Genomic DNA, 57,671 nt, shown 5'->3' with positions numbered 1-57,671 from the left:
CCGGAAACGGTGTCCCCCTCTTCATGAGCCCACGCGCCCATGAGCCCCAGGGGGGCTCTACCCAGGCCTTACGAGGACACATGTACAAGATCTTCTTCAAGCTCGTCTTCTCCCGCATGGACCCGGAGCAGGCCCACCACCTGGCCTTCCGCTGGATCCGTGGCGCCGCCCGCGTCCCCGTGCTGCGCACCTTCGTCGCCGCCGCGCTCGCGCCGCGCCACAAGGAGCTGCGCACCGAGGCCCTCGGCCTGCGCATGCACGGGCCCTTCGGGCTCGCCGCGGGCTTCGACAAGAACGCCGTCGCCATCGACGGCATGGCGATGCTCGGCTTCGACCACGTCGAGATCGGCACCGTGACGGGGGAGCCGCAGCCCGGCAACCCCAAGAAGCGGCTGTTCCGGCTGGTGAGCGACCGCGCGCTGATCAACCGCATGGGCTTCAACAACGACGGCTCCCTGGCCGTCGCCGCCCGTCTGGCCTCCCGTACGCCGGTGTTCAAGACGGTCGTCGGCGTCAACATCGGAAAGACGAAGGTCGTCCCGGAGGAAGAGGCCGTCGGTGACTACGTGAAGTCCGCCGAACGCCTCGCCCCGCACGCCGACTACCTCGTCGTCAACGTCTCCTCCCCGAACACGCCCGGGCTGCGTAACCTCCAGGCCACCGAGGCACTGCGTCCGCTCCTGAGCGCCGTCCGTGAGGCCGCCGACCGCGCGGTCACCGCGCGGCGCGTCCCCCTCCTCGTCAAGATCGCGCCGGACCTCGCCGACGAGGACGTCGACGCGGTCGCCGACCTGGCCGTCGAGCTGGGCCTGGACGGCATCATCGCCACCAACACCACCATCGCGCGCGAGGGCCTCGGCCTGACGTCCTCGCCCGCCCTCGTGCAGGAGACCGGCGGTCTGTCCGGCGCGCCCCTCAAGGCGCGCTCCCTGGAGGTGCTGCGCCGCCTCTACGCGCGCGTGGGCGACCGGGTCACCCTGGTGGGCGTCGGCGGCGTCGAGACCGCCGAGGACGCCTGGCAGCGCATTCTGGCCGGGGCCACGCTGGTCCAGGGCTACAGCGCGTTCATCTACGAAGGCCCGTTCTACGCTCGCGCTCTCCACAAGGGGCTCGCCGCACGCCTGCGGCAGAGCCCGTACGCTACCCTCGCCGACGCCGTCGGCGCCGACGTGAGGAAGCCCCGATGAGCGGCATGACGGTACTCGAGCCCTTCGGCGCCCGGCTGCGCCGCGCGATGGACGAGCGCGGCCCGCTGTGCGTCGGCATCGACCCGCACGCCTCCCTGCTCGCCGAGTGGGGCCTGAACGACGACGTGGCCGGTCTGGAGCGTTTCAGCCGCACCGTCGTGGAGGCGGTGGCCGGCCGGGTGGCCGTGCTCAAGCCGCAGAGCGCCTTCTTCGAGCGCTTCGGGTCGCGCGGCGTCGCCGTCCTGGAGAAGTCGGTCGAACAGGCGCGGGCGGCCGGCGCCCTGGTCGTCATGGACGCCAAGCGCGGCGACATCGGCTCGACCATGGCCGCGTACGCCGAGTCGTTCCTGCACCGGGACTCCCCGCTGTTCTCGGACGCGCTGACCGTCTCGCCCTACCTCGGCTACGGGTCCCTCGGACCGGCCGTCGACATGGCGCGCGAGAACGGCGCGGGCCTGTTCGTGCTGGCGCTGACCTCCAACCCGGAGGGCGGCGAGGTCCAGCACGCGGTCCGGGCCGACGGGCGCAGCGTCGGCGCGACGATGCTGGCGCACCTGGCCGCCGAGAACGCGGGGGAGGCGCCCCTCGGCTCCTTCGGCGCGGTCGTCGGCGCCACCCTCGGCGACCTGTCGTCGTACGACCTGGGCATCAACGGCCCGCTCCTGGCGCCGGGCATCGGCGCGCAGGGTGCCACCCCCGCGGATCTGCCGCGGGTCTTCGGCGACGCGGTGCGCAACGTCGTTCCCAACGTCAGCCGGGGTGTTCTGCGTCACGGTCCCGACCCGGTCGCGTTGCGGACGGCCGCGGACCGCTTCGCGGAGGAGATCAGGACCGCGGTCGCGGCGACCTGACTCCGTACACACCCTCAAATCCGAGGCAGTATGTCCTAAATGCCCGACCTGGCAAAGGCTGACCAGGACTTTTCCGCTGTTCTCGCTGACTCTGGCGGACTTGACCGCTAGTCTCCGACAGGAGTCAACGGGCGAGCGTGTTGCTCGTGGCTCCCCAGGTGTGGGGCGACTAGGTTCCTCACCGGTCCGTATCCGACAGTTCGACATCCGAGGTGACGTAGGCGTGGCTCTTCCGCCCCTTACCCCTGAACAGCGCGCAGCCGCGCTCGAAAAGGCCGCCGCGGCTCGCCGGGAGCGGGCCGAGGTCAAGAATCGACTCAAGCACTCCGGCGCCTCCCTCCACGAGGTCATCAAGCAGGGCCAGGAGAACGACGTCATCGGCAAGATGAAGGTCTCAGCCCTCCTCGAGTCCCTGCCGGGCGTGGGCAAGGTCCGCGCCAAGCAGATCATGGAGCGACTGGGCATCTCCGAGAGCCGCCGCGTGCGTGGGCTCGGTTCCAACCAGATCGCCTCCCTGGAGCGCGAGTTCGGCAGCACCGGCAGCTGAGTCCGGAGCACTCCGGGTTTGCTGGAATAATCGCAGCATGGCTGCAACACCCCGGGGGACGTCCCCCGTACCCCCGGACGCACGTCCGCGGCTGACCGTGCTCTCCGGCCCCTCGGGGGTCGGCAAGAGCACGGTCGTCGCCCATATGCGCAAGGAACACCCCGAGGTATGGCTGTCGGTCTCGGCGACGACCCGCAGGCCCCGCCCCGGCGAGCAGCACGGTGTCCACTACTTCTTCGTCACCGACGAGGAGATGGACAAGCTGATCGCCAACGGCGAGCTGCTGGAGTGGGCCGAGTTCGCCGGCAACCGCTACGGCACGCCGCGTGCGGCCGTACTGGAGCGCCTGGAGGCCGGTGAGCCGGTGCTCCTGGAGATCGACCTCCAGGGCGCGCGGCAGGTCCGCGAGTCCATGCCCGAGGCCCGGCTGGTGTTCCTGGCTCCGCCCTCCTGGGAGGAGCTGGTGCGCAGGCTCACCGGCCGGGGCACCGAACCGCCGGAGGTGATCGAGCGCCGCCTCGCCGCGGCCAAGGTCGAACTGGCGGCCGAGCCGGAGTTCGACCAGACCCTGGTCAACACCTCCGTCGAGGACGTGGCGCGCGAGCTGCTAGCCTTGACGAACGTCGTGTGATCGTCACTGGTCCGCTGATCCCGACCGATCGGCCGACCGGTCACCCGACTGAATCTTTCCCATCCATCGGAAGGTAGAGCGTGTCCTCTTCCATCTCCGCGCCCGAGGGCATCATCAACCCGCCGATCGACGAGCTCCTCGAGGCCACGGACTCGAAGTACAGCCTCGTGATCTACGCGGCCAAGCGGGCCCGCCAGATCAACGCGTACTACTCGCAGCTCGGCGAGGGCCTCCTCGAGTACGTCGGTCCGCTCGTCGACACCCACGTCCACGAGAAGCCGCTCTCGATCGCCCTCCGCGAGATCAACGCGGGACTGCTGACCTCCGAGGCCATCGAAGGTCCGGCGCAGTAGTAGCGGTAGTACCGACCGCATCGGCGGTATTATTTTCAGCCTGAAGCTGACTTATCCACAGGCCCGGCAGTCCGACTGCCGGGCCTGTGGTGTGTGATGGGTCGTACGCGATATCCGAGTCGGGGAGAGACGGTGGACAAGCCCAAGGTCGTTCTGGGGGTCAGCGGCGGCATCGCCGCCTACAAGGCATGTGAGCTGCTTCGCAGGTTCACGGAGTCGGGGCACGAGGTCCGGGTCGTCCCCACCGCCTCCGCGCTGCACTTCGTCGGGGCCGCCACCTGGTCCGCCCTGTCCGGCAACCCCGTGTCGACCGAGGTGTGGGACGACGTCCACCAGGTCCCGCACGTGCGCATCGGCCAGCACGCCGACCTGGTCGTCGTCGCCCCGGCCACGGCCGACATGCTCGCCAAGGCGGCCCACGGCCTCGCCGACGACCTCCTCACCAACACGCTGCTCACGGCCCGCTGCCCGGTCGTCTTCGCTCCCGCCATGCACACCGAGATGTGGGAGCACCCGGCCACCCAGGAGAACGTGGCGACGCTGCGCCGCCGCGGCGCGGTCGTCATCGAGCCGGCCGTCGGCCGCCTCACCGGAGTCGACACCGGCAAGGGCCGACTGCCCGATCCGGGTGAGATCTTCGAGGTCTGCCGCCGGGTGCTCGCCCGCGGCGCGAGCGAGCCGGACCTCGCCGGACGGCACGTCGTCGTCAGCGCCGGCGGCACCCGGGAGCCCCTGGACCCGGTCCGCTTCCTCGGCAACCGCTCCTCGGGCAAGCAGGGCTACGCCCTCGCCCGCACCGCCGCCGCGCGGGGCGCCCGCGTCACGCTGGTCGCGGCGAACACGTCGCTGCCTGACCCGGCCGGCGTGGACGTGGTCCCGGTGGGCACGGCCGTGGAACTGCGCGAGGTGGTGCTGCGCGCCGCGGCGGACGCCGACGCCGTCGTCATGGCCGCGGCGGTCGCGGACTTCCGCCCGGCGACGTACGCCGCGGGGAAGATCAAGAAGAAGGACGACCAGGAGCCCGCGCCGATCGCCCTGGTGCGCAACCCGGACATCCTCGCGGAGGTCTCCACCGGGCGGACCCGCTCGGGTCAGGTCGTCGTCGGCTTCGCCGCGGAGACCGACGACGTCCTCGCCAACGGCCGGGCCAAGCTGAAGCGCAAGGGCTGCGACCTCCTCGTGGTGAACGAGGTGGGGGAGCGCAAGACCTTCGGCTCCGAGGAGAACGAGGCCGTGATCCTCGGCGCCGACGGCAGCGAGACCCCGGTGGCGCACGGCCCGAAGGAAGCGCTGGCCGAGGCCGTGTGGGACCTCGTGGCGGAACGGCTCGGCTGAACGACCCACCCGCTCCGCCCGCCTCGTGAACCCCGCGCATTCGAGCGTGGCGGCCCTGGCCAAGGGCGCTTCGTTCCGGGCAGAATGCCCGTGCCGCAGGTCACAGCCCTTCCGAGAGGCGAGACGGGTGGGCCCGTGGCGGAGCGCGACCGATAAACTGTTCTCGGACGTCGCCGGGTGCAGCTCCCCGTGCCGTCCACCAATGATCAGCCAGCAGCCGCTGCAACCCCAGGGAGCGTTGTGTCCCGTCGCCTGTTCACCTCGGAGTCTGTGACCGAGGGCCACCCCGACAAGATCGCTGACCAGATCAGCGACACCATTCTCGACGCGCTTCTGCGTGAGGACCCGACTTCCCGGGTCGCCGTCGAAACCCTCATCACCACCGGCCTGGTGCACGTGGCCGGCGAGGTCACGACCAAGGCCTACGCGGACATCGCCACGCTGGTCCGCGGCAAGATCCTGGAGATCGGCTACGACTCCTCGAAGAAGGGCTTCGACGGCGCCTCCTGCGGTGTCTCGGTCTCGATCGGCGCGCAGTCCCCGGACATCGCGCAGGGCGTCGACACGGCCTACGAGAACCGGGTCGAGGGCGATGAGGACGAGCTGGACCGGCAGGGCGCCGGTGACCAGGGCCTGATGTTCGGCTACGCGTCCGACGAGACGCCGACCCTGATGCCGCTGCCGGTCTTCCTGGCGCACCGCCTGTCCAAGCGCCTGTCCGAGGTCCGCAAGAACGGCACGATCCCCTACCTGCGCCCGGACGGCAAGACGCAGGTCACCATCGAGTACGACGGCGACAAGGCCGTCCGTCTCGACACGGTCGTGGTCTCCTCCCAGCACGCGAGCGACATCGACCTCGAGTCCCTGCTGGCGCCCGACATCAAGGAATTCGTCGTCGAGCCGGAGCTGAAGGCCCTGCTCGAGGACGGCATCAAGATCGACACGGAGAACTACCGCCTCCTGGTCAACCCGACCGGCCGCTTCGAGATCGGCGGTCCGATGGGCGACGCCGGCCTGACCGGCCGCAAGATCATCATCGACACCTACGGCGGCATGGCCCGCCACGGCGGCGGCGCCTTCTCCGGCAAGGACCCGTCCAAGGTCGACCGCTCCGCCGCGTACGCGATGCGCTGGGTCGCCAAGAACGTCGTCGCCGCGGGCCTCGCCGCCCGCTGCGAGGTCCAGGTCGCCTACGCCATCGGCAAGGCCGAGCCGGTCGGTCTCTTCGTGGAGACCTTCGGCACCGCCAAGATCGACGCCGAGAAGATCGAGAAGGCGATCGACGAGGTCTTCGACCTCCGCCCGGCCGCCATCATCCGCGACCTCGACCTGCTCCGCCCGATCTACGCCCAGACCGCGGCGTACGGCCACTTCGGCCGTGAGCTTCCCGACTTCACCTGGGAGCGCACGGACCGCGTGGACGCGCTGCGGCAGGCGGCGGGGCTGTAAGGCACCCGGCCCGACGGCACGTGCGCGGCCCGGCGTCCCCACTGGGGGCGCCGGGCCGCGACGTGTCCGCGGGCGGGCAGGGCCGGTGCCGGGCGCAGCGGTCCGCACCCGGGCTCCGTCGGCCGATCGGGTCCCGGTGGCCGGACAGGACAACCGGAAGAGACGCCGGCGGCACGTCGGCCGGTGATGGAGTCGCGATCACAGGGACCTGCGCACCACTGTGATTGTCAGTGGTCTTTGGTAGGAATGCAGGCGTGAGCAGCGAGAACGAACCGGCGGGCGGTGGCGCGAAGGACGCGCCGCCCGAGCAGCTCGCGCTCATCCGGGAGAGCGTGCGCAGGGCGAAGGCACCGCGGGCCAAGCCGCGGACCTGGCGCGGAGCCGCGCTCGCCAGGGAGCTGCCCGTCGCCCGGGTGCTCGTCGACAAGGGTGTGCTCCATCTCGACCGGTACTTCGACTACGCCGTGCCCGAGGAGCTCGACGCCGACGCCCAGCCCGGCGTGCGGGTGCGGGTCCGGTTCGGGGCCGGGCGGCACCGGGTGCGGGACGGGCGGCGCGAGGGCGGGGGGCTCATCGACGGGTTCCTCGTCGAGCGGCTCGCCGAGTCCGACTACGCGGGTCCCCTGGCCGCGCTGGCCCAGGTCGTCTCGCCGGAACGGGTGCTGGACGAGGAGTTGCTGGGGCTCGTGCGGGCGGTCGCCGACCGGTACGCGGGCAGCCTGGCCGACGTGCTGCAGCTCGCCGTGCCGCCGCGCAACGCGCGCGCCGAGAAGCGGGCGTCACCGGAGCCGCTGCCGCCGCCGCCCGTGCCAGGGCCGGGATCCTGGACCCGGTACGAGCAGGGGGCCGCGTTCGTGGCGGCTCTTGCCTCGGGGGGAGCGCCGCGCGCGGTGTGGAACGCGTTGCCCGGCCCGCGGTGGAGCGAGGAACTGGCGCGGGCCGTGGCGGCGACGCTGGCCTCCGGCCGGGGCGCGCTCGTCGTCCTGCCGGACGGGCGGGCCGTCGCCCGTGCCGACGCCGCGCTGACCGCCCTGCTGGGCGAGGGACGGCACGCGGTGCTCACCGCCGACGCCGGGCCCGAGAAGCGGTACGCGCAGTGGCTCGCGGTGCGCCGAGGGGCCGTACGGGCCGTCGTCGGGACCCGCGCCGCCATGTTCGCGCCGGTGCGGGACCTCGGGCTGGTCGCCCTCTGGGACGACGGGGACGACAGCCACAGCGAGCCGCACGCCCCGCAGCCGCACGCGCGCGAGGTGCTGCTGCTGCGTGCCGCCCAGGACAGGTGCGCCTTCCTGCTGGGCGGCTGGAACTGCACGGTGGAGGCCGCCCAGCTCGTGGAGACCGGCTGGGCCCGGCCGCTGGTCGCCCCGCGGGAGCAGGTCCGGGCCGCCGCCCCGCTGGTACGGACCGTGGGGGACCAGGACCTGGCCCGGGACGAGGCCGCCCGGGCCGCCCGGCTGCCGACCCTCGCCTGGCAGGCCGTCAGGGAGGGGCTGCGGCAGGGACCGGTGCTCGTCCAGGTGCCCCGGCGGGGTTACGTACCGCGGATGGCGTGCGCCGCGTGCCGGACGCCGGCGCGGTGCCGGCACTGCTCCGGACCACTGGAGGGCCAGGAGTCCGGGTCCGCGCTGCGGTGCGGATGGTGCGGGCGGGAGGAGAGCGGCTGGCACTGCCCGGAGTGCGGGGCCTTCCGGCTGCGCGCTCAGGTCGTGGGGGCGCGGCGCACCGCCGAGGAACTGGGGCGCGCCTTCCCTGCGGTCCCGGTGCGCACTTCCGGGCGTGAGCATGTCCTGGACACCGTGTCCGAGGCTCCCGCGCTGGTGGTGAGCACCCCGGGTGCCGAACCCGTCGCCGAGGGCGGCTACGCGGCTGCCCTGCTGCTGGACGGCTGGGCGATGCTCGGCCGCCCCGACCTGCGCGCCGGCGAGGACGCGCTCCGGCGCTGGCTGGCCGCCGCCGCCCTGGTGCGCCCGCAGAGTGCCGGCGGCACCGTCGTCGCGGTCGCCGAACCGACGCTGCGGCCGGTGCAGGCGCTGGTGCGCTGGGACCCCGTCGGCCACGCGGTGCGGGAGCTGGCCGAGCGGGCCGAGCTGGGCTTCCCGCCGGTGTCGCGGATGGCGGCCGTGGCGGGGCCGGCGGAGGCCGTGGCCGGGTTCCTCCGCGCCGTCGAGCTGCCGCGGGAGGCCGAGGTACTGGGTCCCGTGCCGCTTCCGGTCACGACCGCGGGGCGGCCTCGGCGGGTGGGCGCGCCGCCGCCCGGGGAGCACTGGGAGCGGGCGCTGGTCCGGGTGCCGCCGGGGCGCGGGGCCGCACTGGCCGGTGCGTTGAAGGCCGCTCAGGCGGCCCGGACGGCGCGGGGGAGTGACGCCGCGGTGTGGGTGCGGATCGATCCGCCCGACATCGGGTGAGGGGGGTACGGCACGGAGGCTCGCTGTCCCTCCCGGTCCGCCCGGGAGGGACAGCGAGCCTCCGCGCCGTCGCGGTTCAGCCGTTGCGCGGGCCGGGGAAGGCCGTCGGCCGGACGTCGTCGCGCAGGGCCGGACTGCCCGCCGTCGGCTGGGTCGGCATGGCACGGGCCGCCGGGACCGTGGGCACGGTGGGCAGGGCGGAGCCCACGTTGACCGCGCGCGGGCCCGTCGGCTCCGGAGCGTGCTCGGGGGACTCGGCGGCGGGCGCGACCTGGGCAGTGGCGCGGCGCGAGCCGTAGCGGCGGTGCACCGCCTGCTTGGTGACGCCGAGCGCGGAGCCCACCGCGTCCCACGAGAAGCCGAGCGAACGGTCGAAGTCCACGGCGGCCGTGACCAGGGTCTCGACACTGTCCCGCAGTTCCTGGGCGAGACGGACCGTCGGGGCGGGGGCGCGTCCGTAGACGACGAAGCCCGTGGAGGGGCCGGAGCGGCGCGGGCGGTAGACGTTGCCCAGCTGGGCGGTGAGGGTGCGCAGTGCGTCCACCTGCCGGCGGACCCGCTCGATGTCCCGCACCAGCAAGTGCAGGCTGGCCCGAGCCTGGGCGTCGTGGGTTGCGTGGTCGGCCATGAACAAGCCTCTCGAACCGGCGTTGAAAGGAATCGGGCCGCGCGGGCGGCCCGGTGGTCAACTCTTCCTTGACCAACGCGTGGGCGCTCCGCTGGTCACGGGGTGGGGGCGTGGCGGCATATGCGTGCGCCCCTTTGGTTTGCGTCCTCGTGGGCTGCGTCCTAGGGGCTGCGTGCTACTGGACTGCGGCCTTTGGGGCTGTGGCCCTCGGCCTGTAGCGCCTCGGCCTGTAGCGCCTCAGGCTATGTCCCCCTCGATCTGTGGCCCCTCGGCCTGTGGCCCCTCCGCCTGTGGCCCCTCGGCGGTCTCCCGCCCGCGTTGGGCTCTGCTGCGGGGGTGCCGCGCCGGCGGCGGCTTTCCGGCGCGTGCGGGCTCGTAGACTGGTGCGTCGCCCGCATCCGCCCCCGCCCGAGAGGCCCGTCCCACCCATGAAGCTCGTCTTCGCCGGTACCCCCGAGGTCGCCGTTCCCGCCCTGGACGCCCTGATCGCCTCCGGGCGCCACGAGGTGGCCGCCGTCGTCACGCGGCCCGACGCTCCGGCCGGGCGCGGGCGCCGGCTGGTCGCCTCTCCCGTGGCCGAGCGCGCACAGGAGGCCGGGATCGAGGTGCTCAGGCCCGCGAAGCCGCGTGACCCCGAGTTCCTGGAGCGGCTGCGCCAGATCGCACCCGACTGCTGTCCCGTCGTCGCCTACGGGGCCCTGCTGCCCCGCGTCGCCCTGGACGTCCCCGCCCACGGCTGGGTCAACCTGCACTTCTCGCTGCTGCCCGCCTGGCGCGGGGCCGCTCCCGTGCAGCACGCGCTCATGGCGGGGGACGAGATGACCGGCGCATCCACCTTCCTCATCGAGGAGGGCCTGGACTCCGGCCCCGTCTACGGGACGGTCACCGAGACCGTCCGGCCCACCGACACCAGCGGTGACCTGCTGACCCGGCTCGCCCTCGCCGGCGCCGGGCTGCTCGTCGCCACCATGGACGGCATCGAGGACGGCAGCCTCAAGGCCGTACCGCAGCCGGCCGACGGAGTCACCCTCGCCCCGAAGATCACCGTCGAGGACGCCCGGGTCGACTGGGCCGCCCCGGCGCTGCGCGTCGACCGGGTGGTGCGCGGCTGCACCCCGGCCCCGGGCGCCTGGACCACCTTCCGGGGCGAGCGGCTCAAGCTCGTGCAGGCCCGCCCCGTGCCCGACCGGACGGATCTCGCCCCGGGGCAGCTCGCCGCCGGCAAGAACAACGTGTACGTCGGCACCGGCTCGTACGCCGTCGAGCTGCTGTGGGTACAGGCCCAGGGCAAGAAGCCGATGCGGGCCGCGGACTGGGCGCGCGGCGTGCGGATCACCGAGGGTGAGCTGCTCGGCGGCTGACCTGCGCCTCCGTATCACCGCTCACCGGTTCGGCGTACGCTGGTGAGCGCACTTCACCCCACATCCGGAGCACCTTTTTCGTGAGCGATCAGCCTCGTCGTCCCCGCAAACCCGGCAAGCCCTACCGCAGGCCCCAGAAGGACCCCGTCCGCTTCCTCGCCTTCGAGGCGCTCAGGGCCGTGGACGAGCGGGACGCGTACGCCAACCTCGTCCTGCCGCCGCTGCTGCGCAAGGCCCGGGAGAAGGAGGGTCCCGAGAAGTTCGACGCCCGGGACGCGGCCCTCGCGACCGAGCTGGTGTACGGGACGCTGCGCCGCCAGGGGACGTACGACGCGATCATCGCCGACTGCGTCGACCGGCCGCTGCGGGAGGTCGACCCGCCGGTGCTGGACGTGCTCAGCCTCGGCGTCCACCAGCTGCTCGGGACCCGGATCCCCACCCATGCCGCCGTGTCCGCCTCCGTGGAGCTGGCGCGGGTCGTGCTCGGCGACGGGCGGGCCAAGTTCGTCAACGCCGTGCTGCGCAAGGTCGCGCGGGACGATCTCGACGGGTGGCTGGAGCGGGTCGCCCCGCCCTACGACGAGGACCCCGAGGACCACCTCGCCGTCGTCCACTCGCACCCCCGCTGGGTCGTCTCCGCGCTGTGGGACTCGCTCGGCGGCGGCCGGGCCGGCATCGAGGAACTGCTGGCCGCCGACAACGAGCGGCCCGAGGTCACCCTGGTCGCCCGCCCCGGGCGGGCCACGGCCGGCGAACTGCTGGACGAGGAGGCCGCCGTACCGGGGCGCTGGTCGCCGTACGCCGTGCGCCTGAGCGAGGGCGGCGAGCCCGGCGCCGTCGAGGCCGTACGGGAGAACCGGGCCGGCGTGCAGGACGAGGGCAGCCAGCTCGTCGCCCTCGCCCTCGCCAACGCGCCCCTGGAGGGGCCGGACCGGCGCTGGCTGGACGGGTGCGCCGGGCCGGGCGGCAAGGCCGCGCTCCTCGGCGCGCTGGCCGCCGAGCGGGGCGCCTTCCTGCTCGCCTCCGAGAAGCAGCCGCACCGGGCCGGCCTGGTGGCCAGGGCACTGGACGGGAATCCGGGGCCCTACCAGGTGATCGCGGCCGACGGGACCCGCCCGGCGTGGCGGCCCGGCAGCTTCGACCGTGTCCTGGTCGACGTGCCGTGCACCGGGCTCGGCGCGCTGCGCCGCCGCCCCGAGGCACGCTGGCGGCGCCGCCCGGAGGACCTCGACGGATTCGCCCCGCTCCAGCGCGGGCTGCTGCGCGGAGCCCTGGAGGCCGTACGGATCGGCGGCGTCGTCGGCTACGCGACCTGCTCGCCGCACCTCGCCGAGACCCGGGCCGTCGTCGCCGACGTGCTCAAGCAGTTCCCCGGTGCCGAACTGCTCGATGCCCGGCCGCTGCTGCCCGGCGTACCGGACCTGGGCGAGGGCCCCGACGTACAGCTGTGGCCGCACCTGCACGGGACCGACGCCATGTATCTGGCACTCGTCCGCCGGACCGCGTGACGGGCGCCCGTTCCGGCAGACCCGCCAGAACTAGCCCCGGTTCACCCGCACGCGTTCCCCGCCGGCCAGCTCCGGCGTGAGGTCGACCTGGACCTGATGGGTGGTCTGGTGGTCGACGCTGCCGCCCAGTTCGGCCGTCACCACGCCGATCCGGACGCCGCCGCGGCCGCTGCCGGCGCGGTGGACCTGCACCGTGAAGGTCAGGCTCACGTTCTCCACGGTGAAACCGAGGGCCCGGCCCGCCGCCTCGGCGCGGGCCTCCTCGAGTTCGCCCCGGATCTGACGGACCACCTCGGCCAGCCCCACGAAGTCCGGCTCGTTCGTCAAGTCTCCTCCGCACAAGGCTCGTTCGTCTCTTGCCGCATCAGTATGCGGCAGGAGCACACGTCCGTATAGTTTCGTCCATGGCTGCTGGCGGGGGAGTCCTGGCCGCCTCGCTGACGCGCACGCCGAGCTGGGCGGTGCGCATCCGGGGAGCGGATGGTGAGATCGCGGGGGCCGGCATTCTGCTGAGCCCCGATCAGGTGCTCACCTGCGCGCACGTGGTGGACCGTGCGGCCGCCCGGATCACCGCGGAGTTCGTCGGCGCGCCCGGCCACGGCGTGCCCGCGGTCCCCGCCCGGGTGGACGGTGACGCCTACGTGCCGGAGACGCGGGACGCCGACGGCGACCCCAGCGGGGACGTGGCGCTGCTGCGGCTGGAGCGTCCCCGGCCCGTGGAGGAAACGGTACGGCTGCACCGGCTGTCCGCACCCAACCGCGAGGTGCGGATGTACGGCTTCCCGTACGACCACAACGGCGGCATCTGGTTCCGCGCCGACGTCGTCGGCGGCTGCGGACGCGACGGACAACTGCAGCTCAGCCCGGCCGGCCCCGGTGAACTGGCCACCCCCGGATGCAGTGGCGCGGGCGTCGCCGACAGCCTGACCGGCGAGGTCATCGGCATGGTGCTCAGCGGTCAGCGGGACCAGCACGGCAACCGGTTCTCCTTCATCAGCCCCGCCGAGACCATCGCCCGCCATCTGCCCCGGCTCAAGCCGTACATCGTGGGGCCCACCGCCGTCGACGAGAGGCTGCTCCCCTCCGGCGACGCCGCCTCGGAGGCCCTGCTCGACGAGCCGTTCGCCCAGCGCCTCGCCGCCTGGCTGCGCGACGACGGCAGCCAGGTGAAGATCAGCGTCGTCCGGCACGACGACGCCGCGCGCGACGCCACGCTGCTTCGCGCCATCACCCTCGCCGACCGGGAGTTACGCACTCCGGTCTCCGTCGACCGCGCCTCCCTCGATCCGCCCGGCACCGTCCCGTCGGCCGGCGGTCACGACCTCGCCGTGCACACGGGCGGACTGACCGCCGCGGAGATCGCCGAGCGGATCGCCGAACGCATGGGGCTGTGGCAGCACCCGGAGGACCCCCCGCTCGACCGCATCCGCGCCGCGAAGGTCACCCTCAACCTGGTCGTCGTCGGTGTCGACGAGGCGGCCGACCCGCCGGCGCTGCTGGACCTGCTGGACATGCTGCGCGCCGGCGGCAGCCGCCTGCTGCTGGTCTTCCGCGCGGCCGACGACTGCTACCGCCGCGCCCGCGACCGGCTGCTCGTCCGGCCCGCGCGGGAGCGCCGCGCCCGGCTCGTCGAGCGGCTGAGAGAGATCACCGGGCCACTCGCCAGGACGCTGTACGAACGCCGCGCGGCCGTGGTGCAGGAGGGCGCGAGAACCCTCGACTCGGACATGGTGGCCGCACACGCCGCACTGGCCGACCTGCTGCGCGCGCAGGACCGAGACCCCGGTCACGGCCCGGACCCGGCCCGGTACGAGCGGCTGGCCGACCGGGTCGCCGGCCGGCTGGCGGCGGATGTCGGCCGGCTCGACCGGCTCCGCGACCGGCGCGACGAACTCACCGGCCGCCTGCGCAGCTACCGCGTCCTGCACCAGCGCGCCACGCAGGGCGAGGAGGACCCGGCGGTGGACGCCCTCTACGTCCGGGCCCACGGCCTGCTCCGGGCGAGGCCGTGCGACGTGCGCGCGGCGGAAGCGGCGGTGGACGCCTACATCCGCCGCGTCGACGGCCAGGGCGGAGGAGACGCGCGATGACGCCGAGAACGCCTGGACGGTCTCGCGGCCCCGACGGGGAGCGTTCGACGGTCTTGTGGCCTGACGGGGAACTGCGGACGGTCTCGTGGCCTGACGGGGAACTCTGGATGGTCTCGTGGCCTGCCGGGGAGCTCCGGGCGGTCTCGTGGCCGGACGGACACCCCCGGCCGAGCCCACGGCCGGACGGGCAGTCCCCGGCGACCCATCGGCCCGACCCCGAGAGGGAGCCCCCGGCATGAGTGAGACGGCCTGCGTCAGACCCGGCTGCCAGGGCGGCCGCATCATGGTCACCGGCTTCTGCGACACCTGCTCGCGCCGCCCCCTCGCCCCCGAGCCCTCCCCCTCCTCGCCCTCCCCCTCCTCGCCCGGCCCTTCCTCGCCCGGCCCCGCCGCCGACCCGGGCACCTCCGGCGTACCGGCGCCGCCTTCGCAGCGGCCCGTCGCCCAGCCCGTCGGCGAACTGGACCGCGACGGGCTGCTGGTGCTGCCCCATCTGCCCTCCCCGGACCCCTCCGAGACCGCCGCCACCACCGCCCGTCCCCCCACCGGCGGCCGGCGCTGCGGCGTCAGGAACTGCACCGGGACCATCGGTGTCTCGTACGACGGCGGCCCCGCGCCCGACCACGGGTTCTGCCCGCTGTGCGGCGCGGAGTACTCCTTCCGGCCGAAACTGCGTCCCGGTGACCGGGTCGGCGACCACTACGAGGTGCTCGGCTACCTCGCGGTCGGCGGCCACGGCTGGGTCTACCTGGCCGAGGACACCCGGGTGCCCGGTCTGCGCGTCGCCCTCAAGGGGCTGATCAACACAGGGGACGCCATGGCCCGGCGGGCGGCCGTCGAGGAGCGGCGCTCGCTCACCACGCTCCACCACCGGGACATCGTCCGCATCGTCACCCACGTCCAGCACCAAGCGCCCGGCGACGCCGAACCGACCGGGTACATCGTGATGGAGTACGTCGGCGGCCGCTCCCTCGCCTGGATCCGGTTCGCCCCCGAAGAGGAGCTGGCGCGGCTGTTCGGCGACGGCGGCTTCGAGTTCGGCCACGTCATCACGTACGGCTGCAAGATCCTCGGCGCCCTGGAGTACCTGCACGACCAGGGCCTGCTCTACTGCGACATGAAACCCGAGAACGTCATCCACTACGGCCGCGAGATCAAGGTCATCGACCTGGGCGCCATCCGCCGGATCGACGACCGTTCCTCCGGGCTCGTCCACACCCACGGTTACTCGCCGCCGAAGAAGGAGCGCGACGAACGCGGGCTCGACGTCGACAGCGACCTCTACACCGTCGGCCGGACCCTGAAGGTGCTCGCCGAGCGGGCCGCCCCGCCCGCCGGGCTGGCCGCCCGCTCCTTCGAGGCGCTGATCCGCCGCGCCACCCACGCGGAGCCCGCCGCCCGGTTCCGCTCCGCGGCCGAGATGTCACGTCAGCTGTGGGAGGTGCTGCGCGAGCACCAGGCGCTCGGCGGGCACGAGCCGTACCCGGAGCGCTCGACCCGGTTCGAGCCGACCGCGGCGGTCTTCGGCGCCGCCCTCGGCACGGTCCCCACGCTGGACAGGTGGACGCACCGCTTCGGCACCGCGGCACCGGGGTTGCCGGCCGGGGCCCCGGACCCCCGGGCGGCGGCCCGCGCGCTGCCGGTTCCCCTGCCCGAAGCCTCCGACGAGGCGGCCGTACTGCTCGGCGGACTCGCCGCCGACACCCCCGACCGCATCGCGGACCGGGCGGAGGGCGACCCGGCGCTGCGCACCGTGGAGACCGCGCTGTGGTTGTGCCGCGCCTACCTGGACGCCGGGGACGCCGCGCGGGCCGAGGCGTGGGTGGCCCGGGCCAAGGGGTGGAGCGGCGACTACGACTGGCGGATCTTCTGGCACCAGGGCCTGGTCCGTCTCGTGCGCGGTGCGGTGGACGAGGCGGAGGACGAGTTCGCCGCCACCTACGCCGCGCTGCCCGGCGAGGCGGCACCGAAGCTGGCACTCGGATACTGCGCCGAGTACTTGGCCGAGCGACTGCGCGAGACCGGCGTACGCGAGACCGGCGTACGCGAGACCGAGGTACGCGAGTCCGAGATACAGGGGACCGAGGCGCATGAGCCCGCCGCCGTGCGGCGGACCGGCCTGCGCGAGGCCGGTCCGGTGCCGGGGCGGATCCGGCGCGCCGGACAGCAGCAGGCGGAGCGGGCGCAGGCGCGCGAGCTGCAGGCCGAGGAGTACTACGAGGCCGTACGGCGGCGCGACCCCACGCAGGGCAGCGCCGCCTTCGGGCTGGCCCGCATCCGGCTGCGCCGCGGCGGTCGCCGCGAGGCCGTCGCCGTACTGGACGAGGTGCCGACCACCTCCCGGCACTACGACGCCGCGCGCGTCGCCGCGGTGCGGGTGCTGGCCGGCCGGTCGCCCGGCGGGCCCGCGCCGCTCGCCGCCGACCTGCGCGAGGCCGCCGAACGGCTGGCCGGGCTGCACCTGGACGGCAGCGGGGCCTGGGACCGGCTGGTGACCGAACTGCGGGAGCAGGCGCTCGCCTGCCGCCCGCCCGGCGGCTGGGGGAGCGGCTTCCCCGCCGGTGAGCTGTTCGGCCGGCAGGACACCGAGGAGGCACTGCGCAGGCTGCTGTCCCGGTCACTGAAGCGGCTCGCCGACCAGGCGGGCAGCCCCGGCGAGCGCGGCGACCTGCTGGACCGGGCGTACGCGGTGCTTCCGGAACCGGCAGGTCTGGGGGAGTTGCTGCGGGGGTGGCGGCGTACGGGGTGAGCACGCGGCGGTGCGGGGAATCGACGACGAGGCCGAGGGGGCACGGACAGCGTGGAGACAGGAACGCCCCGGACGGGCGAGGCGGCCGGGCGGGTCACCGTCGGGCTGGAGATCAGCCAGGAGAAGTACCTGTCCAGCGAGGCGGGCGACCCGCAGATGCACGCCATCCTCAGCGTGCGGGTGGACGGCACCGGGCGCGGCGGCGGCCCGCGCGGCCCGGTCCTGGCGCAGGTCCTCGCCGTGGACTGCTCCAGCTCGATGACCTGGCCGGTGGAGAAGCTGCACGCCGCCCAGCAGGCAGCGGTCGCGGCGATCCGCAAACTGCCGGACGGCACACCGTTCGCGGTGGTCCGGGGCAGCGAGCGGGCGGCCATGGCGTACCCGGACACCCCGCGCATGGCCCGGGCCTCGGCCCGCACCCGGGCGCGCGCCGAGCGGGCCGTGCACGGGCTGGTCGCGGGCGGCGGCACCTGCATCGGCGCCTGGCTGGACCTGAGCCGCCGGCTGCTGACCGAACAGGACGCGCCCATCGGGCACGTCCTGCTGCTCACCGACGGCAAGAACCAGCACGACGAGGAGATGCCGCTCGCCCAGGTGCTGGAGCAGTGCGCGGGCCGGTTCGTCTGCGACGCCTGGGGCATCGGTGACGGCTGGGACGGCCGGGAACTGCTGCGCATCACCCGCCGCCTGCACGGCAGCGCCTCCTCGGTGCGTGAGGAGGCGGCCCTGCCCGCGGAGTACGAGCAGCTGATGAGCCGGCTCCTCACCAAGACCGTTCCCGAACTGGCGATCTCGGTGACCGCGATGCCCGGGGGCGCGGTGCGCTATCTCAAGCAGGTCTTCCCCACCGAGGCGGAATTGACCGCGCAGGAGGGCACCGGCCGCTTCGTCACCCGGGCCTGGGGCGACGAGACCCGCCGCTACCAGCTGTGCCTGTCCGCCGACCCGTCCGGCCGCCCGCACCGTGAGGACCTCCAGCTCGCCGTGGTCGCCGTCGACGTACCGGGCGGCGAGGTGCGGCTGCCGCCGCCACAGCCCTGCCTGGTGCACTGGACCGACAACCCGGCCCTGTCCCGGCACACCGACGCCCAGGTCGACCACTTCGAGCGGCATCAGCGGCTCGGCGAGGCCGTCGCCGCCGCCACCGACGCCCACCGGCGCGGACAGCGCGACCTGGCCGAGCAGCAGCTCGGCCGGGCCGCGCGACTCGCCCACGAGATGGGCGCCGACGAGCAGCTCGCCCGACTGGCCCGGCTGGTGAACATCGACGACGCGCAGGCGGGCCGGGTCACCCTGCGCCCCGACGTGGCGGCCGTCGACTTCGAGCATCTGATCACCGCGAGCAGCCACAGCACCTACGGCCCCGCGTCAGGCCCCGCGTCCGGCAGCGCGGCGGGCGCCGCACCGGGCGGCGGGGCCACCGTGTCCTGCCCGGCCTGCTCGGGCAAGGCGCCGGCGGCCGCCCGGTTCTGCCCCAGCTGCCGCCACCGCTTCGAGGAGCGGCGGTGAGCACCACCGGCCGGGACCTGACCCGAAGACTCAGGCTGCTGCTGGTCGTCCAGGCCGCCACCACCCTCGTGCTGTTCTTCGCCTACCGGGGCGTGCACGACGACACCGTGCCGCTGTCCACCGCGAGCACGCCCGGCATCCTCGCCGTGGACACCGCGCGGAGCGCGATGCGCGAGGCCAACGAGGTGGTCCGTGACAGCGGCCCCGAGGGAGACATCAGCGGCGAGTTCCACACCCAGATCTCGGTCGCCCAGCAGAGCCTCGCCCTGGCCGCGTCCGAGGACGTCACCGGCCTGGCGGGGCGGCACGACCTGCAGACCGTCACCGGGCTGATAGCCGTCTACTCGGCCTGGGTGGAGCGCCGGGGCCGCGAACAGGACGACTCACCGCTGCACACCGCCTACCTCCACTACGCCGAGAAGGTCCTCGGCCTCCCGGAAGAACCCGGAACCGACGGCGACATCATGAGCCGCCTCGACGCCCTGCGCGCCGAACAGCTGGAGGAAGCCGGGCGGCAGGCCGCCTTCCCCTGGCAGCTGTGGCTGGGCTGGGGCACGGTCGCGGTGCTGTACGCGGTGCTGGGCGGTGCGCTGCTGGAGACCCAGCGGTTCGTACGGCGCCGCTTCCGGCGGCCCGTGCAGCTGCGGCTGCTGGCCGCCACCGCGGTGGGCGCGCTCGGCGTGCCGGTGCTGGCCTGGCACACGGTTTCGGCGCACCGCGCGATGACCGGCTCCCTCGCCGAGGTACGGGTGCCGCGCGACGACCCGGACACCATCCCCGACGTGGCCGACGAGGTGCAGCGCGCGCTCGCGGACGCCGGGTTCTGGGCCTCGTTGTCCGACTGGATACTGCTGGGAGGAGCCGTGGTGGTGGCGCTGACGGCGTGGGGACTGTGGCCGCGTATCGCCGAGTACCGGTTCCGGGGACAGCGATGACCCGCCCCGGGGCCCGGACGCTCGGCATCCTCTGCGCCTGTCTGGTCCTGCTCGGAGCCGGTGTGTTCGCCGGGGTGCGCTGGGCGCGCGACTGGCAGGGCTCCGTCACCCTGCTCGCCAACTGGAGCGGCGACGAGCGCGAGCAGTTCGAGGAGCGGGTCATCGAGCCGTTCGAGGAGGAGTACCGGATCGACGTCGTCTACCAGGGCAGCTCCGCGCTCAGCCAGGTGCTGGCCGCCGACATAGCGGCCGGCAACCCGCCCGACGTGGCGGTGCTGCCCGGGCCCGGCGAACTGCTCGCCTACGCCGTCGACGACCGGCTCCACCCGCTGGACGGGCTGTTCGACCCCGGACACTACGACCGGTTCTGGGCCCCCGAGGTCACCGTGCCGGGGGAGGCCCCCCACACGTACTGGCTGCCCGTGAAGACCGGCCTGAAGAGCATGGTGTGGTACACGGGACAACGGCCCACCGTGCAGTCGGCGGCGTCTCCCAACCGCTGGTGCCTCGGCATGGAGTCCGGCGCGACCTCCGGCTGGCCCGGTACCGACTGGGTGGAGGACATCCTGCTCCAGCAGGCCGGACCACGGGTGTACGAGGAGTGGGCCAACGGCAGGCTGCCGTGGACCGACGACGCCGTACGCAAGGCCTGGACGACCTGGGCCGACATGGTGGGCGCGGGCGCCGGTGAGCGTGTCGAGCAGGCGCTGACCACCGGGTTCGGCGCCGACTGCGCGCCGGGCCGCCTGGAGCACCAGGGGTCCTTCCGCGCCGGGCACTGGCGGCAGGCGGGCGGCGACCACGTCCACTTCTCCGAGGTCGTGCCCGGGGCCGGGCCGGACGCCGGTGCATGGGAGGTCTCCGGTGACCTCGCGGCTGTCCTGAACCCCACCCCGGAGGCCGAGCGGCTGATCCGTTATCTGGCCGACCCCGGCACCGCTCTGCCGGAGTACACGGCGAACAGGGCCGCGAAGGCGGACGGTGAGCAGGACCCGACCGAGCGTGAGATCGGGGCCGTCCTGCGTGAGCCCGGCCGGGCCCGCTGCTGGGACGCCTCCGACGCGATGCCGCGTACCACCCGGGACGCCTTCCACCAGGCGGTGCTGCGCCACTTCGCGGCTCCGGAGGAACTCGACGAGCGGCTGGCGGAACTGGAACGCCTCCGCGAGGAACAGGACCTGCCGGTGTGCGGTACCGACTGAACCGGCTGGGGGGTACCCGCTGCCCACGTCCGCCGGACGCGCCCCGGAGGGGCGTGGGCGGCGCTGGCGGCGCGGGGCGGTGACATACCGCGGGGCAGTGACCTACGCGGCTCCGCCGGGCCGCGGGCGCCCCACGACCGGCCCGCGGGCGACGAACAACCCCGGCCACCCGGGACCCCTGCCGCCCCGCCCCGCGGGGCATGGCAGTCTTGGGGCATGGCCGCGCAGATCAACCCCAGCATCCTGTCCGCCGACTTCGCCCGCCTCGCGGACGAGGCCAAGGCGGTCGAGGGAGCCGACTGGCTCCACGTCGACGTCATGGACAACCACTTCGTCCCGAACCTCACGCTCGGCGTGCCGGTCGTGGAGTCCCTGGCCCGGGCGACGGACACCCCGCTGGACTGCCACCTGATGATCGAGGCCCCCGACCGCTGGGCGCCCCAGTACGTGGAGGCGGGCGCCGGTTCCGTCACCTTCCACGTCGAGGCGGCCGCCGCGCCGGTGCGGCTCGCACGGGAGATCCGGGCCAAGGGGGCCCGCGCGTCCATGGCGCTGCGGCCCGCGACGCCCATCGAGCCGTACGAGGATCTCCTCCCCGAACTCGACATGCTGCTGATCATGACGGTTGAACCGGGCTTCGGCGGGCAGGCGTTCCTCGACATCATGCTGCCGAAGATCCGGCGTACCCGAGAGCTGATCAAGAAGCACGGTCTGGAGCTGTGGCTCCAGGTCGACGGCGGGGTGTCGGCATCGACGATCGAGCAGTGCGCCGACGCCGGCGCGGACGTCTTCGTCGCGGGTTCCGCCGTGTACGGGGCATCCGACCCGGCCGAGGCGGTACGTGCACTGCGCACGCAGGCCGAGGCGGCGACCGCCAAGGCGTCCTGGGCGTGTGCCCACTGAGGAACAGAACATGAACGGCTCCCATCAGGGCTGATCAAGTGCGCCGAATCTGCAAGGATGAACGGCGAATCCAGAGTGTGAACAGCAGTGAGGAGATCGCCGTGTCGGGTATGTCGGCGGGCCGCTCAGCCATGCGGATGGGACCCGCTGAGCTGGTCCAGGCGGCGGCCATGGCCCGCCGCTTCTACCTCGAGGGCAAGTCCAAGATCCAGATCGCCGAGGAGTTCGGCGTCAGCCGCTTCAAGGTGGCCCGGGTCCTTGAGACAGCCCTCGAGCGAGACCTTGTACGAATCGAGATCCGGGTGCCGGCCGAGCTGGACGCCGAGCGTTCGGACGCCCTGCGGGCCCGCTACGGCCTCCGGCACGCCGTCGTGGTGGAGTCCCCGGCCGACGCCGAGGAGACACCCGACCCGGAGAACCTGGGAGAGGTGGCCGCAGACCTGCTCGGCGAGCTGGTCAACGAGGGTGACGTGCTGGGGCTGGCCTGGGGCCGGTCCACCATCCACATGGCGGCGGCGCTCGACCGGCTGCCGCCGTGCACGGTGGTGCAGCTGACGGGCGTGTACGACGCCGGGACCGCCGAGCGCGGCTCGGTGGAGGCCGTGCGCCGCGCCGCCCAGGTGTCGGGCGGCGACGCCCACCCCATCTACGCGCCGATGCTGCTGCCGGACGCGGCCACCGCGCAGGCGCTGCGTCACCAGACCGGGATCGCCCGGGCCTTCGAGTACTTCGACAAGGTCACGGTCGCCTGCGTCTCCATCGGCTCCTGGGAGCCGGGCATCTCGACGGTGCACGACATGCTCAGCGACGAGGAACGCGCGCACTACGCCTCGCTCGGCGTCGCCGCCGAGATGTCCGCGCACCTCTTCGACGCCGAGGGGCGCCGGGTCGGGCGGGATCTGGGGGAGCGGTGCATCACGGTCAAGGCCGACCAGCTCCGCCGTATCCCCGAGGTCGTGGCGATCGCGGGCGGGCAGCGCAAGGCGGCGGCCATCGACGCGGTGCTGCGCTCCGGGCTGGTCACCAGCCTGGTGACGGACACGTCGGCCGCGGACTACCTGATGACGGTGGGCTCGGCACCGAAGTCGACGCTCAACCGGACCGACCCGGACGGCATCTGACGGCCGGTCAGGCGATCGGATCAGGCAATCTGATCAGGCGATCGGGGGCGTGATCGGGGGAACCGTCAGGGGGAACCGCCGGGGGCACCGTCGGGGGCAGGAGAGGAAGAGAAGAGGGCGACATGACCGAGGACCCCGCAGGGCGGCTCGTGATCACGCTGGACCTCGACGGGGTCACGGACAAGGCGGGCCTGATGGACCGCTGCGCCCGTGACCTGGCGCTGCCCGACTGGTTCGGCCGCAACTGGGACGCGCTCGCCGACTCCCTCGCCGACCCCTCCGTCTGGCCCGAGGGCGCGGCGGACCAGGGGCTGCTGCTCGTCGTGCGGGGGTGGGGCGCGTACGCGCGGGAGCGGCCGGAGGAGTGGGCCGTCGCCGAGGAGGTCTTCGCCGAGGCGACGGACCGCGGCCCGGGGCTCTTCGTGACCCTCGGCCCTGGAGGATCCTCCAAGCAGGCCGCCGACCAGCCTGGATGATCTGCCCGGGGCTTACCGGCCGGCGGCCATGGGAGAATGAAGTACGTGCTCTTTCCCCCTGGCTGACCTGTCCGGGGGCCACCTCTGATCGACTGGGATGTGCAGCACGTGCGTTTCCTGAATGACATCCAGCCCTCGTACGACCTGACGTACGACGACGTGTTCATGGTGCCGAGCCGCTCCGCCGTGGGCTCCCGGCAGGGCGTGGACCTCGGCTCCCCGGACGGCACGGGCACCACCATCCCGCTCGTCGTCGCCAACATGACCGCCATCGCGGGCCGCCGCATGGCCGAGACGGTGGCCCGCCGCGGCGGCCTCGTGGTCATCCCGCAGGACATCCCGATCGAGGTCGTCACCGACGTCGTCTCCTGGGTGAAGAGCCGCCACCACGTCCTCGACACCCCGATCGTGCTCGCCCCCCACCAGACCGTCGCCGACGCGCTGTCCCTGCTGCCCAAGCGCGCGCACAACGCCGGTGTCGTCGTCGACGGGGACCACAAGCCGGTCGGCGTGGTCACCGACGCCGACCTGAGCGGCGTGGACCGCTTCACCCAGCTCGAAGAGGTCATGTCCAAGGACCTCATCCTCATCGACGCGGACATGGACCCGCGCGAGGCCTTCAACACCCTCGACGGCGCCAACCGCCGCTACGCGCCCGCCGTGGACAAGGACGGCCGCCTGGCCGGCATCCTCACCCGCAAGGGCGCCCTGCGTGCCACGCTGTACACGCCGGCCGTCGACGCGCGGGGCCGGCTCCGCATCGCCGCCGCCGTCGGTATCAACGGCGACGTGGCCGGCAAGGCCGAGCAGCTGCTGGCCGCGGGCGTGGACACCCTCGTCATCGACACCGCGCACGGCCACCAGGAGTCGATGATCAGCGCCGTCAAGCTGGTGCGCGACCTCGACCCGCAGGTCCCGATCGTCGCGGGCAACATCGTCTCCGCCGAGGGCGTGCGCGACCTGATCGAGGCGGGCGCCGACATCATCAAGGTCGGTGTCGGCCCCGGCGCGATGTGCACCACCCGCATGATGACCGGCGTCGGCCGGCCGCAGTTCTCCGCGGTCCTGGAGTGTGCCGCCGAGGCGAAGAAGTACGGCAAGCACGTGTGGGCCGACGGCGGCATCCGGCACCCGCGCGACGTGGCGATGGCCCTCGCGGCCGGCGCGTCCAACGTGATGGTCGGCTCCTGGTTCGCCGGGACCTACGAGTCCCCGGGCGACCTCCAGCACGACGCCGAGGGGCGCCCCTACAAGGAGTCGTTCGGCATGGCCTCCGCCCGTGCGGTGCGCAACCGCACCTCCGAGGAGTCGGCCTACGACCGGGCCCGCAAGGGGCTCTTCGAGGAGGGCATCTCCACCTCCCGGATGTTCCTCGACCCGACCCGCCCCGGCGTCGAGGACCTGATCGACTCAATCATCGCCGGTGTCCGCTCCTCCTGCACCTACGCCGGTGCCGCCTCCCTGGAGGAGTTCGCCGAGAAGGCCGTCGTCGGCATCCAGAGCGCCGCCGGCTACGCCGAGGGCAAGCCGCTGCACGCCAGCTGGAGCTGAGCCCGCACCCCTTCCGCACGGCCCCTGATCGTCCCGTCCCCCGGGAGGACCAGGGGCCGTGCGCCGTTCCCGGCGGCGGACCCCTGCCGGGACCCCTGCCGGGACCCCTGCCGGGACCCCTGCCGGGACCACCGTCGCGGCGACCGTCGCCCCTCCGTCGGGTGGCCCGCGAGGCCGGTGCGCCCTGGTCGCGGACCGGCCTCGCGCCGGGCACCGGCAGGCAGGCGGCCCGGGATGCGCACCCACGCTGGATCGAGCCGCTGTCGAGGCCCGGAAATGCCGCCCGGGGCCGGCCCGGAAAGACCGGGTGCGCCCCGGTGGGAGGCCGCCGGGACGCGAGCCGTCGCGGGCGGGCCGGGCAACCGCTGACCAGGGCGAACCACCGCTCGCCGACCCCGTGCGCAACGCTGCGCAGCCTCCGCGCAACGAATACGCGCCCGGCCCCGGTCAACGCAACGATTGTGCGGACACGCGCAAGGTTGCTGCATTACCGGGGCACCGCCCCGCTCGTAGTGTTCTGCGCTGTACGTGGCGTGGCGGGGACCCCGCTCGGTGGGTTCCCGCTTCCGCGAGGAACGCCGCCGGTCCCCGCCGCTCCAGAAGCCCGCCGGGAGCCCGTCCGCTCACCCCGACCGGCGGCGACCGGCAGCGACGAAGGAGTCAACGCGTGCTCGACCCAGGCGCACCCTCGCACCACGACACATCGGCCACCCCGACGTCCCCGGGCCTGGCCGCGCGCCTCATGCGCCGCAAGCCCGTCGAACGCCTGGTGGCGGAGGGCGGCCAGGGCGAGGGCGGCACCCTCCGTCGCTCCCTCGGCCTGTGGCAGCTGACGATGATCAGCATCGGTGCCACGCTCGGCACCGGCATCTTCGTCGTCCTCGGCGAAGCCGTCCCCAAGGCCGGCCCGGCCGTCACGCTCTCCTTCGTCATCGCCGGCCTCACCGCGCTCTTCTCGGCCCTGTCCTACGCCGAGCTCGCGGGCACCATCCCGGTCGCCGGGTCCTCCTACTCGTACGCCTACGCGACGATGGGCGAGCTGGTCGCCTGGGTCTGCGGCTGGTGCCTGGTCCTGGAGTACGGCGTGTCGGTGGCCGCCGTCGCCGTCGGCTGGGGCGAGTACCTCAACGAACTCCTCGACGGCACCATCGGTGTCACCATCCCGGCCGCCCTGTCGGCCCCGCCCGGCGACGGCGGCCTCTTCAACCTGCCCGCGCTGATCGTGGTGCTCCTCGCCATGACGTTCCTGCTGGGCGGTGCCCGCGAGTCCGCCCGGGCCAACACCGTCATGGTCGTCGTCAAGATCGCCGCACTGGTGCTGTTCTGCGCGATCGGCGTGCAGGGCTTCCGCTCCGGCAACTACGAGAACTTCATGCCGCTCGGCATGGCCGGCGTCAGCGCGGCCGGCGCGACGCTCTTCTTCTCGTACATCGGCTTCGACGCCGCCTCCACCGCAGGCGAGGAGGCCAAGAACGCCCAGCGCGACCTGCCCCGCGCGATCATGCTGTCCCTGGTCATCGTCACGGTGCTGTACGTCCTCGTCGCGGCCGTCGCCGTCGGCGCCAGGCCCTGGCGGACCTTCACCGACTCCGAGGCCTCCCTCGCCCAGATCATGACCGACGTCACCGGCCAGGACTTCTGGGGCACCCTGCTGGCCTTCTGCGCGGTCGTCGCCATCGCCAGCGTCGTCCTGACCGTGCTGTACGGCCAGACCCGCGTCCTGTTCGCCATGTCCCGCGACGGGCTGGTGCCCAAGGTGTTCTCCCGGGTCCACCCGAAGACCGGCGCGCCCCGCGCCAACACGCTGATCGTCTCCCTGTTCTGCGGCGTCCTCGCCGCCGCCATCCCGCTCGGGCAGCTGGCCGACGCCACCAGCATCGGCACCCTCTTCGCCTTCGCCCTGGTCAACGTGGCCGTCGTGGTGCTGCGCCGGACCCGTCCGGACATGCGCCGCACCTTCCGGGTGCCGCTGTCGCCGGTCCTGCCGGCGCTGGGCTTCGCCTTCTGCGTCTGGATGATGGGCAGCCTGTCCACCGTCACCTGGGTGGTCTTCGGTGTCTGGATGGCGGTCGGGCTCGTGTTCTACTTCGTATACGGCCACCGCCGTTCCCGGCTCAACACGCCGGACACCCCAGAAGCCCAGTAGCTCCAGTAGCTCCAGAAGCTCCAGAAGTGAAGTGAACGACCCGCAGTGCTGAACGATCTCGACGAACGCATCGTGCACGCCCTCGCCGAGGACGCCCGCCGCTCCTACGCGGACATCGGGCAGTCGGTCGGCCTGTCCGCCCCCGCCGTGAAACGGCGCGTGGACAGGCTGCGCGCCACCGGAGCCATCACCGGATTCACCGTACGGGTCGACCCCGCCGCGCTCGGCTGGGAGACCGAGGGGTTCGTCGAGATCTTCTGCCGCCGCAACACCTCGCCGGAGACCATCCAGCGGGGCCTGGAGCGCTACCAGGAGATCGTCGCCGCGTCCACCGTCACCGGGGACGCGGACGCGGTCGCCCAGGTCTTCGCCTCCGACATGCGGCACTTCGAGCGGGTCCTGGAACGCATCGCGGGGGAGCCGTTCGTGGAGCGGACCAAGTCGGTGCTGGTGCTCTCGCCGCTGCTGCGCCGCTTCTCGTCGGGGTCGCCCGCGTAAACGGGGCCGCCCGCATAAGCCGGACCGCCTCGCGATCGGGCCCGTCTCCGCGATCGGGCCCGTCTCCGCGATCGGGCCCGTCCCCGTGATCGGGCCTGTCCCCGCGATCGGGGTCGCCCAGGCGGTCGCGGTCCCCCAGAGTCCGGGCCGGCCCGCGCGATCGGGAGACCGGGACACGGTCTCCCGGCTAGCATCGGTGGCATGACCTGGCGACATTGATCCACCAGCCGTGCCTCCTCCCGAGGGCCGCCTCGGACGCCGTACCACCGGTGTCCGATCCGCCCCCTCGGGAAGGCCTCATGACTCTCTCACCCGAGCGTGCCCCCGCCACCGCCGGTACCCGGCGGCTGACGCGCACGCTGTACGCCTCCGCGTTCTGCGACGAGTTCGTCCTGCTGTACCCGGTGTACGCGCTGCTCTTCAGCGACACCGGACTGTCGGTCTGGCAGATCTCCTCCCTGTTCGCCCTGTGGTCGTTGACCAACGTGGTTCTGGAGGTGCCCTCCGGCGTCTGGGCCGACGCCGTCTCCCGGCGACTGCTGCTGGTGCTCGGCCCGCTGCTCACCGCCGCCGGCTTCGCCCTGTGGGTGCTCGTGCCCTCCTACGGTGCCTTCGCTCTCGGCTTCGTGCTGTGGGGCGCCGGCGGAGCGCTCGGCTCGGGCGCGCTGGAGGCGCTGGTCCACGACGAACTGGACCGGGCCGGCGCGGCCGACCGGTACGCCCGCGTCATGGGCCGGGCGCGGGCGATCGGAATCGCCGCGACGATGACCGCGATGGGCCTGGCCGGTCCGGTGTTCGACTGGGGCGGCTACGAGGCGGTGGGCGCGGCGAGCGTGCTGATCTGCCTGGTCGGGGCGGCCGTGGCGACACGGTTCCCCGAACACCGCGAACCGTCCGCCGCCGGCGACGGCTGGACCGCGACGCTGCGCGCCGGACTCGCCGAGGCCCGCACCGACCGCTCCGTACGCGGCGCGCTGCTGCTCGTACCGGCCGTGACGGCGGTGTGGGGCGCGCTCGACGAGTACACGCCGCTGCTGGTGCGCGACACCGGCGTCGCGCAGGAGACCGTCCCCTGGCTGCTGCTGGTGATCTGGGCCGGCGCCACCGTCGGCAGCCTGCTCGCCGGCGTGGCCGAACGCCTGACCACGACCGGGTTCGCCGCCCTGCTCACGGGCTCCGCGCTCGCTCTGGCGGTCGGCGCCGCGGCGGGCACCCCCGTCGCCCTGGTCCTGGTCGCGTTGGCCTTCGGCGGCTTCCAACTGGCGACCGTGCTGGCCGACGCGCGCCTCCAGCGGCGTATCGACGACACCAGGCGGGCGACGCTGACCTCGGTCGCGGGCCTGGGTACGGAGCTGGGCACCCTCGTCACCTTCGGTGCCTACACGGCGGCGGCCACGGTGACGGGGCACGGCACCGCCTTCGCGTGGTCCGCGGCGCCGTACCTGCTGACGGCCCTGCTGCTGGTCACCGTCGCCCCTACCGCAGCGGCGGCTGACCGGGCACGACCTCGATAGTCGCCGGTCACCTCGGGTCGGAGGCGAGGTGATGTCGTCCCCGGCGATCCGGTTCCGCCTGGCGCTGCCGGTGAGCGCGGCGGCCTCCCCCGGGGGCCGCTCCTCGTGCGGCCCGGAGGCGACGGCGTGCGGCCCTGAGGTGATGAAGGCGCCTGCCGGCCACCACTGTTCCGGCACCGCGCCCCCGTCACCTCGCACCGGGGAAGGGAGCGGCCCCCCGACGCAGGGCGGGCAGGGCCCGCGTGCGTGCCCCCAGGGAGGAGCCGGGCACACGACCGGGGCGCGAGCGCGCAACGAATCGCCGCGTGGCATGCGGGCGGCGGCACCGACCCGCCGTCCGCCACTGGAGCGCCTCCGTACCGCGTGCCCGGCTCGACCCCCGTCCGACGGCGGACCACCGGGCCGCCGGAGCGGGACCGGACGGACAACGAATCGCCGCAGGACGCACCCCGGACGCAACGTTCCGCCCACGGACGCGCAACGGGTCCTTCTTGTCCGGCCGGGGCGCCGACCGTACCGTCTATCTGACCCCCCAACCCCCGTCCCACCGGTGAGGAACACGCATGCGCACCGCCCTGCTCCAGAGCTCCGGCCGGCCCGGCTCCACCGTCGAGAACCTCAAGGTCCTCGACGAGGCCGCCGGCCGGGCCGCCGCAGCGGGCGCCGGGCTGCTGGTCACCGCCGAACTGTTCCTGACCGGGTACGCGATCGGCGACGACATCGCCGTCCTCGCCGAGCCCGCCGACGGCGACTCGGCCGACGCCGTCGCGGAGATCGCCGGGCGGCACGGCCTGGCCGTCGCGTATGGCTACCCGGAGCGGGCCGGCGACAGCGTCTTCAACTCCGTCCAGCTGATCTCCGCCGACGGCACCCGCCTCGCGGGCTACCGCAAGACCCACCTCTTCGGCTGCTTCGAGCGCGACCACTTCACGCCGGGCGAACAGCCGGTCGTCCAGGCGGAGCTCGACGGGCTGACCGTCGGCCTGATGATCTGCTACGACGTGGAGTTCCCGGAGAACGTCCGCGCGCACGCGCTGGCCGGCACCGACCTGCTGCTCGTCCCGACCGCGCAGATGCACCCGTTCCAGTTCGTCGCCGAGTCCGTCGTGCCGGTGCGGGCCTTCGAGAACCAGATGTACGTGGCGTACGTCAACCGAGTCGGCCGGGAGGGCGAGTTCGAGTTCGTCGGGCTCTCCACCCTCGCCGGCCCCGACGGGACCGCCCGCACCCGCGCCGGGCGTGCCGAGGAACTGGTCCTCGCCGACGCCGACCCCGTCTTCCTCGCCGCGTCCCGCGAGACCAACCCGTACCTGGAGGACCGCCGGCCCGGCCTGTACGGCTCCCTCGCCTGACCACCCCCACCGCCACGCCCCCGTTCCACCTGTGCAAGGAGTCCGTACCCCATGACGTCCACCGTGCCCAACGCGATCGAGCACGCAGACGAGCAGCAGCCGCCGATCACCATGTTCGGGCCGGACTTCCCGTACGCGTACGACGACTTCCTCGCGCACCCCGCCGGTATCGGCCAGATACCCGCGACCGAGCACGGCACCGAGGTCGCCGTCATCGGCGGCGGCCTGTCCGGCGTCGTCGCCGCCTACGAGCTGATGAAGATGGGGCTCAAGCCCGTCGTCTACGAGGCCGACAGGATCGGCGGACGGCTGCGGACCGTCGGCTTCGACGGCTGCGACGAGTCCCTGACCGCCGAGATGGGCGCGATGCGCTTCCCGCCCTCCTCCACCGCCCTCCAGCACTACATCGACCTGGTCGGCCTGACGACCCGCCCCTTCCCCAACCCGCTCGCCGAGGCCACGCCCTCCACCGTCGTCGACCTCAAGGGCGAGTCGCACTACGCCGAGACGCTGGACGACCTCCCCCAGGTCTACCGCGACGTCGCGGACGCCTGGGCGAAGTGCCTCGAAGAGGGCGCCGACTTCTCCGACATGAACCGCGCCCTGCGCGAGCGCGACGTCCCGCGCATCCGCGAGATCTGGGCGAAGCTGGTCGAGAAGCTCGACAACCAGACCTTCTACGGCTTCCTCTGCGACTCCGAGGCCTTCAAGTCCTTCCGGCACCGCGAGATCTTCGGCCAGGTCGGCTTCGGCACCGGCGGCTGGGACACCGACTTCCCCAACTCCATCCTGGAGATCCTCCGCGTCGTCTACACCGAGGCCGACGACCACCACCGCGGTATCGTCGGCGGCTCCCAGCAGCTGCCGCTGAGGCTCTGGGAACGCGAGCCGGAGAAGATCGTCCACTGGCCCCACGGCACCTCGCTGAAGTCCCTGCACGTGGGCGGCGACCCGCGCCCGGCGGTGACCCGCCTCACCCGCACCGCCGGCAACCGCATCACCGTGACCGACGCCGACGGCGACATCCGTACGTACCGGGCGGCGATCTTCACCGCCCAGTCCTGGATGCTGCTGTCGAAGATCGCCTGCGACGACTCGCTCTTCCCGATCGACCACTGGACCGCGATCGAGCGCACCCACTACATGGAGAGCTCCAAGCTCTTCGTGCCCGTCGACCGGCCGTTCTGGCTGGACAAGGACGAGGACACGGGGCGGGACGTCATGTCGATGACGCTCACCGACCGCATGACCCGCGGCACCTACCTCCTCGACGACGGACCCGGCAAGCCCGCCGTCATCTGCCTCTCCTACACCTGGTGCGACGACAGCCTGAAGTGGCTGCCGCTGTCCGCGAACGAGCGGATGGAGGTCATGCTGAAGTCGCTCGGCGAGATCTACCCGAAGGTCGACATCAGGAAGCACATCATCGGCAACCCGGTGACCGTCTCCTGGGAGAACGAGCCCTACTTCATGGGCGCGTTCAAGGCCAACCTCCCCGGCCACTACCGCTACCAGCGGCGCCTGTTCACGCATTTCATGCAGGAGGAGCTGCCCGAGGACAAGCGGGGCATCTTCCTCGCCGGCGACGACATCTCCTGGACGGCCGGCTGGGCCGAGGGAGCCGTCCAGACCGCGCTCAACGCGGTCTGGGGCGTCATGCACCACTTCGGCGGTGAGACCGACGCGACCAACCCCGGCCCGGGTGACGTCTACGACGAGATCGCACCGGTCGAGCTCCCCGAGGACTAGCAGCCCGCCGCACGTGCCTGGCCGGCCGGACCCCGGCCGGCCAGGCCTTCTCGTAGCCCATCCGTTCCGCCGCGCGGGACACGGCGGGAACGTCCCCGCCGAGGTCGTACGGCCGCGTGGGGCATGTCCGGGAGCGAGCGCCCCGCGGGAACACCCGGCGGATCAGTCCGGTAGCGGCGTGAGCAGCATGCGGCCCGCGAAGCCCACCGCCTCGTCCAGCCGCTCGGTGAACTCCCCGGCGACGTCGGGCAGCCGGCGCAGCGCCCACAGCGCGCGGGCCGCCGCCCAGGCGGCGTCGCGGGCCCGCTCCAGACTCCAGGAGCCGAGCAGATGGGCCAGCGGGTCGGTGATCCTCAGGAGGTCGGGACCCGGCATCAGCTCGTCGCGGACGCGCTCCTCCAGCGACACGAGGAGATCACCCACCCGGTCGAACTCATCCTCCAGGTCGACGGGTTCGCAGCCGAGCGTACGACACGTGTCCACCACGGAGAGCGCGAGATCGTGGCCGATGTGCGCATTGATGCCCGCCAGCGCGAACTGCAACGGCCGTACGCCGGGATGGCGGCGGAACTGGAACAGGGGCCGCCAGCACGCGGGCGGACGGTGCCCGTCCTCCAGCGCGTCGACGGCGGCCAGATAGCGCTCCGCGAACCGCACATCCAGCGCGATCGCGGCCCTGGAGTCCGTGAAACGACCGCCGTCGATGTGCCGGTCGACCGCCTCGGTGACGGTCAGGTAGACGCGGTTGAAGACCGCCACCCCGTCCCGGGCCGGCAGCGTCGTGTCGAGGGCACGCATCCGGGAGAGGACCGCGTCCACCGACCGGACGGCCGCCGTGACTTGTTCGCTGTGCGCCATGGCGGCAGCGTCGCAGCTTTAGGCTGGCGGGAGTGCCGGCGGGCCCGACGCTTCCCCAGAACGGGGGAACGCGCCCGCCGTGCGGGGGAGGGGGAACCACACGTGTCAGGCCTTCGTGCCCGGCGCCTGGCCGCTCGCAGGGCCGAGCGCAGGCGTGCCGCCCGCCGCAGCGCGATGGTCGCGGCGGCGTCCGTCGTGGTCGCGGTGGGCACCGCGACCGGCATGCTGTCCGCGTTCGGCGACGAGGACGGCGGCAGTGCGGACGAGGCCCGTCCGGAAGTGACGTGGTCGCCGCGGCTGCAGTCCCTGCCCGTCCAACCGTCCCCGTCGTCGGCGACACCGTCCGCCTCCGCCTCGGCCTCCGCCCCGGTGAAGAAGGCGAGTCCCGGCCCTTCGCCGACGAAGAAGCCCGATACGTCCGAGAAGTCCGGGAAGGCCGAGAAGAAGGAGCCCCGGACGGCCCCGGGCCCGACCCGGCTCTACCGGCACCCCGAGTCCCAGGTCCTCGACTGGGTCCGGGCCCACCCCGACGACCCGCGCCAGGACCTCATCCAGTCCCGCATCGCCGATCACCCGGCCGCCGTGTGGTTCGCCGACTACACGCCCGGGACGATCACCTCCCGGGTCCGCGCCGTCACCTCGGGCGCTGCCGAGGCGGGCCGGGTGCCCGTGGTGGTGCCGTACGCGATACCCGACCGGGACTGCGGCGGCCATTCCCAGGGCGGGGCGCCCGACCTCGACGCGTACGACGACTGGATCGACCGCTTCGCCGCCGGGCTCGGCTCCGGTGACGTCATCGTCGTCCTGGAGCCCGACTCGGTGGCCCAGGCGGAGTGCATGTCCGCCGGTGAGCGCGCCGACCGCTTCGCCTCCCTGGCCCGCGCCGGCCGGGTCCTGAAGGACGCCAACCCCAACGCCCGGGTCTACTACGACGCGGGCCACTCCGGCTGGCACGCGCCCGCCAAGCAGGCGGGCTGGCTGAGGCAGGCCGGCGCCGCCTCGACAGACTCCTCCGACGGCATCTTCAGCAACGTCTCCAACTTCCACGTCACCGCCGACGAGGTCGCCTACGACCGCGCGGTCCTCGACGCCCTCGGCGGCCCCGCGAGCCTGGGCGCCGTCATCGACACCAGCCGCAACGGCAACGGCGCCCCCGCCGACGGCGAGTGGTGCGACCCGGCGGGCCGCACGCTCGGCCGCGCACCGACCCTGAGCACCGGCATGGGGCGCATCGACGCCTACCTGTGGGTCAAGCTGCCCGGGGAGTCGGACGGCTGCAAGGGGAAGCCGGGCACGTTCACGCCGTCCTACGCCTACGACTTGGCGCGCTGAACTCCGTCGTCACCGTCCTCCTCGACCTGCTCGTCGTACGACGACGTGCCCTCGTCCAGCAGCGGCGCCTGCGTCTTGAGGTGGGCCGGGGCGAAGACCCGCAGGGCGTGGTAGCCGGTGATGACGACGACGGTGCCGAGCGCGATGCCGCTGAGGGAGAAGGTGTCGGTGAACTCCATGCTGACGTTGCCGACGCCGATGATGATGCCCGCGGCGGCCGGCACCAGGTTCAGCGGATTGCGCAGGTCCACCTTGGCGTTGATCCAGATCTGCGCGCCGAGCAGCCCGATCATGCCGTAGAGGATGACCGTGATGCCGCCCAGCACACCGCCGGGGATCGCTGCCACGACCGCGCCGAACTTCGGGCAGAGGCCGAAGAGGAGGGCGAAGCCCGCGGCGGCCCAGTAGGCGGCCGTCGAGTAGACCCGGGTCGCGGCCATCACACCGATGTTCTCGGAGTACGTCGTGTTCGGCGGGCCGCCGACCGCGGTGGACAGCATCGAGCCGACGCCGTCCGCGGAGATCGCCGTGCCGAGCTTGTCGTCGAGGTTGTCGCCGGTCATCTCACCGACCGCCTTGACGTGCCCGGCGTTCTCCGCGACCAGCGCGATGACGACCGGCAGGGCGACCAGGATCGCCGACCACTCGAAGCTCGGTCCGTGGAAGGACGGCAGGCCGATCCAGTCGGCCTGGCCCACCGCGGAGAAGTCCAGCCGCCAGTGGTCGGTGAGCTTGCCGCTGCCGTCCACCGAGTGGATCTTGCCGAAGACCTGGTCGAGGACCCAGGAGAGCACGTAGCCGAAGACCAGCCCCAGGAAGATCGCGATCCGGGACCAGAAACCGCGCAGGCACACCACGGCCAGACCGGTGAACAGCATCACCAGCAGCGCCGTCCACTGGTCCTGCGGCCAGTAGGTGGACGCGGTGACGGGGGCCAGGTTGAAGCCGATCAGCATCACCACCGCGCCGGTGACGATCGGCGGCATCGCGGCGTGGATGATCCGTGCCCCGAACCGCTGCACGGCGAGACCCACCAGGAACAGCGCGGCGCCGACGACCAGCACCGCGCCGGTCACCGTGGCGCTCGTGCCGCCCTGCGCCCGGATCACCGCGGCGACGCCGACGAAGGAGAGCGAGCAGCCGAGGTAGCTGGGCACCCGGCCGCGGGTGGCGAGCAGGAAGATGACGGTCGCCACGCCCGACATCATGATCGCGAGGTTGGGGTCCAGGCCCATCAGGACCGGAGCCACGAAGGACGCCCCGAACATGGCCACCACGTGCTGGGCGCCGAGCCCGGCCGTGCGGGGCCACGAGAGCCGTTCGTCGGGGCGGACCACCGCTCCGGGTGCGGGCGTGCGCCCGTCACCGTGCAGCTTCCAGCGCACGCCGAGGTCCATGGTGAGGTTTCGCTTTCTCTGTACGTGATGACTGTCCGGACCATTGTCAGGGGTACCGGAGGGTCCCACGTCCCGCGCCCCCGCTGACCAGCACCTTCCCCCGGCCGTAGCTGCTGAGCGTCCGCTTAGGATGGAGGGGATCCGCCGTACGTGAGCACAGCCGAGCAGGACCAGGAGCCCACCCGTGACCGCCGAAGCCCCCGCCGCCCCCGCCCTCTCCTACGGCCGGCTCGTCCCGGTCACCGTCCACTTCGACGACCTGGACGCGCTCGGCCTGCTGCACAACGCCCGCTACCCGGTGCTGGCCGAGCGGGCCTGGGGCGAGCTGTGGACCGAGCACGGCTTCCGGTTCGAGGGCGACTGGGCGGCGGCCGGCGACGCCTGCAACGCGGTCAGGGAACTGACGATCACCTATGAGGCGCCGGTCACCCGGCCGGGCGCGTACGCCGTCCACCTCTGGCTGGACCGGCTCGGCACGACCGGGCTGACGTACGGCTTCCGCTTCTGCTCGGCGGACGGCACCACCACGTACGCCCACGGCACCCGGGTGCTGGTCCGGCTGGACTCCGAGACGCTGCGCCCGGCGCCGTGGAGCGACACCTTCAGGACTGCCGGTCGGGCACTGCTGCGCTCGACGGACTGATCTTCGGGCGCTCCCGGTCCCCGGCGCGCAGCACCTTCGCGAACACCACCAGGCAGCAGGCCAGCACCGTCACCAGACCGAACGACACCACCAGGCTGGTCGCCTGGGCCAGACCGCCGATCGCGCTCGGGGCGACCAGGCCGGAGGTGTACGTGATGGTGGCGACACCCGCGATGGCCAGACTGGGGTTGGAGCCGGCACGGCCGGCCGCGGCGAAGCACAGCGGGATGACGACGGCTATGCCGAGGCCCATCAGCGCGAAGCCGGTCATCGCCACCGCCGGGTGGCTCCCGAGGACGATGAGCAGACCGCCGAGGGTGGCCAGCACACCGCTCACCCGGACCGTGCGCACCGCGCCGAACCGGTCCACCACCCTGTCACCGGCGAACCGGGCCAGCGCCATGGTGAGCGTGAAGCCCGTCGTGCACGCCGCCGCCAGACCGGCCGAGGCCTCCAACTGGTCCCGGAGGTAGACCGCCGACCAGTCCAGGCTCGCACCCTCCGCGAACACCGCGCAGAACCCGACCGCGCCGATCAGCAGCGCCGACCGGGGCGGCAGCGCGAACCTCGGGGGCGGGTCCTCGTCCTCGGCGGGCTGGAGATCCAGCACCCAGGTGCAGGCCACCAGGCCCGCCACGGTCAGCACCGCGGCGGCGAGGGCGTGGTGCAGCCGGGCGTCCGAGCCCAGGTGGGCGGCGAGCGTGCCGGCCGCCGAGCCGATCAGGGCGCCCGCGCTCCACATGCCGTGCAGCCCGGACATGATCGACTTGTCGAGCCGGTTCTCGACCTCGACGCCGAGCGCGTTCATCGCCACGTCCGACATGCCCGCCGTGGCGCCGTAGACGAACAGGGCGAGGCAGAGGGTGAGCAGGTTCGGGGCGAGGGAGGGCAGGACGAGCGCCAGCGTCCACAGGGCCAGCAGACCGCGCAGCGCGGTGCGGGCGCCGAAGCGGTGGCTGACGCTGCCGGCCAGCGGCATGGCGACCGACGCGCCGATCGCCGGGAACGCGAGCGCCAGACCCAACTGGCCCGCGCTCACCCCGGCATGGTCCTGGATCCACGGCACGCGTGTCGCGAACGAGCCGGTGACGGCGCCGTGCACGGCGAACACGGCCGCCACGGCGTACCGGGCGCGCCTCACCGTGCGTTGCTCGTAGACCACTGCGCTCATTCTCTGGCCCCTCCGTCGGGTCTGCACCGGTTCGACTGCCTGGCGTCACGGCGCTCACCGCGCTCACTGCGCCCACCGCGCCGCGTAAACTATCAGGAACCCTGCCTGATAGATAGGGAATATGGGCGCGGGCCCCCGCGCCGCCGATCTGGAAGGATCCCGGCATGCCCGCATCCCCGAGCACCGCCCGGGCCATCAACGACCGGCTCGCCCTGCACCTGCTCCAGCAGGAGGGCCCGTTGACGGCAGGGCAGCTGAAGCAACTGACCGGCCTGTCCCGGCCCACCGTGGCCGACCTCGTCGAACGCCTCACCGCCTCCGGCCTGGTCGAGGTGGCGGGAGAGTCGGGCGAGCAGCGCCGGGGACCGAACGCCAAGCTGTACGGCATCGTCGCCGGACGCGCCCACCTCGCCGCCCTGGACGTACGCACCGAGGGCGTCGCCGTGCTGGTGTCCGACCTGCTCGGCCGGGTGCTCGCCGAGGCGTCCGTGCCGATCCGTGACGACACTGGGACGGGCCCCGCGGTGGAACAGGCGGTGGGCCTGGTCGAGCGCGCGGCGAAGGAGGCCGGGGCCGACCGGCTGCACAGCGTCGGCATCGGCGCGCCCGGCCTGATCGACCCGGCCAGTGGTGAGCTGCGCGACTCCACCGGGCTGCCCGAGTGGCACCGCCGGCTGGTGGCCGCGGTGCAGGAGAAGTTCCCCGAGGCGCGGATCGGCGTCGAGAACGAGACCAACCTCGCCGCCCTGGCCGAGCAGCGCGACGGGGCGGCCCGGGGCCGGGACACGTTCGTCCTGCTCTGGCTCGGCCTGGGCATCGGCGCCGCGGTCGTCCTCGACGGCACGCTGCGGCGGGGTGTCTCCGGCGGCGCGGGCGAGATCGGCTTCCTGCCGGTGCCGGGCACCCCGGGCCTGCCGTCGGCCACCGACTGCGACGGCGGCTTCCATTCCGTGGCCGGTGCGGCGGCGGTGACCGCCCTGGCGGCGCGGCACGGGGTGACGGCAGTGCCCGAGGGGCCCGAGCCGCACGCCGCCGCGCTGGTACGGGAGGCGGTACGCCGGGCGGATACGTCCCGGGGCCGGCACCCGGCCCCGGATCCGGCCGCGGAGCGGTTCCTCGACGAGCTCGCCGACCGGATCGCCCTCGGGGCCGCCGCCGTCGTCTCCGTCCTGGACCCCGGCTGCCTGGTGCTGGCCGGCGAGGTGGGCCGGGCCGGCGCCGACACGCTCGCCGCCCGCGTCCAGCACCGCCTCACCCGGATGTCACCGCTGGCCACCGAGGTGCGGCCCAGCACGCTGGGCGGCGGTGCCGTACTGCGCGGGGCACTGCTGACCGCCCGCGACCGCGCCCAGGACGAGCTGTTCGCCCCGCCGGAGCGGTAGCCGGCGGGGCGCTCGACGCCCCTTCCGTGGCGGTGGCGGTGGTGCCTCTGGGGTGGTACGGGCCGGCACCTTGGGTGGCCCGGCGGCGGGCAAGGGCCTTCGTCACCGCCGCCGGGCCGGTCTCGTCGGGGTCAGCAGGCGCCGAGGTCCTGCCAGACGCCCCACTCACCGGTGGTGCCGGGCTCCTCGCCCTTCGTCCACCACTTGGACTTCCACGAGTGCCCCTCGTGGGAGACCGTGACGCCGGCGCCGTACGCCGCGGCCGATTCCCAGGCCGGGGCCGCGCACTGCCCGGCGCCGTCCGTCGGACTCGGGCTCGGGCCGGGGCTCTCCGTGCCCGTGGGCGTCGGCGTGGGGGTCGGTGTCTGCGTTCCCGGGTCCACCACGGTCGTGCCCCGTGCGAGGTCGCCGGCCAGGGCGTACGCCGTGCCGCCGATCGTCACCGTCCAGTTCGACGGGGTCGACACCGGCAGGTAGTAGTTGAACGACAGGTCCACGGTCGCGCCCGGCGCCAGCGACTGCCACGCCGGCAGCTTCAGCGACACCCGGTGGAAGTCGCCCTTCAGGCCGCCCGCGTTGCCGCCCGTGTGGTCGCTGCTGATGACCTTGGTGCCGAAACCGGACTGGTCGGAGGCGTTCCCCGGGGCCGAGGTCGCGTAGTCGAACTGGAACTCGGTGCCGCCCGGCAGCGCGGTCTTCGTGTTGTTCGTGATCCGCAGCCTGGGAGTGATCGGGTAGTTGGAGTCACCCAGCTTGAAGTCCGTGAACTCCACGTCCACGTCCACGGCCTCCGTCGGCAGGTCCGCGTTCGACTTCTTCGCGCCGTACGGCGCGGCCGACTTGAACGTGTCGTACATCAGCGAGGTGAGCGTGTCGCCCGTCTCGTACTGGCCCTTGGCGGCGTTCCAGTCGTAGTCGCCGGCCAGCTCCCAGATCATGGTGCCGCCGATACCGCGGTCCACCACGTAGTCGGCCTTGGCCCCGACCGACTGCTCGTCCTCGGTGGAGAGGAAGACCTTCTTCTCGGCGTTCCACAGCCAGGGCGCGACCAGCGTCGGGTCGTACTTGCGGGCATAGGTGCCCGTCAGCTTCGTGTCCGCCGGGAAGCCGTAGTCGGTGACGTAGTCGCCGACGATGCCCTTCTCGAGGTTCTTGGCGTGCCACATCGGGTTGGAGCCCGCCGGGGACTCCATGCCGTTGGTATCGAGGTCGTGCCAGAGGTTGTCGATGCCGACGGCGCCGTCACCGCACTTGGTCAGGCCGGAGCCCGCCGGGCAGGAGGAGGCGGACGCCCTGCCCCACAGGCCGTCGGTTCCGCCCTGGACGTTCTTGTGGCCGCGGGTGTAGTACGGCAGGCCGATGTTGATGCGGCCGGCCGGCATGGAGCCGCGGAAGTAGTGGTAGGCCCAGTCGGTGTTGAGGTAGCCGATGCCGCCGTACTGGGCGCTGCCGTAGACGTTCGCGGCGGCGAGTTCGGAGTCCTTGCCGTCGTCGAAGAGGGAGGCGTTCGGGCCGACGTGCTCGTTCCAGGCGCCGTGCAGGTCGTAGGACATGATGTTGACGTAGTCCAGGTACTTCTGGACCTGGAAGGTCTCCATGCCGCGCAGCAGGTAGCCGGAGGAGGGCGCGGCGACGGAGAGGAGGTAGTGCCTGCCGTCCGCGGCGCCCGCGCGGTCGAGCCTCTCGCGCAGCGTCTTCATCAGGGCCGCGTAGCCCTTGACCAGCCCGGCCCGGCGGCCGTTCGCGAAGGACCAGTCGAGCGGGTTGCCCGCGTCCTTCATCGTCGTCGGGTACTCGTAGTCGATGTCGACGCCGTTGAAGCCGTACTTCCGCACGAAGTCGACCGCCGAGTCGGCGAAGGTGTCGATGCCGGCCTGGTTGACCGAGCCGTCGGCGTTGGTGGCCATCGAGTAGAAGCCGCCCGAGTCCACGCGCGTGCCGTCGTCGGCGAAGTAGCCGCCCGTCTCGGCCCAGCCGCCCACCGAGATCATCGTCTTGACGTCCGGGTGCTGCTTCTTGAACTTGTTCAGCTGGTTGAAGTGACCCTTGTAGGGGAGGTCCGGGCCCATCTCGGCGCCCTCGACCCCCGGCCACGTCATGCCGGTCGCGGGGTTCTTCGCGCTGTCCGGGCCGACGGAGAGCTTGTTGCCGCCGTCCACGTGCGCGAAGGCGTAGTTGATGTGGGTGATCTTGTCCCACGGGATGTCCGAGGCCAGATACGCCGGCTTGCCGTCCTTGCCGGTGCGCCAGCCCGTGAAGTAGCCGATCACCCGGCGCGGGTGGTCCGCGCCCATCTTCTCCCGGCCCGCCGAGTCGTAGGCCGAGCAGTAGGGGACATCGACGCCCGGGGTCCGGTAGAGCCCGTCGGGACGACAGGTCTCCTGGCCGGCGGCCTGCGAGGCGGTAGCCGGGAGGCCGGCCAGCAGGAGGCCGGCGACGGCGGCGGCCGCCGCGAACAGGGCCGGCCCCGCTCTGTGGCGGGTTCTGGAGCGTGACGGGGAAGGCACAGTCGGTTCCTCTCCACGGAAGTTGCGCAGACCCTAGAGAGGACTAGACCAGTGAGTCAATAGGTATGGACCAATCTCAACGCGGAGGGGCGGCACCCCGGTTGGGGGCGGCCGTGGCGCGACCGGGCCCGGGAGTGAGCACTCTGTGAGCCACTCCACACACTCCGTCCGCATGGACCGGGATCAGTCGTGGCACACTGGCCGTGTACCAGAAGCAGCGCACTCCGGGGTCGGTGAAAGTCCGAACCGGCGGTTACAGTCCGCGACCCGGTCGCCTCCAGCGACCGGTTGACCAGGTGAAATTCCTGGACCGACGGTTAAAGTCCGGATGGGAGGCAGTGCGCCGCGGGCGAGCACACGTGCGCGCCGCCGATCTCTGGGCCCGCCCGTCACGGGTGGGCCCGTCCGGCGTCGCTCCCGGTGCCCTCGCTCGCGATCTCTGTCGTTCTCGACAGCCCCGGAGTCCGTGCCCGAAGAGGCAGGAGGACCCGGGAAGTGTTCACCGGAATCGTCGAAGAGCTGGGCGAGATCACCGCCGTCGAGACACTCGACGACGCCTGTCGCTTCCGCGTGCGCGGCCCCGTGGTCACCGAAGGGGCACGGCACGGCGACTCCATCGCCGTCAACGGCGTCTGCCTCACGGTCGTCGACCACGAGGATGACGAGTTCACCGCGGACGTGATGGCCGAGACCCTGAACCGCTCCAGCCTCGGCGCCCTCACCACCGGCTCCCGCGTCAACCTGGAGCGCCCCACCGCCGTCGGCGCCCGCCTCGGCGGGCACATCGTGCAGGGCCACGTCGACGGCACCGGCGAGATCCTGGAGCGCAAGCCCTCCGAGCACTGGGAGCTCGTGAAGATCTCCCTCCCCGCCGACCTCACCCGCTACGTCGTGGAGAAGGGCTCCATCACCGTCGACGGCATCAGCCTCACCGTCGTCGACGCCGGCCCCGACTTCTTCACCGTCAGCCTCATCCCCACCACCCTCGCCCTGACCACGCTCGGCCTCAAGCAGCCCGGCGACCCGGTCAACCTCGAGGTGGACGTCATCGCCAAGTACGTCGAGCGGCTGCTCGGCACCCAGGGGGGCACCCGGTGAACTGGCTCAACTCCGAGGCGTTCACGCTCTTCGACCAGCACATCAAGTGGTCGGACATGATCGGCAACGTGATCGGTCTGCTCGGCCTCGCGCTCGGCTGGCGACGCTCCATCTGGACCTGGCCCGTGCAGTTCGTCTCCGGGCTCGTCCTCTTCACGGCCTTCGCCACCGCCCACCTCTCGGGCAGCGCGGGCAAGCAGATCGTCGTCATGGTCGTCGCCGCCTGGGGCTTCTGGCAGTGGAACCGCGGCCGGCAGCAGACCCAGGACGGCTCCATCGCCGTCCGGTTCGCCACCTGGCGCGAACGCGGCGCCCTGCTCGCCGCGGCCGCCGTCGGCACCCTCGCGGTCGGCGGCCTCTTCACCGCCTTCCCCACCCTGTCGTGGGACCCCTGGCCGGACGCGTACATCTTCGTCGGCACCGTCGTCGCCATGTACGCCCAGGCACGCGGCATGGTCGAGTTCTGGTTCGCCTGGCTGCTGGTCGACCTGGTCGGCGTCCCGCTGAACTTCGCCAACGGCTTCGCCTTCTCCGGCTTCGTCTACGTCATCTACGGCGCGCTCGTCCTGTGGGGCCTGCGCGACTGGTGGCTGCGCTCCCGCACTGCGGCGCGGCCCGTCCCGGAAGGAGCGCCGGCATGAGCACGGCACCGATCCTCTACAGCACCGACGGCGTCGACGACCTCGGCCTCGACCCCGTCGAGCAGGCGATCGCGGACATCGCCGCCGGACGCCCGGTCGTCGTCGTCGACGACGAGAACCGCGAGAACGAGGGGGACCTCGTCGTCGCCGCCGAGAAGGCGACCGAGGAGATCGTCGCCTTCATGATGAGCGAGTGCCGCGGCCTGATCTGCGCCCCCATGGAGGGCGACGAGCTGGACCGCCTCCAGCTCCCGCAGATGGTCGGCGACAACACCGAGTCGATGAAGACCGCGTTCACGGTCTCCGTCGACGCCACCGCCGCTCACGGTGTGAGCACCGGTATCTCCGCCTCCGACCGGGCCACCACCCTGCGGCTCCTCGCAAGCGGTGCCGCCGAGCCCGCCGACCTGGTCCGGCCCGGCCACGTCTTCCCGCTGCGCGCCCGCTCCGGCGGCGTGCTCGTGCGCAACGGCCACACCGAGGCCGCCGTCGACCTCGCCCGCCTCGCGGGGCTGCGCCCGGCCGGCGCCATCGTCGAGATCGCCGGCGAGGACGGGCGCATGCTCCGCCTGCCCGAGCTGATCCCGTTCGCCCGCAAGCACGGCCTGACGATCATCTCCATCGAGGACCTGATCGCCTACCGCCGCTCCGCCGAACCCACCGTCCGCCGCGAGGCCGAGGTCCACCTGCCCACCCGGCACGGCGAGTTCACGGCCTACGGCTACCGCTCCACCGTCGACGGCGTCGAACACGTCGCCCTCGTGCACGGCGAGATCGGCGACGGCACCGGCGTTCTGGTCCGCATCCACTCCGAGTGCCTCACCGGAGACGTCTTCGGCTCCCAGCGCTGCGACTGCGGCCCCCAGCTCGACGCCTCCCTGGACCGCATCCAGGCCGAGGGCCGCGGAGTCGTGGTCTACCTGCGCGGCCACGAGGGGCGCGGCATCGGCCTGATGTCCAAGCTGCGCGCCTACGAACTCCAGGAGCGCGGCCGGGACACCCTCGACGCCAACCTGGAACTCGGCCTGCCCGCCGACGCCCGCGACTACGGCGCCGGCGCGCAGATCCTCGCCGACCTCGGCGTCCGCGGCGTCCGCCTGATGACCAACAACCCGGACAAGAGCGACGCCCTCGAACGGCACGGCATCCAGGTCACCGGCCGCGAGCCGATGCCCGTCCAGGCCGGCGAGCACAACCTCCGCTACCTGCGCACCAAGCGGGACCGGATGGGACACGACCTGCCCTGGCTGGACGCGACGCCCGTGTCCACCTGCGGCAACCAGTAGACGCAGTAGACCCAGCAAACCCAGCAAGCCCCGTAGACAAGGGATCCGAGGAGAGACGTGAGCGGCAAGGGTGCACCGGAGCTGTCCGTACGCAATGTGGGGGACCTGAGGGTCGCCGTCATCGCGGCACAGTGGCACGACAAGGTGATGGACGGACTCGTGGACGGCGCTCTGCGCGCCCTGCACGAGCTGGGCATCGACGAGCCGACCCTGCTCCGGGTCCCCGGCAGCTTCGAGCTCCCGGTGGTCGCCAAGGTCCTCGCGGGCCGCGGCTACGACGCGATCGTCGCCCTCGGTGTCGTCATCCACGGCGGCACCCCTCACTTCGACTACGTGTGCCAGGGAGTGACCCAGGGCCTCACCCAGGTCTCGGTCGACACCGGTGTCCCCATCGGCTTCGGCGTGCTCACCTGCGACACCGAGGAGCAGGCCCTGGACCGGGCCGGCATCGAGGGTTCCAGTGAGGACAAGGGCCACGAGGCGGTGACCGCGGCCGTCGCCACGGCGGCCACGCTCCGCTCGGTATCCGAACCGTGGCGTTAGCCCGCCCGGCACTACGCGTAAAGTGGGCGCCACCATGTCCAAGAAGACTTTCGAGGAGCTCTTCACCGAGCTCCAGCACAAGGCCGCCAACGGCGACCCCGCCACCTCCCGCACCGCCGAGCTGGTCGACAAGGGCGTCCATGCCATCGGCAAGAAGGTCGTAGAGGAGGCCGCCGAGGTCTGGATGGCCGCCGAGTACGAGGGCAAGGAGGCGGCGGCCGAGGAGATCTCCCAGCTGCTGTACCACGTCCAGGTGATGATGGTCGCCCGCGGGATCTCCCTGGACGACGTCTACGCCCACCTGTAAAGCCCAGCCCCTTTTTCTCACCCCTTCACACAAAGGAAGCCGACCTCATGCTGCGCATCGCCGTCCCCAACAAGGGTTCCCTGTCAGGCCCCGCGGGGGAGATGCTGCATGAGGCCGGCTACCAGCAGCGCCGCGAGTCCAAGGAACTGCGGATCGTCGACCCGACGAACGAGGTCGAGTTCTTCTACCTCCGCCCCCGCGACATCGCGATCTACGTCTCCTCCGGCAAGCTCGACATCGGCATCACCGGCCGCGACCTGCTGATCGACTCCGGCGCCGACGCCGAGGAGATCCTCCCGCTCGGCTTCGCCCGCTCCACCTTCCGCTTCGCCGCCAAGCCGGGCACCGCGAACGGCATCGAGGACCTGGGGGGCCGGACCGTCGCCACCTCCTACGAGGGCATCGTCGCGGCGCACCTGGCCGACCGGGGCGTCGACGCCTCCGTCGTCCACCTCGACGGCGCCGTCGAGACCGCCATCGAGCTCGGCGTCGCCGAGGTCATCGCGGACGTCGTCGAGACCGGGACCTCCCTGCGCAACGCGGGTCTGGAGGTCTTCGGCGAGCCCATCATGAAGTCCGAGGCCATCGTGATCCGCCGCTCCGGCGCGGACGCGGAGGAACCCAAGGTGCAGCAGTTCCTGCGCCGCCTCCAGGGTGTCCTGGTGGCCCGGACGTACGTGATGATGGACTACGACTGCCGTGTGGAGCAGTTGGAGAAGGCCGTCGCGCTCACGCCCGGCCTGGAGTCCCCGACCGTCTCCCCGCTGCACAACGAGGGCTGGGTCGCCGTCCGGGCGATGGTCCCGGCCAAGGAGGCCCAGCGGATCATGGACGATCTGTACGAGATCGGCGCGCGGGCCATCCTGACCACCGCCATCCACGCCTGCCGTCTCTGATCTCTGAGCACGACCCGGAGCGACGCCATGCCCGACACCACGCCGGACGCCACACCGGACCTGCCCGCACTGCCCGTGACCTTCCGGCCGGGCCGCACCCGGGTGGTCCTGTCCGTCCTCGCCGCCGGCACGTTCGTGACCATCTCGGCGGTCGGGATGCTGTTGGGCGGCCTCGGCACGGGGGAGCGCCTCAGCTTCGTGCTGACGGCCCTCCTCCTCGCCGGGGTCCTGCTCCTGCTGGCCCGGCCCCGGGTCACCGCCGACGAGGAGGGCGTCACCGTCGTCAACCTCACCACCAAGCGGCGCCTCGCCTGGGCCGAGGTTCTCCGGGTCAACCTCCGGCAGGGCGACCCCTGGGCCTTCCTGGACCTCAGTGACGGCACCAGCCTGCCCGCGCTCGGGATCCAGCCGGGCATCGCCCGGCAGCGCGCCATCCAGGACGCGCGCGCTCTGCGCGCGCTCGTCGAGGCCCGTTCCGCCGCCGCCCCCGAGGCGCCCCGCGCCTGACGCGGGTGCGGCGACCCTGCCGCGGGCACCCTCCTGGTGATTAATCTGGGAACGAGGACGCGGCCGTCGCGTCCTCGCCCCCGTCGCTCCGCCCGGTGCGCGGGGGTTCCCGCTACCCGAGGAGTGACTCCCTCCGGCGATGGACGGACCGTCCTGCAGTACCTGCGCCGCCCCCTGCCGTGACACCCCGCAGGCGGCGGCATCATGACCCTCCCCCTGCTGCTCCTGGCAGCCGCGTTCCTGCTGATTCTCGCCAACGGGTTCTTCGTCGCCGCCGAGTTCGGTCTGGTGACCGTCGAACGGCCGGACGCCGAGCGGGCCGCCGCCGACGGCGACCGGCGTGCCCGCCGGGTCGTCGAGTCCCTCAAGGAGCTGTCCTTCCAGCTCTCCGGCACCCAGCTCGGCATCACCATCACCTCCCTCGTGGTCGGCATGCTCGCCGAACCGGCGCTCGCCCAGCTCCTGGACGGCCCGTTCACGGCGACCGGCATCCCCGACGGCGCGGTCCCCGGTGTCTGTGTCGTCGTGGGCATGCTGCTGGCCTCGGCGGTGCAGATGGTGATCGGCGAGCTCGTGCCCAAGAACTGGGCGGTGTCCAGGCCCCTGCAGGTCGCGCGCTTCGTCGCGGGCCCGCAGCACGCCTTCGCCCGGTTGTTCCACCCGGTGATCGCCGCGCTGAACGCCGTGGCCAACCGCCTCGTCCGCGCTCTCGGCATCGAACCCACCGAAGAACTGGCCTCCGCCCGCACCCCCGGCGAACTGGTCTTTCTGGCCCGGCATTCCGCCCGGGCCGGCGCCCTGGAACAGGACACCGCCGACCTCTTCGTGCGGACCCTGTCGCTGGGCGGGCTGACCGCGCAGCACGTCATGACCCCGCGCGTGAAGGTCAGCGCACTGCACTCCTCGGCCACCGCCCAGGACGTCGTCAACCTGACCCGCGCCACCGGCCTGTCCCGCTTCCCCGTCTACCGGGAGAAGATCGACGAGATCGTCGGCATCGTCCACCTCAAGGACGCCCTCGCGGTCCCCGCGCACGACCGGCTGCGGACCTCCGCCGGCCGGATCGCCCGTCCGGCACTGCTCGTCCCCGAGACACTGCCCGTCCGGCCGCTGCTCACCCGCCTGCGCAGCGAGCAGCCCATCGCGGTCGTCGTCGACGAGTACGGCGGCACGGCGGGCGTCGTCACCCTGGAGGACATCGTCGAGGAGATCGTCGGCGAGGTCCGCGACGAGCACGACGGCCTGGACCTTCCCGAACTGGCCCCCGCCCCGCCCGAGGAGGGCAGGCCCGCCTGGGACGTCGACGGCAGCTGCCGCGTCGACGCCCTGCTGCGCATCGGCCTCCGGACGCCCGAGGGGCCGTACGAGACCGTCGCCGGGCTCGTCGCCGACCTGCTCGGCCGCATCCCCGCCGTCGGCGACCGGGCGGAACTGCCCGGCTGGCGGCTCTCCGTCCGCCAGGTCGGCCACTACCGCGCCGAGCGCATACGCCTGGTGCGGACGGCGCCCGTGCCGGAGGCCACCCGATGAGCGTCCTGCAACTCCTCTTCGCCGCGCTGCTCGTGCTGGCCAACGGCTTCTTCGTCGGCGCCGAGTTCGCACTCGTCTCGGTGCGCCGCAGCCAGATCGAACCGCTCGGCACCGCCCGGGCCCGGCAGGTGCTGTACGGACTGGAGCGGCTTCCGCAGATGATGGCCGCGGCCCAGTTCGGCATCACCGTCTGCTCGCTGACGCTCGGCGCGGTCGCCGAGCCGACGGTCGCCCGTCTGCTGGAGCCGGTCTTCGCGTGGATGCACCTGCCGCACGGCGTCATCCACCCCCTCGGCTACGTGATCGCGCTGGCCGCCGTGGTCTTCTGCCACCTCGTCATCGGCGAGATGGTCCCGAAGAACCTCGCGATGGCCGCCCCCGAGAAGGCCGCGCTGTGGCTGAGCCCCGGCCTGGTCGCCTTCGCCCGCCTCTGCAGGCCGGTCACCGCCGCGCTCGGCGCCTGCGCCCAGGGCGTCCTGCGGCTGTTCCACGTCGAACCCAAGGACGAGGTGGAGGCCGTCTTCACCAGCGAGCAGCTCAACCGGCTGGTGGAGGACGCCGGTCAGGCGGGTCTGCTCGACCCGGAGGAGCAGGAACGCCTGGAGGACGCCCTGGAACTGGGCTCCCGCCCGGTCACCGACGTGCTCCTCGGGCGCGAGTCCCTGATCACGGTCAGCCCCTCGGTCACACCGGGCGAGGTCGTCGGGCTCACGGCCCGCACCGGGTACTCGCGCTTCCCGGTCGCGGCGGGGGAGGGGGCGTTCATGGGGTACCTCCACGTCAAGGACGTCCTCGACCTGGAGGAATCCGACCGGGCCGTCCCGCAGCACCTCTGGCGCCCGATGACGACTCTGCGCCCTGAACTCCCGCTCTCCGACGCCCTCACCGTGATGCGCCGGGCAGCGACCCACCTGGCCCAGGTCGCGGACGCGTCCGGAAAGGTGCTGGGACTGGCCGCCCTGGAGGACGTACTGGAGCTGCTGGTGGGCGAGGTGAAGGACCCGGCCCACAGAGAGGTGACGCTGGCGACGTAGGGGGTGTCGTTTGGATCAGGTCGGCTCCGGGAAGCGGCGCCTTGCAATCGGACCCCGCGACCCCGGCAAGATCCGAACGACACCCCCTAACCCCGGCCGCGCCCACCCGCCGGCGCGGCGAGCGGACCCTCCGGGGCGCCGGCCTCGAACGCCGGCGCCTCACAAGCCCGCAGGGTCCTGCGGCCCCCTCCCCGACAGCACCTCGCCGTACGCCTGCATCAGATCCGGCAACCGCAACGTCGCCAGGTCGTCCCGGGTCAGCACTCCGGGACACACGGACAACCGCAGATCCCTGTACGCGCAGCTCTTCTCGTACAGCGTCCGCAGGAACCGACCGTTCCCCAGCTCGTCGATCCACCCCTGGTCCACCACGTGCCCGGCGATCGAGCGCAGTTCGTCGCGCGCCTCCTCGTCCCACGCGTCCCCGTTCTCGGCCGCGAGGACCTCACCGATCGCGGTGAGCTCCAGCGGCCGGTACGACGGGAAGTCGACCCGTGTGGTGAAGCGGGAGGACAGCCCCGGGTTGGCGGCCAGCAGCCGGTCCATGCCCTCCGGGTAGCCGGCCAGGATCACCACCAGGTGGTCGCGGTTGTCCTCGGCCCGCTTCAGCAGCACCTGGAGTGCCTCGTCGCCGTACGCGTCGCCCTTGCCGTAACCGGAGTTGGACAGGGAGTACGCCTCGTCGACGAAGAGGACGCCGCCGAGTGCGGAGTCGATCAGTTCGTTGGCCTTCACGGCGGTCTGGCCCAGGTACTCGCCGACCAGGTCGGCCCGCTGCGCCTCCACGAGGTGGTCGCCGCCGAGCAGACCGAGGGCGTAGAAGACGCGGCCCAGGATGCGGGCCACGGTGGTCTTGCCGGTGCCGGAGGGGCCGGAGAAGACGAAGTGCCGTTTGGGCGGCTGGACCGGCAGGCCCTGACCGGCTCGCAACCGCGCCATGTTCAGCTGCGCGGACAAGGCCTTGACCTGCCGCTTCACCGGATCCAGCCCCACCATGCGCTCCAGCTCGGCGAGTGCCTCCTCCAGTAACGCGGGGTCGGTGGGCCCGGTGGGCAGGGACGGGTCCGGCCTGCCCGCCCTCTCGCGCACCGGCGGTCCGGTCAGCGAGGGCAGCGGGGTGGTCAGCGGGGGCTCGGGGGCGGACAGCTTGAGGCCGCGCTCCTCGGCGCCGAACAGAGGGTCGAGTCCGTCGGCGCCGTCCAGGCCGTCCACTCCCGTCCCGGCCTGCGTGAGCCCCGCGAGGTCGGTGGAGTCGTCGTACCCGTCGCTCTCGGCGATCGCAGCCAACCGGGCCGAGGTGTCCATGAAGGCCGGGTCGACGCGGTGCACGGCCCGGTACAGCGGCAGCGCTGCGGCGCTGCGCCCCGTTCCCTCGTGTGCCCGCGCCAGCCAGTACCGCAGTTCCTTGCGCTGCGGCTGCTCGCTGCGGCACCGCATGAGGGCCGCCGACAGCAGCGGCTCGGCCTGTCCGTACATCTCCAGGCGTACCCGGGCCATGCCGCTGAACAGGCCGGCCTCGATGCCCAGCAGGGGATCGCCGAGCAGCGGGTCGGTGTGCCGGACGAGCTGTTCCCAGTCCTTGACCAGGTAGGCGCGGCAGGCGTGCAGGAAACGGACCTGGGCGTCGGTGTCCACGGGCGGCAGTCCGGCCAGCGCCCGGTCCAGTTCGGGCACGTGGCGGCCGTCCAGCCAGTGGGAGGCGTGCGCCAGCAGCAGATCGCGGGGACTCTCCAGTACCGGCTGTACCCACCAGCCCAGCCAGTACCAGGAGTTGAGCGTGCGGCGGTGGCGGGCGCGCTGCTCGCCGAAGCGCTCCCGGTGCCGGAACATCCTGAGCAGCGCGTTGGTGGTGTCGACGCGCAGCGCGTGCAGTCCCAGCCAGCCGTCGGCCATCGCCGGATCGATGCGTACCGCGGCCCGGAACTCCTCCTCCGCCTGCGGATAGGCCCCCATGGTGTAGGCGTCCACGCCGCGCAGCCAGGCGAGGTCGGCCGGGGCCTGCGGGCCCCGCGCGCCGAAATCCATCCCGTCCCCCACGTACCGTGCCCCCGTCGGTATGCCGGCGAGCCGTCGCCCGCCGACCGCCTCGGTCAACGGCTTTGCCGTGGACCGGAGTTGCAAGGTGCGCGCGGCAACCGCCCGTAGGTCGCACCGAGGGCATCGTACCCGCGGCGGTCTGTCCTCCGAAGGGTGCCGGGGCGGGCTGTTCCGCGAGGTGGGGGCAGCGGGGCACACGCGGGACGGTCACCGAAAGTGAGCGGATCGCGTCACGGAGCAGCAGGAAAACGCGCTCAGGGCAGAACGAAGCCCCCGATCACGGGGGAACAACCGGGGGCTTCGCGTCTGTCGGCGGCTTCGCACGGCCGCACATTCAGAACGTAAGACCTGTACGGCCCCCGGGTCAAGCGGAGTTGAGGCACTCCGGCCGGCTGTCGGGGAGTGATCTTCACGAGTTCAGCACATTGCGGAGGGTCCGTCACCCTGCGTGAGGAAGTGGGCGGAGGAGGCGGTTCCCGCGGGTCCCGGGAGCACCTCGTACCCCTCCACTCCCTGCCGTACCAGAAGGTGCGCGTAGGGGCGTGAGGGGTCGTCGGCGAAGTGCCGGCGCTCCGCCGGGATCCACCCGTCCCAGAACGCCCGCTGCTCCGCTCCGTCGCGCGCCCGTCCGCGTGCCCACGCCTCCTCGCGCGGGAGCTCCATCCAGAGCAGCTGGGCCAGGTGCGGACGCAGCGCCTCGCGGCCGGCGCCCACCCCCTCCAGCAGGACCACCGGGGCCGGCGGCAGTGGGCGGGGCGCTCCGAAGGACCGGGCGCGCCAGTCGTAGGGGGTGTACCGCGCGGTGTCGCCGCGCCGCAGGGGCTCGATCACCTGGCTCAGCAGCCGCCCCGTCCAGTCGAACAGTTCGCCGTGGCTGGCGATGTCGTCGAGGTGCAGCACCGGCGCGCCACCCAGCTCGGTGGCCAGCCGGCCGGTGAACGTGGACTTGCCGGAGCCGGCGTGCCCGTCGACGCCGATCAGGCGCACGGGCCCGCAGGAGGGGGGAAGCCGGCGGAGCCGGGCTGCGAGGGCGTCGATGGCGGGTCCTGGGCGGCGCGAAGGGACGGACGGCGTTCGCCCCGCACTCTAGCCGCGCCGTTCCGGTTCCCTCCCACGCCATTGGTCGACACCAATATTCGTGGCGCGGCGTGCGTGGAAGTGCTGGCAGGAGTGGGCGCCTGCGGCCATAGTTGGCGCACAACCGTGCAACGGACCCGCCCGACTCGGACACCTGGGGGTCTTCCGCCCATGAGCAGAGCCGAACAGCCGTCCCGCAGAACCGTCCTGGCCGCCGCCGTCGCGGCCGCCGTGGCGGGCAGCGCGATCCCGGCCACCGCCGAAGCCGCACCCGGTACGGACGCCGACGGCGCGGGGCCGGGCCGCGCGACCGCCCGGCAGGTCGACTACCATGCCTGGACCACGTTCCGCGACTGGCGGTGCGGTACCGCGCGGGGGGCCCGCCCCGTCGCCGGCGCCCGGCCCGGTGTCGCGATCGGCGTCCCGGCCGGCACCACCGACTACACCGACCCGCACACCGGCAGGGCCGGGACCTGGGAGTACGCGACCTGGACCTCGCCCGTCCACCGGCTCGCCGTGCCCTCGACGGAGGTCGTCGCCTCCTGGAACGCGCACACCCCGAGCGGCACCTGGCTCCAGGTCGAGCTCAAGGGCACCTACTCCGACGGCACGGACACCCCCTGGTACGTGATGGGCCGCTGGGCGGCCGGTGACCATGACATCAAGCGGACCTCGGTCGACGACCAGGGCGACGGCCGGAGCAGTGTCTGGACGGACACCTTCGCCGTCGACGACGCCTCCACCGGCCTGCGCCTGGCCTCCTACCGGCTCCGGCTCACCCTGTACCGCCGCCCCGGGACGAAGGCCACCCCCACCGTGTGGCGGCTCGGCGCGATGGGCTCCGACGTGCCCGACCGCTTCACCGTCCCGGCCTCCACCCCGGGGCTCGCCCAGGAACTGCGCGTCCCGCGCTACTCGCAGGAGATCCACAAGGGCCAGTACCCCGAGTACGACAACGGCGGCGAGGCCTGGTGCAGCCCCACCTCCTCGCAGATGATCATCGAGTACTGGGGCGGCCGGCTCACCGAGGAGCAGCTCGCCTGGGTCGACCCCTCCTACGCCGACCCGCAGGTCTGCCACGCGGCCCGGTACACGTACGACCACCAGTACGAGGGCTGCGGCAACTGGCCCTTCAACGCCGCCTACGCGGCCACCTTCGAGGGCCTCCAGGGTGTGGTCACCCGCCTCGGCTCCCTCACCGACCTGGAGACGCTGATCGCGGCGGGCATCCCGGCCATCACGTCCCAGTCCTTCCTGGAGGAGGAGCTGACCGGGGCGGGTTACGGCACCTCGGGCCACCTGATGACCGTGATCGGCTTCACCGCCGACGGCGACGTGATCGCCAACGACCCTGCCTCGGACGACAACGAGGCCGTGCGCCGCGTCTACAAGCGGCGCGAGTGGGAGAACATCTGGCTCAGGACCAAGCGGTACAACGCCAGTGGCAAGGTCGCCTCCGGCACCGGCGGTGTCTGCTACCTGTACTTCCCGGCACACCCCAGCCCGCGCCAGCGCAAGGCCCTCGCCGCGGTGGGCGTGCGCTGACCGCACCGCACCGCACCGCACCGCGGCGACGGCCCCCGGCACCGCTCCACCGCGGCCCGGGGGCCGTCCGCTGTGGCCGGGGGCCGGGGGCCGTCCGCCGGGGCCCACCGGCCCGCTGTGACCGACGTCTCCGCCGCAAAAGCCACTCACGGTGGCAAGGTGGACAGGGCGGCTGCCGCCAGGGGGAGCCGGGGGAGTCCACGCACGTCGAGATCAGTGAGAAGCCATGAGCGCACACACCGCCACCGCCACCCGTGTCCGTACCGGCGGCCCCAAGGACGACGGCCCGAAGATCCTCGAGCACGTCATGGGCTGGACCCTCGTCGTGGTTGTCGCGATGCTCGTGGTCCAGTTGGGGCTGCTGTGACGTGACACTCGTGTGACCTGCCCCACGACCCGGCCTGCCATACTGCGGATGTCCCGCCCCCCGCAGGAGACCAGGGCCGAAATTGAATATCAGTCAACAGCGTGCCGACGCCCGTCCCCGGGCGCGCGGCACCGAGCGCTCGCTGACCCGCCGCGCCGAACTCATCACCATCGGGCGGCGGTTGTTCGCCGACACGTCGTACGACGCTCTCTCGATGGATGACATCGCCCGCCAGGCGCAGGTCGCCAAAGGGCTGATCTACTACTACTTCCGTTCCAAGCGGGGCTACTACCTGGCGATCATCCAGGACTCGGTCGCCGACCTCGTCACCACGGCCGCGGGCGGCAGCGACCTGCCGCAGGTGGACCGTGTCCACCGCGCCGTCGACGGCTACCTGCGCTACGCCGAACGCAACCAGGCCGCCTATCGCACGATCGTCAGCGGCGGAGTCGGCTTCGACGCCGAGGTGCACGCCATCCGCGACGGGGTGCGCCAGGCGATCGTCGTCACCATCGCCGAAGGGGCGTACGGGCGTTCCGACGTCGGACCACTGGCCCGTATGGGCCTGCTCTCCTGGGTGTGCAGCGTCGAGGGCGCCACCCTGGACTGGATCGGCCGCCCCGAACTGCCCCGCGAGACCATGCGCGACCTGCTGGTGAAGTCGCTCGGCGGCACCCTGCGCGCCATCGAGGAGCTCGACCCCGCCTGCCCGGCCCCGGCCCCCGCCCGCCGGGACGCCTGACGACGGAGGGCACGAGCAGACCTCGGCGCCTTCGTCCCCCATGCTTCCGCGCACCGGGTCGGCCGGTCGACGGATCGGCTCATCGTTCGTGTGGTCACCGATCGGCTCCCAGAAGGACGTGTCGGCCGGACCGTGCTGGTCCTCGCCGCCGGGGCCGACCGGGTGGGGCGGCGGAAACAGCGCGGAGCGGGGGCGCCCCGGAGCGCGTCCTCCACCGTAGGGGGACCGGAGCGGCGAGGGGCGGTGGTCCGGACCGTTCGCGGTCCCGCGTGCCGGATCCGGCACGCGGGCACCGGCCGGTACATTTCTCGAAGTAAGCGGTCGTTAACTGGTGACTCCATGCCTCCGATCGGGCATACTCACAGCGCACAGCCGCTGGTCAGCCGCTTCCGCGACCCGGGAGTGCGAGCATCGGCCAGGCCCGAACGACCCGGCGGAACCGCCTCCACCCAAGGCGCACATCCGCCGATGTGCCCGACAGGGAGGAGAGCGTCGCCATGCCCGACCGCGCCCCGCAGCCGGTGGACCGGCAACTGCCCACGGACGAGGCACGGGATCTGATCTCGCTCGTCCGTGACATCGCGCAGCGTGAGATCGCCCCGAGCGCGGCCGAGGAGGAGGACACCGGACGCTTCCCGCGCGAGGTCTTCACCCTGCTCTCCGACTCCGGCCTGCTCGGTCTGCCCTACGACGCCGAGTACGGCGGCGGCGAGCAGCCGTACGAGGTGTACCTCCAGGTTCTCGAAGAGCTCGCCGCGGCCCGGCTCACCGTCGGTCTCGGCGTCAGCGTGCACACGCTCGCCTCCTACGCGCTCGCCGCCTACGGCACCAAGGAGCAGCAGGCCGAGTACCTGCCCGCGATGCTCGGCGGCGGCCTGCTCGGCGCCTACTGCCTCTCCGAACCCGCCTCGGGATCGGACGCCGCGTCCCTGCGCACCAAAGCCGTTCGCGAGGGCGGGGCCGCCTCCCGCCCGAGCGGAGCCGGGACCGGGACCGGGGAGGACTGGGTGCTCACCGGGACCAAGGCGTGGATCACGCACGGCGGCATCGCCGACTTCTACACCGTGATGGCGCGTACCGGTGAGGACGGCCCGCGGGGGATCACCGCCTTCCTGGTCCCCGGCGACGCCGAAGGGCTGAGCGCCGCGGTGCCGGAGAAGAAGATGGGCCTCAAGGGCTCGCCCACCGCACAGGTCCACCTCGACGGCGTGCGGGTCTCCGACGCCCGGCGGCTCGGCGAGGAGGGCCAGGGCTTCGCGATCGCGCTGTCCGCGCTCGACTCCGGGCGGCTCGGCATCGCCGCCTGCGCGATCGGCGTGGCCCAGGCGGCGCTGGACGAGGCGGTGTCCTACGCGGCCGGGCGACGGCAGTTCGGCAAGCCGATCTCCGACTTCCAGGGGCTGCGCTTCATGCTCGCCGACATGGCGACCCAGATCGAGGCCGGCCGCGCGCTGTACCTGACGGCGGCACGGCTGCGCGACGCCGGCCTGCCGTTCGCCAAGCAGGCCGCCATGGCCAAACTGCACTGCACCGACACGGCGATGCGGGTCACCACCGACGCCGTGCAGATCCTCGGCGGGTACGGCTACACCGCGGACTTCCCGGCGGAGCGGTACATGCGCGAGGCCAAGGTGCTGCAGATCGTCGAGGGCACCAACCAGATCCAGCGGATGGTCATCGCCCGTCACCTCGCGGGGCCCGAGGGGCGCTGAAGTCGCCGGAGCCGCCGGTGACGCGGAAGTCACCGGTGGCGAAGAAGTCCTCCTGCCCGCGCGGAGGCGCCGCGAGCCTGACCCACTCCGGGTCGTGGCGCCCGGGCAGGGTGCGGCCGCGGTCGGCCCAGGTCCGCATCAGCTCACGGTAGATCGGCGGGTCCGGGACTTGCGGAACCGGTCCCGCGGGCACCGGGACGAACATGCCGGGCCGACGCCCGGCCGCCGAGTACGTGGGGGTCATACCCGGGCAACGCGGCACCGGCGGACAGGACACCGGCCCGCGGAATCGAGAGTGAGTTCGCGGACGCCCGCCACCGAGTCACCGTTGCCGCGCCGGGCCTGACGCGGCGTCGCCCGTACCGGCCCGCACGATCCCCGGAGCAGCACACGCCGCCCCGCGCCACGGCGGTCTGTGAGCCGTGGCACGGCTGGTCGACGGGACTCGGGCAACCTCCCCTCGGACGGCGGGCGCCCGGGGCGGTTCAGGCCGCCTCGCGCCGCATCCTCGGCACACGCATCGGGCGCGAGCCCGGCCCGCCGACGTGGGAGAAGGGCTGGGTCCGCCAGTCGAGGCCCCGGGGGAGCGTCAACAGCAGGGCGGTGTCCTGCTCGAGGGGCTGGAACGACTCGTCCGCGGGGCGGGCCTCGGTGGCCCTGCGGCCGGTGCCCGCGCAGACCGAGAGGCCGAACGGGTCCCACGGCGAGGCGCACAGCGCGTGCTCCGGCAGCACCTCCTCGTCCGCCAGCAGGGCGATGGGCTGCGTGCAGTCCGGGCAGATCACCCGGTACATCTCGAAGGTGTCGTAGGTGTCGAGTTCCTCCTCGTCGAAGGCGTCGGGTTCGACGCCCTCCGATACGAGCTCGACGACCGGCTGCTGCCGCTTGGGCGTGGTACGTCCAGGGCGCTTAAGACTCTGCATTGGGTTCTCCCCCTCGGGCTGGGCCGTGACGGCACTGCGGCCTCGACCACAGCAAGCACTTCCCGTCCCCCTTGCGGGGTAATCAC

50 protein-coding genes and 1 riboswitch are annotated in these 57,671 nt (G+C 72.9%); of the genes, 40 read left to right on the top strand and 10 right to left on the bottom strand.

The features are described 5' to 3' along the window. Positions 1-80: 80 nt before the first annotated feature. The 8 genes from ACP4J0_RS22570 (at position 81) to ACP4J0_RS22535 (ending at position 8,758) form a co-directional block, all read left to right on the top strand. Positions 81-1,187: a quinone-dependent dihydroorotate dehydrogenase gene (locus tag ACP4J0_RS22570; protein ID WP_426600473.1), complete on the top strand. Its 1,107-nt coding sequence runs from the start codon at positions 81-83 to the stop codon at positions 1,185-1,187. A 5-nt stretch (positions 1,188-1,192) separates the two neighbouring features. Beyond that, complete coding sequence (gene pyrF, locus ACP4J0_RS22565) at positions 1,193-2,038, top strand: orotidine-5'-phosphate decarboxylase (RefSeq protein ID WP_426600478.1); 846 nt, start codon at positions 1,193-1,195, stop codon at positions 2,036-2,038. Between the two features lie 223 nt (positions 2,039-2,261). Then, complete coding sequence (locus ACP4J0_RS22560; protein ID WP_003977346.1) at positions 2,262-2,585, top strand: integration host factor; 324 nt, start codon at positions 2,262-2,264, stop codon at positions 2,583-2,585. 37 nt (positions 2,586-2,622) lie between these two features. Beyond that, positions 2,623-3,216, top strand: a complete 594-nt coding sequence (gene gmk, locus ACP4J0_RS22555; protein ID WP_426600472.1) for a guanylate kinase — start codon at positions 2,623-2,625, stop codon at positions 3,214-3,216. An 80-nt stretch (positions 3,217-3,296) separates the two neighbouring features. Beyond that, positions 3,297-3,569 (top strand): DNA-directed RNA polymerase subunit omega, encoded by a 273-nt coding sequence (gene rpoZ, locus ACP4J0_RS22550; protein ID WP_003977348.1) that lies wholly within the window; start codon positions 3,297-3,299, stop codon positions 3,567-3,569. Positions 3,570-3,701: 132 nt separating this feature from the next. Next, positions 3,702-4,904 carry a bifunctional phosphopantothenoylcysteine decarboxylase/phosphopantothenate--cysteine ligase CoaBC gene (coaBC, locus tag ACP4J0_RS22545; RefSeq protein WP_426600471.1) on the top strand — a complete coding sequence of 401 codons (1,203 nt, stop codon included), beginning with the start codon at positions 3,702-3,704 and terminating at the stop codon, positions 4,902-4,904. A gap of 240 nt (positions 4,905-5,144) precedes the next feature. Further along, the gene (gene metK, locus ACP4J0_RS22540; protein ID WP_426600470.1) at positions 5,145-6,353 is read left to right on the top strand and encodes a methionine adenosyltransferase; all 1,209 of its coding nucleotides are present in this window, start codon (positions 5,145-5,147) and stop codon (positions 6,351-6,353) included. 254 nt (positions 6,354-6,607) lie between these two features. Further along, positions 6,608-8,758 carry a primosomal protein N' gene (locus tag ACP4J0_RS22535; RefSeq protein ID WP_426600469.1) on the top strand — a complete coding sequence of 717 codons (2,151 nt, stop codon included), beginning with the start codon at positions 6,608-6,610 and terminating at the stop codon, positions 8,756-8,758. A gap of 76 nt (positions 8,759-8,834) precedes the next feature. Here ACP4J0_RS22535 and ACP4J0_RS22530 read toward each other — a convergent pair whose 3' ends face one another. Beyond that, positions 8,835-9,386, bottom strand: coding sequence for a hypothetical protein (locus tag ACP4J0_RS22530; protein WP_426600468.1), 552 nt, complete (start codon positions 9,384-9,386; stop codon positions 8,835-8,837). Between the two features lie 428 nt (positions 9,387-9,814). Between ACP4J0_RS22530 and fmt the strand changes: the two genes are divergently transcribed. Continuing rightward, complete coding sequence (gene fmt, locus ACP4J0_RS22525) at positions 9,815-10,747, top strand: methionyl-tRNA formyltransferase (RefSeq protein ID WP_426600467.1); 933 nt, start codon at positions 9,815-9,817, stop codon at positions 10,745-10,747. A gap of 80 nt (positions 10,748-10,827) precedes the next feature. After that, a complete protein-coding gene (locus ACP4J0_RS22520) occupies positions 10,828-12,255 on the top strand; it encodes an RsmB/NOP family class I SAM-dependent RNA methyltransferase (protein ID WP_426600466.1) in 1,428 nt (475 codons plus the stop codon). 30 nt (positions 12,256-12,285) lie between these two features. Here the strand turns inward: ACP4J0_RS22520 and ACP4J0_RS22515 are convergent, their stop codons facing one another. After that, positions 12,286-12,582, bottom strand: a complete 297-nt coding sequence (locus ACP4J0_RS22515) for a trypco2 family protein (RefSeq protein ID WP_426600465.1) — start codon at positions 12,580-12,582, stop codon at positions 12,286-12,288. 77 nt (positions 12,583-12,659) lie between these two features. On the opposite strand from ACP4J0_RS22515, the gene ACP4J0_RS22510 reads away from it, so the two are divergent. The 14 genes from ACP4J0_RS22510 (at position 12,660) to ACP4J0_RS22445 (ending at position 32,050) form a co-directional block, all read left to right on the top strand. Next, a complete protein-coding gene (locus ACP4J0_RS22510; protein WP_426600464.1) occupies positions 12,660-14,345 on the top strand; it encodes a trypsin-like serine peptidase in 1,686 nt (561 codons plus the stop codon). Between the two features lie 235 nt (positions 14,346-14,580). Beyond that, positions 14,581-17,094, top strand: a complete 2,514-nt coding sequence (locus ACP4J0_RS22505; protein ID WP_426600463.1) for a tetratricopeptide repeat protein — start codon at positions 14,581-14,583, stop codon at positions 17,092-17,094. A 51-nt stretch (positions 17,095-17,145) separates the two neighbouring features. Continuing rightward, positions 17,146-18,603: a VWA domain-containing protein gene (locus ACP4J0_RS22500; RefSeq protein WP_426600462.1), complete on the top strand. Its 1,458-nt coding sequence runs from the start codon at positions 17,146-17,148 to the stop codon at positions 18,601-18,603. After that, positions 18,600-19,538, top strand: coding sequence for a hypothetical protein (locus tag ACP4J0_RS22495; protein ID WP_426600461.1), 939 nt, complete (start codon positions 18,600-18,602; stop codon positions 19,536-19,538). Before ACP4J0_RS22500 ends, ACP4J0_RS22495 begins: the two co-directional genes overlap by 4 nt. Next, entirely contained in the window at positions 19,535-20,740 is a 1,206-nt protein-coding gene (locus ACP4J0_RS22490; RefSeq protein ID WP_426600460.1) for an ABC transporter substrate-binding protein, read from the top strand. The genes ACP4J0_RS22495 and ACP4J0_RS22490 overlap by 4 nt, the downstream gene beginning before the upstream one ends. A 216-nt stretch (positions 20,741-20,956) precedes the next feature. Then, a complete protein-coding gene (gene rpe, locus ACP4J0_RS22485) occupies positions 20,957-21,643 on the top strand; it encodes a ribulose-phosphate 3-epimerase (protein ID WP_426600459.1) in 687 nt (228 codons plus the stop codon). A 77-nt stretch (positions 21,644-21,720) separates the two neighbouring features. Beyond that, the gene (locus ACP4J0_RS22480; RefSeq protein WP_003977362.1) at positions 21,721-22,764 is read left to right on the top strand and encodes a sugar-binding transcriptional regulator; all 1,044 of its coding nucleotides are present in this window, start codon (positions 21,721-21,723) and stop codon (positions 22,762-22,764) included. A 122-nt stretch (positions 22,765-22,886) separates the two neighbouring features. Continuing rightward, complete coding sequence (locus ACP4J0_RS22475) at positions 22,887-23,240, top strand: barstar family protein (RefSeq protein ID WP_426600458.1); 354 nt, start codon at positions 22,887-22,889, stop codon at positions 23,238-23,240. 108 nt (positions 23,241-23,348) lie between these two features. Further along, entirely contained in the window at positions 23,349-24,791 is a 1,443-nt protein-coding gene (locus ACP4J0_RS22470) for a GuaB1 family IMP dehydrogenase-related protein (RefSeq protein ID WP_426600457.1), read from the top strand. 667 nt (positions 24,792-25,458) lie between these two features. Beyond that, entirely contained in the window at positions 25,459-26,937 is a 1,479-nt protein-coding gene (locus tag ACP4J0_RS22465; RefSeq protein ID WP_426600456.1) for an amino acid permease, read from the top strand. A gap of 45 nt (positions 26,938-26,982) precedes the next feature. Continuing rightward, positions 26,983-27,435 (top strand): Lrp/AsnC family transcriptional regulator, encoded by a 453-nt coding sequence (locus ACP4J0_RS22460; RefSeq protein ID WP_426600455.1) that lies wholly within the window; start codon positions 26,983-26,985, stop codon positions 27,433-27,435. 299 nt (positions 27,436-27,734) lie between these two features. After that, positions 27,735-28,949, top strand: coding sequence for an MFS transporter (locus tag ACP4J0_RS22455; protein ID WP_426600454.1), 1,215 nt, complete (start codon positions 27,735-27,737; stop codon positions 28,947-28,949). 563 nt (positions 28,950-29,512) lie between these two features. Next, entirely contained in the window at positions 29,513-30,301 is a 789-nt protein-coding gene (locus ACP4J0_RS22450) for a carbon-nitrogen hydrolase family protein (protein ID WP_426600453.1), read from the top strand. A gap of 51 nt (positions 30,302-30,352) precedes the next feature. Further along, the gene (locus ACP4J0_RS22445) at positions 30,353-32,050 is read left to right on the top strand and encodes a flavin monoamine oxidase family protein (RefSeq protein WP_426600452.1); all 1,698 of its coding nucleotides are present in this window, start codon (positions 30,353-30,355) and stop codon (positions 32,048-32,050) included. Positions 32,051-32,212: 162 nt separating this feature from the next. Here the strand turns inward: ACP4J0_RS22445 and ACP4J0_RS22440 are convergent, their stop codons facing one another. After that, positions 32,213-32,908: a DUF5995 family protein gene (locus ACP4J0_RS22440; protein ID WP_426600451.1), complete on the bottom strand. Its 696-nt coding sequence runs from the start codon at positions 32,906-32,908 to the stop codon at positions 32,213-32,215. A 174-nt stretch (positions 32,909-33,082) separates the two neighbouring features. Between ACP4J0_RS22440 and ACP4J0_RS22435 the strand changes: the two genes are divergently transcribed. Next, positions 33,083-34,240, top strand: coding sequence for a glycoside hydrolase family 6 protein (locus ACP4J0_RS22435; protein WP_426600477.1), 1,158 nt, complete (start codon positions 33,083-33,085; stop codon positions 34,238-34,240). On the opposite strand, the gene ACP4J0_RS22430 is transcribed toward ACP4J0_RS22435, so the two are convergent. After that, the gene (locus ACP4J0_RS22430) at positions 34,222-35,637 is read right to left on the bottom strand and encodes a uracil-xanthine permease family protein (RefSeq protein WP_426600450.1); all 1,416 of its coding nucleotides are present in this window, start codon (positions 35,635-35,637) and stop codon (positions 34,222-34,224) included. The two genes, ACP4J0_RS22435 and ACP4J0_RS22430, sit on opposite strands and share 19 nt — an antisense overlap. Positions 35,638-35,821: 184 nt before the next feature. Between ACP4J0_RS22430 and ACP4J0_RS22425 the strand changes: the two genes are divergently transcribed. Beyond that, positions 35,822-36,280, top strand: coding sequence for an acyl-CoA thioesterase (locus ACP4J0_RS22425; protein WP_426600449.1), 459 nt, complete (start codon positions 35,822-35,824; stop codon positions 36,278-36,280). Here ACP4J0_RS22425 and ACP4J0_RS22420 read toward each other — a convergent pair. After that, positions 36,240-37,451: an MFS transporter gene (locus ACP4J0_RS22420; RefSeq protein ID WP_426600448.1), complete on the bottom strand. Its 1,212-nt coding sequence runs from the start codon at positions 37,449-37,451 to the stop codon at positions 36,240-36,242. The two genes, ACP4J0_RS22425 and ACP4J0_RS22420, sit on opposite strands and share 41 nt — an antisense overlap. A gap of 164 nt (positions 37,452-37,615) precedes the next feature. Between ACP4J0_RS22420 and ACP4J0_RS22415 the strand changes: the two genes are divergently transcribed. Beyond that, complete coding sequence (locus ACP4J0_RS22415) at positions 37,616-38,833, top strand: ROK family transcriptional regulator (protein ID WP_426600447.1); 1,218 nt, start codon at positions 37,616-37,618, stop codon at positions 38,831-38,833. 131 nt (positions 38,834-38,964) lie between these two features. Here the strand turns inward: ACP4J0_RS22415 and ACP4J0_RS22410 are convergent, their stop codons facing one another. After that, positions 38,965-41,340, bottom strand: a complete 2,376-nt coding sequence (locus ACP4J0_RS22410) for a chitinase C-terminal domain-containing protein (protein ID WP_426600446.1) — start codon at positions 41,338-41,340, stop codon at positions 38,965-38,967. A 215-nt stretch (positions 41,341-41,555) separates the two neighbouring features. After that, a riboswitch (FMN riboswitch) is annotated at positions 41,556-41,686 on the top strand. A gap of 149 nt (positions 41,687-41,835) precedes the next feature. On the opposite strand from ACP4J0_RS22410, the gene ACP4J0_RS22405 reads away from it, so the two are divergent. From ACP4J0_RS22405 to ACP4J0_RS22365, 9 genes are all read left to right on the top strand, one after another. Further along, positions 41,836-42,438, top strand: coding sequence for a riboflavin synthase (locus ACP4J0_RS22405; RefSeq protein ID WP_426600445.1), 603 nt, complete (start codon positions 41,836-41,838; stop codon positions 42,436-42,438). Then, complete coding sequence (locus tag ACP4J0_RS22400; RefSeq protein WP_361730428.1) at positions 42,435-43,079, top strand: nicotinamide mononucleotide transporter family protein; 645 nt, start codon at positions 42,435-42,437, stop codon at positions 43,077-43,079. Before ACP4J0_RS22405 ends, ACP4J0_RS22400 begins: the two co-directional genes overlap by 4 nt. After that, the gene (locus tag ACP4J0_RS22395) at positions 43,076-44,365 is read left to right on the top strand and encodes a bifunctional 3,4-dihydroxy-2-butanone-4-phosphate synthase/GTP cyclohydrolase II (RefSeq protein ID WP_426600444.1); all 1,290 of its coding nucleotides are present in this window, start codon (positions 43,076-43,078) and stop codon (positions 44,363-44,365) included. Before ACP4J0_RS22400 ends, ACP4J0_RS22395 begins: the two co-directional genes overlap by 4 nt. A gap of 57 nt (positions 44,366-44,422) precedes the next feature. Then, the gene (gene ribH, locus ACP4J0_RS22390) at positions 44,423-44,908 is read left to right on the top strand and encodes a 6,7-dimethyl-8-ribityllumazine synthase (protein ID WP_426600443.1); all 486 of its coding nucleotides are present in this window, start codon (positions 44,423-44,425) and stop codon (positions 44,906-44,908) included. 34 nt (positions 44,909-44,942) lie between these two features. Continuing rightward, a complete protein-coding gene (locus ACP4J0_RS22385; RefSeq protein ID WP_030951748.1) occupies positions 44,943-45,215 on the top strand; it encodes a phosphoribosyl-ATP diphosphatase in 273 nt (90 codons plus the stop codon). 47 nt (positions 45,216-45,262) lie between these two features. Further along, complete coding sequence (hisG, locus tag ACP4J0_RS22380; protein WP_426600442.1) at positions 45,263-46,111, top strand: ATP phosphoribosyltransferase; 849 nt, start codon at positions 45,263-45,265, stop codon at positions 46,109-46,111. Between the two features lie 27 nt (positions 46,112-46,138). Further along, a complete protein-coding gene (locus tag ACP4J0_RS22375) occupies positions 46,139-46,618 on the top strand; it encodes a PH domain-containing protein (protein WP_426600441.1) in 480 nt (159 codons plus the stop codon). A 204-nt stretch (positions 46,619-46,822) separates the two neighbouring features. Next, on the top strand, positions 46,823-48,148 hold the full coding sequence (locus ACP4J0_RS22370) for a hemolysin family protein (protein ID WP_426600440.1): 1,326 nt from the start codon (positions 46,823-46,825) through the stop codon (positions 48,146-48,148). Continuing rightward, the gene (locus ACP4J0_RS22365; RefSeq protein WP_426600439.1) at positions 48,145-49,182 is read left to right on the top strand and encodes a hemolysin family protein; all 1,038 of its coding nucleotides are present in this window, start codon (positions 48,145-48,147) and stop codon (positions 49,180-49,182) included. The genes ACP4J0_RS22370 and ACP4J0_RS22365 overlap by 4 nt, the downstream gene beginning before the upstream one ends. A 159-nt stretch (positions 49,183-49,341) precedes the next feature. On the opposite strand, the gene ACP4J0_RS22360 is transcribed toward ACP4J0_RS22365, so the two are convergent. Then, positions 49,342-51,207 (bottom strand): AAA family ATPase, encoded by a 1,866-nt coding sequence (locus ACP4J0_RS22360; protein ID WP_426600438.1) that lies wholly within the window; start codon positions 51,205-51,207, stop codon positions 49,342-49,344. A 429-nt stretch (positions 51,208-51,636) separates the two neighbouring features. Then, positions 51,637-52,257 carry a uridine kinase family protein gene (locus ACP4J0_RS22355; RefSeq protein WP_426600476.1) on the bottom strand — a complete coding sequence of 207 codons (621 nt, stop codon included), beginning with the start codon at positions 52,255-52,257 and terminating at the stop codon, positions 51,637-51,639. A 210-nt stretch (positions 52,258-52,467) separates the two neighbouring features. Between ACP4J0_RS22355 and ACP4J0_RS22350 the strand changes: the two genes are divergently transcribed. The 4 genes from ACP4J0_RS22350 (at position 52,468) to ACP4J0_RS22335 (ending at position 56,662) form a co-directional block, all read left to right on the top strand. After that, on the top strand, positions 52,468-53,841 hold the full coding sequence (locus tag ACP4J0_RS22350; RefSeq protein ID WP_426600437.1) for a peptidase C39 family protein: 1,374 nt from the start codon (positions 52,468-52,470) through the stop codon (positions 53,839-53,841). Positions 53,842-54,067: 226 nt separating this feature from the next. Next, positions 54,068-54,208 (top strand): SCO1431 family membrane protein, encoded by a 141-nt coding sequence (locus ACP4J0_RS22345; RefSeq protein WP_426600436.1) that lies wholly within the window; start codon positions 54,068-54,070, stop codon positions 54,206-54,208. 82 nt (positions 54,209-54,290) lie between these two features. Further along, entirely contained in the window at positions 54,291-54,950 is a 660-nt protein-coding gene (locus tag ACP4J0_RS22340) for a TetR/AcrR family transcriptional regulator (RefSeq protein WP_426600435.1), read from the top strand. A 497-nt stretch (positions 54,951-55,447) separates the two neighbouring features. Next, the gene (locus tag ACP4J0_RS22335; RefSeq protein ID WP_426600434.1) at positions 55,448-56,662 is read left to right on the top strand and encodes an acyl-CoA dehydrogenase family protein; all 1,215 of its coding nucleotides are present in this window, start codon (positions 55,448-55,450) and stop codon (positions 56,660-56,662) included. Here ACP4J0_RS22335 and ACP4J0_RS22330 read toward each other — a convergent pair. Continuing rightward, positions 56,625-56,906, bottom strand: a complete 282-nt coding sequence (locus ACP4J0_RS22330; protein ID WP_426600433.1) for a hypothetical protein — start codon at positions 56,904-56,906, stop codon at positions 56,625-56,627. The two genes, ACP4J0_RS22335 and ACP4J0_RS22330, sit on opposite strands and share 38 nt — an antisense overlap. A gap of 241 nt (positions 56,907-57,147) precedes the next feature. Further along, positions 57,148-57,585 (bottom strand): hypothetical protein, encoded by a 438-nt coding sequence (locus ACP4J0_RS22325; RefSeq protein ID WP_426556794.1) that lies wholly within the window; start codon positions 57,583-57,585, stop codon positions 57,148-57,150. Positions 57,586-57,671: the final 86 nt, after the last annotated feature.

The sequence above is a fragment of the Streptomyces sp. WG7 genome (genome assembly GCF_049975785.1).
Lineage (GTDB): Bacteria > Actinomycetota > Actinomycetes > Streptomycetales > Streptomycetaceae > Streptomyces.
Note: the sequence above shows the minus strand (reverse complement) of the source record. Positions and strands in the feature narration are given on the sequence as shown.

Coding starts and splice junctions, on each gene's coding strand:
- ACP4J0_RS22365 (WP_426600439.1), top strand. CDS start 48,145: ATGAGCGTCCTGCAACTCCTCTTCGCCGCGCTGCTCGTGCTGGCCAAC.
- hisG (WP_426600442.1), top strand. CDS start 45,263: ATGCTGCGCATCGCCGTCCCCAACAAGGGTTCCCTGTCAGGCCCCGCG.
- ACP4J0_RS22510 (WP_426600464.1), top strand. CDS start 12,660: ATGGCTGCTGGCGGGGGAGTCCTGGCCGCCTCGCTGACGCGCACGCCG.
- ACP4J0_RS22330 (WP_426600433.1), bottom strand. CDS start 56,906: ATGACCCCCACGTACTCGGCGGCCGGGCGTCGGCCCGGCATGTTCGTC.
- fmt (WP_426600467.1), top strand. CDS start 9,815: ATGAAGCTCGTCTTCGCCGGTACCCCCGAGGTCGCCGTTCCCGCCCTG.
- ACP4J0_RS22490 (WP_426600460.1), top strand. CDS start 19,535: ATGACCCGCCCCGGGGCCCGGACGCTCGGCATCCTCTGCGCCTGTCTG.
- ACP4J0_RS22375 (WP_426600441.1), top strand. CDS start 46,139: ATGCCCGACACCACGCCGGACGCCACACCGGACCTGCCCGCACTGCCC.
- ACP4J0_RS22345 (WP_426600436.1), top strand. CDS start 54,068: ATGAGCGCACACACCGCCACCGCCACCCGTGTCCGTACCGGCGGCCCC.
- rpe (WP_426600459.1), top strand. CDS start 20,957: ATGGCCGCGCAGATCAACCCCAGCATCCTGTCCGCCGACTTCGCCCGC.
- ACP4J0_RS22570 (WP_426600473.1), top strand. CDS start 81: ATGTACAAGATCTTCTTCAAGCTCGTCTTCTCCCGCATGGACCCGGAG.
- ACP4J0_RS22445 (WP_426600452.1), top strand. CDS start 30,353: ATGACGTCCACCGTGCCCAACGCGATCGAGCACGCAGACGAGCAGCAG.
- gmk (WP_426600472.1), top strand. CDS start 2,623: ATGGCTGCAACACCCCGGGGGACGTCCCCCGTACCCCCGGACGCACGT.
- ACP4J0_RS22505 (WP_426600463.1), top strand. CDS start 14,581: ATGAGTGAGACGGCCTGCGTCAGACCCGGCTGCCAGGGCGGCCGCATC.
- ACP4J0_RS22370 (WP_426600440.1), top strand. CDS start 46,823: ATGACCCTCCCCCTGCTGCTCCTGGCAGCCGCGTTCCTGCTGATTCTC.
- ACP4J0_RS22530 (WP_426600468.1), bottom strand. CDS start 9,386: ATGGCCGACCACGCAACCCACGACGCCCAGGCTCGGGCCAGCCTGCAC.
- ACP4J0_RS22450 (WP_426600453.1), top strand. CDS start 29,513: ATGCGCACCGCCCTGCTCCAGAGCTCCGGCCGGCCCGGCTCCACCGTC.
- ACP4J0_RS22360 (WP_426600438.1), bottom strand. CDS start 51,207: ATGGATTTCGGCGCGCGGGGCCCGCAGGCCCCGGCCGACCTCGCCTGG.
- ACP4J0_RS22455 (WP_426600454.1), top strand. CDS start 27,735: ATGACTCTCTCACCCGAGCGTGCCCCCGCCACCGCCGGTACCCGGCGG.
- pyrF (WP_426600478.1), top strand. CDS start 1,193: ATGACGGTACTCGAGCCCTTCGGCGCCCGGCTGCGCCGCGCGATGGAC.
- ACP4J0_RS22325 (WP_426556794.1), bottom strand. CDS start 57,585: ATGCAGAGTCTTAAGCGCCCTGGACGTACCACGCCCAAGCGGCAGCAG.
- ACP4J0_RS22420 (WP_426600448.1), bottom strand. CDS start 37,451: ATGAGCGCAGTGGTCTACGAGCAACGCACGGTGAGGCGCGCCCGGTAC.
- ACP4J0_RS22440 (WP_426600451.1), bottom strand. CDS start 32,908: ATGGCGCACAGCGAACAAGTCACGGCGGCCGTCCGGTCGGTGGACGCG.
- ACP4J0_RS22335 (WP_426600434.1), top strand. CDS start 55,448: ATGCCCGACCGCGCCCCGCAGCCGGTGGACCGGCAACTGCCCACGGAC.
- ACP4J0_RS22385 (WP_030951748.1), top strand. CDS start 44,943: ATGTCCAAGAAGACTTTCGAGGAGCTCTTCACCGAGCTCCAGCACAAG.
- ACP4J0_RS22350 (WP_426600437.1), top strand. CDS start 52,468: ATGAGCAGAGCCGAACAGCCGTCCCGCAGAACCGTCCTGGCCGCCGCC.
- ACP4J0_RS22435 (WP_426600477.1), top strand. CDS start 33,083: ATGGTCGCGGCGGCGTCCGTCGTGGTCGCGGTGGGCACCGCGACCGGC.
- ACP4J0_RS22430 (WP_426600450.1), bottom strand. CDS start 35,637: ATGGACCTCGGCGTGCGCTGGAAGCTGCACGGTGACGGGCGCACGCCC.
- ACP4J0_RS22415 (WP_426600447.1), top strand. CDS start 37,616: ATGCCCGCATCCCCGAGCACCGCCCGGGCCATCAACGACCGGCTCGCC.
- ACP4J0_RS22395 (WP_426600444.1), top strand. CDS start 43,076: ATGAGCACGGCACCGATCCTCTACAGCACCGACGGCGTCGACGACCTC.
- ACP4J0_RS22475 (WP_426600458.1), top strand. CDS start 22,887: ATGACCGAGGACCCCGCAGGGCGGCTCGTGATCACGCTGGACCTCGAC.